Annotated in this window: 53 protein-coding genes, 2 tRNA genes, 2 rRNA genes and 1 riboswitch (2 of these 58 cut by a window edge); of the genes, 33 read left to right on the plus strand and 24 right to left on the minus strand. The window is 43.0% G+C overall.

The window, feature by feature from the left end; translation table 11 throughout:
• The 4 genes from MKX38_RS02965 to mneP all read right to left on the minus strand — a co-directional run.
• Positions 1-602 carry the 5' portion of a carboxylesterase gene (locus MKX38_RS02965; RefSeq protein ID WP_003234180.1) on the minus strand. It extends 301 nt beyond the left edge of the window, so 602 of the gene's 903 nt are visible here — the first part of the coding sequence; it begins with the start codon at positions 600-602; its stop codon lies beyond the left edge, outside the window.
• A gap of 202 nt (positions 603-804) precedes the next feature.
• Positions 805-1494, minus strand: a complete 690-nt coding sequence (locus MKX38_RS02970) for a DUF554 domain-containing protein (protein ID WP_015252719.1) — start codon at positions 1492-1494, stop codon at positions 805-807.
• Between the two features lie 89 nt (positions 1495-1583).
• The gene (locus MKX38_RS02975) at positions 1584-2396 is read right to left on the minus strand and encodes a MerR family transcriptional regulator (protein WP_181216816.1); all 813 of its coding nucleotides are present in this window, start codon (positions 2394-2396) and stop codon (positions 1584-1586) included.
• A gap of 111 nt (positions 2397-2507) precedes the next feature.
• Entirely contained in the window at positions 2508-3401 is an 894-nt protein-coding gene (gene mneP / locus MKX38_RS02980) for a manganese transporter MneP (RefSeq protein WP_015252717.1), read from the minus strand.
• A gap of 474 nt (positions 3402-3875) precedes the next feature.
• On the opposite strand from mneP, the gene MKX38_RS02985 reads away from it, so the two are divergent.
• From MKX38_RS02985 to MKX38_RS03000, 4 genes are all read left to right on the plus strand, one after another.
• The gene (locus tag MKX38_RS02985; protein ID WP_003244392.1) at positions 3876-4496 is read left to right on the plus strand and encodes a nitroreductase family protein; all 621 of its coding nucleotides are present in this window, start codon (positions 3876-3878) and stop codon (positions 4494-4496) included.
• 15 nt (positions 4497-4511) lie between these two features.
• Positions 4512-5450, plus strand: a complete 939-nt coding sequence (locus MKX38_RS02990; protein WP_326147288.1) for a ring-cleaving dioxygenase — start codon at positions 4512-4514, stop codon at positions 5448-5450.
• A gap of 101 nt (positions 5451-5551) precedes the next feature.
• Complete coding sequence (locus MKX38_RS02995; protein WP_003234169.1) at positions 5552-5941, plus strand: DoxX family protein; 390 nt, start codon at positions 5552-5554, stop codon at positions 5939-5941.
• 184 nt (positions 5942-6125) lie between these two features.
• A complete protein-coding gene (locus tag MKX38_RS03000) occupies positions 6126-6464 on the plus strand; it encodes a thioredoxin family protein (protein ID WP_038428419.1) in 339 nt (112 codons plus the stop codon).
• Between the two features lie 39 nt (positions 6465-6503).
• Here the strand turns inward: MKX38_RS03000 and MKX38_RS03005 are convergent, their stop codons facing one another.
• The 4 genes from MKX38_RS03005 to MKX38_RS03020 form a co-directional block, all read right to left on the minus strand.
• The gene (locus MKX38_RS03005) at positions 6504-6740 is read right to left on the minus strand and encodes a spore germination protein (RefSeq protein WP_003244342.1); all 237 of its coding nucleotides are present in this window, start codon (positions 6738-6740) and stop codon (positions 6504-6506) included.
• A 206-nt stretch (positions 6741-6946) separates the two neighbouring features.
• Positions 6947-7240, minus strand: coding sequence for a hypothetical protein (locus MKX38_RS03010; RefSeq protein WP_009969672.1), 294 nt, complete (start codon positions 7238-7240; stop codon positions 6947-6949).
• 33 nt (positions 7241-7273) lie between these two features.
• Positions 7274-7504 (minus strand): spore germination protein, encoded by a 231-nt coding sequence (locus MKX38_RS03015; protein ID WP_029317348.1) that lies wholly within the window; start codon positions 7502-7504, stop codon positions 7274-7276.
• A gap of 123 nt (positions 7505-7627) precedes the next feature.
• A complete protein-coding gene (locus tag MKX38_RS03020; protein WP_175407059.1) occupies positions 7628-8209 on the minus strand; it encodes a DUF421 domain-containing protein in 582 nt (193 codons plus the stop codon).
• 208 nt (positions 8210-8417) lie between these two features.
• Here MKX38_RS03020 and MKX38_RS03025 point away from each other — a divergent pair, with 208 nt between their 5' ends.
• Positions 8418-9125, plus strand: a complete 708-nt coding sequence (locus tag MKX38_RS03025; RefSeq protein WP_015715314.1) for a DUF421 domain-containing protein — start codon at positions 8418-8420, stop codon at positions 9123-9125.
• Between the two features lie 14 nt (positions 9126-9139).
• Here MKX38_RS03025 and cotP read toward each other — a convergent pair whose 3' ends face one another.
• Genes cotP through MKX38_RS03040 form a run of 3 tightly spaced genes read right to left on the minus strand, consistent with a single transcriptional unit; the run spans position 9140 to position 10112 of the window.
• A complete protein-coding gene (gene cotP, locus MKX38_RS03030; protein WP_015715315.1) occupies positions 9140-9571 on the minus strand; it encodes a spore coat protein CotP in 432 nt (143 codons plus the stop codon).
• 12 nt (positions 9572-9583) lie between these two features.
• Positions 9584-9826, minus strand: coding sequence for a spore germination protein (locus MKX38_RS03035; protein WP_003234151.1), 243 nt, complete (start codon positions 9824-9826; stop codon positions 9584-9586).
• A 13-nt stretch (positions 9827-9839) separates the two neighbouring features.
• A complete protein-coding gene (locus MKX38_RS03040) occupies positions 9840-10112 on the minus strand; it encodes a spore germination protein (protein ID WP_003243854.1) in 273 nt (90 codons plus the stop codon).
• Between the two features lie 354 nt (positions 10113-10466).
• Here MKX38_RS03040 and MKX38_RS03045 point away from each other — a divergent pair, with 354 nt between their 5' ends.
• The 3 genes from MKX38_RS03045 (at position 10467) to MKX38_RS03055 (ending at position 12041) form a co-directional block, all read left to right on the plus strand.
• Complete coding sequence (locus tag MKX38_RS03045; protein WP_019712445.1) at positions 10467-11063, plus strand: TetR/AcrR family transcriptional regulator; 597 nt, start codon at positions 10467-10469, stop codon at positions 11061-11063.
• The gene (locus tag MKX38_RS03050; RefSeq protein WP_339188549.1) at positions 11060-11404 is read left to right on the plus strand and encodes a DoxX family protein; all 345 of its coding nucleotides are present in this window, start codon (positions 11060-11062) and stop codon (positions 11402-11404) included. Before MKX38_RS03045 ends, MKX38_RS03050 begins: the two co-directional genes overlap by 4 nt.
• A 163-nt stretch (positions 11405-11567) precedes the next feature.
• Positions 11568-12041: a GNAT family N-acetyltransferase gene (locus MKX38_RS03055; protein ID WP_080528978.1), complete on the plus strand. Its 474-nt coding sequence runs from the start codon at positions 11568-11570 to the stop codon at positions 12039-12041.
• A gap of 10 nt (positions 12042-12051) precedes the next feature.
• Here MKX38_RS03055 and MKX38_RS03060 read toward each other — a convergent pair whose 3' ends face one another.
• Positions 12052-12318 carry an HIT domain-containing protein gene (locus MKX38_RS03060; protein WP_240304240.1) on the minus strand — a complete coding sequence of 89 codons (267 nt, stop codon included), beginning with the start codon at positions 12316-12318 and terminating at the stop codon, positions 12052-12054.
• Positions 12319-12716: 398 nt separating this feature from the next.
• On the opposite strand from MKX38_RS03060, the gene MKX38_RS03065 reads away from it, so the two are divergent.
• The 4 genes from MKX38_RS03065 to MKX38_RS03080 all read left to right on the plus strand — a co-directional run bounded on the left by MKX38_RS03065 (position 12717) and on the right by MKX38_RS03080 (position 17090).
• On the plus strand, positions 12717-13742 hold the full coding sequence (locus MKX38_RS03065) for a Gfo/Idh/MocA family oxidoreductase (protein ID WP_029725835.1): 1026 nt from the start codon (positions 12717-12719) through the stop codon (positions 13740-13742).
• A 93-nt stretch (positions 13743-13835) separates the two neighbouring features.
• Entirely contained in the window at positions 13836-14840 is a 1005-nt protein-coding gene (locus MKX38_RS03070; protein ID WP_029725836.1) for a LacI family DNA-binding transcriptional regulator, read from the plus strand.
• A gap of 69 nt (positions 14841-14909) precedes the next feature.
• Positions 14910-16253 carry a sugar porter family MFS transporter gene (locus MKX38_RS03075; protein ID WP_128992448.1) on the plus strand — a complete coding sequence of 448 codons (1344 nt, stop codon included), beginning with the start codon at positions 14910-14912 and terminating at the stop codon, positions 16251-16253.
• A 15-nt stretch (positions 16254-16268) separates the two neighbouring features.
• Positions 16269-17090 (plus strand): sugar phosphate isomerase/epimerase family protein, encoded by an 822-nt coding sequence (locus MKX38_RS03080; protein WP_046380801.1) that lies wholly within the window; start codon positions 16269-16271, stop codon positions 17088-17090.
• 71 nt (positions 17091-17161) lie between these two features.
• Here the strand turns inward: MKX38_RS03080 and vmlR are convergent, their stop codons facing one another.
• The 3 genes from vmlR to dinB all read right to left on the minus strand — a co-directional run bounded on the left by vmlR (position 17162) and on the right by dinB (position 21172).
• Positions 17162-18787, minus strand: a complete 1626-nt coding sequence (gene vmlR, locus MKX38_RS03085) for an ABC-F type ribosomal protection protein VmlR (protein WP_339188558.1) — start codon at positions 18785-18787, stop codon at positions 17162-17164.
• A gap of 318 nt (positions 18788-19105) precedes the next feature.
• The gene (locus MKX38_RS03090; protein WP_339188561.1) at positions 19106-20482 is read right to left on the minus strand and encodes an amino acid permease; all 1377 of its coding nucleotides are present in this window, start codon (positions 20480-20482) and stop codon (positions 19106-19108) included.
• Positions 20483-20653: 171 nt separating this feature from the next.
• Positions 20654-21172, minus strand: coding sequence for a DinB family protein (gene dinB / locus MKX38_RS03095; RefSeq protein ID WP_221251742.1), 519 nt, complete (start codon positions 21170-21172; stop codon positions 20654-20656).
• Between the two features lie 168 nt (positions 21173-21340).
• Here dinB and MKX38_RS03100 point away from each other — a divergent pair, with 168 nt between their 5' ends.
• Positions 21341-21799, plus strand: coding sequence for a MarR family transcriptional regulator (locus MKX38_RS03100; RefSeq protein WP_003242874.1), 459 nt, complete (start codon positions 21341-21343; stop codon positions 21797-21799).
• Complete coding sequence (locus tag MKX38_RS03105) at positions 21796-24453, plus strand: MMPL family transporter (protein ID WP_339188566.1); 2658 nt, start codon at positions 21796-21798, stop codon at positions 24451-24453. Before MKX38_RS03100 ends, MKX38_RS03105 begins: the two co-directional genes overlap by 4 nt.
• Positions 24454-24602: 149 nt before the next feature.
• On the opposite strand, the gene MKX38_RS03110 is transcribed toward MKX38_RS03105, so the two are convergent.
• Together MKX38_RS03110 and MKX38_RS03115 are read right to left on the minus strand one after the other, a co-directional pair.
• On the minus strand, positions 24603-25232 hold the full coding sequence (locus tag MKX38_RS03110) for a nitroreductase family protein (RefSeq protein WP_003234135.1): 630 nt from the start codon (positions 25230-25232) through the stop codon (positions 24603-24605).
• Between the two features lie 15 nt (positions 25233-25247).
• Positions 25248-25742, minus strand: coding sequence for a MarR family transcriptional regulator (locus tag MKX38_RS03115; RefSeq protein WP_015252703.1), 495 nt, complete (start codon positions 25740-25742; stop codon positions 25248-25250).
• A 310-nt stretch (positions 25743-26052) separates the two neighbouring features.
• Here MKX38_RS03115 and MKX38_RS03120 point away from each other — a divergent pair, with 310 nt between their 5' ends.
• Positions 26053-27261: an MFS transporter gene (locus tag MKX38_RS03120; RefSeq protein WP_014475975.1), complete on the plus strand. Its 1209-nt coding sequence runs from the start codon at positions 26053-26055 to the stop codon at positions 27259-27261.
• Between the two features lie 37 nt (positions 27262-27298).
• Here MKX38_RS03120 and MKX38_RS03125 read toward each other — a convergent pair whose 3' ends face one another.
• Positions 27299-28036: a sulfite exporter TauE/SafE family protein gene (locus tag MKX38_RS03125; protein WP_003234130.1), complete on the minus strand. Its 738-nt coding sequence runs from the start codon at positions 28034-28036 to the stop codon at positions 27299-27301.
• A gap of 248 nt (positions 28037-28284) precedes the next feature.
• On the opposite strand from MKX38_RS03125, the gene MKX38_RS03130 reads away from it, so the two are divergent.
• The 3 genes from MKX38_RS03130 (at position 28285) to MKX38_RS03140 (ending at position 31696) form a co-directional block, all read left to right on the plus strand.
• The gene (locus tag MKX38_RS03130; RefSeq protein WP_217001219.1) at positions 28285-28959 is read left to right on the plus strand and encodes a GntR family transcriptional regulator; all 675 of its coding nucleotides are present in this window, start codon (positions 28285-28287) and stop codon (positions 28957-28959) included.
• A gap of 126 nt (positions 28960-29085) precedes the next feature.
• Entirely contained in the window at positions 29086-30348 is a 1263-nt protein-coding gene (locus MKX38_RS03135; RefSeq protein ID WP_153255726.1) for a glycoside hydrolase family 18 protein, read from the plus strand.
• Positions 30349-30508: 160 nt separating this feature from the next.
• Positions 30509-31696, plus strand: coding sequence for a glycosyltransferase (locus MKX38_RS03140; protein WP_339188569.1), 1188 nt, complete (start codon positions 30509-30511; stop codon positions 31694-31696).
• A 38-nt stretch (positions 31697-31734) separates the two neighbouring features.
• Here the strand turns inward: MKX38_RS03140 and MKX38_RS03145 are convergent, their stop codons facing one another.
• Together MKX38_RS03145 and phoB are read right to left on the minus strand one after the other, a co-directional pair.
• Positions 31735-32445, minus strand: coding sequence for a membrane lipoprotein lipid attachment site-containing protein (locus MKX38_RS03145; protein ID WP_021481631.1), 711 nt, complete (start codon positions 32443-32445; stop codon positions 31735-31737).
• A gap of 65 nt (positions 32446-32510) precedes the next feature.
• Positions 32511-33899: an alkaline phosphatase PhoB gene (gene phoB, locus MKX38_RS03150; protein ID WP_029725845.1), complete on the minus strand. Its 1389-nt coding sequence runs from the start codon at positions 33897-33899 to the stop codon at positions 32511-32513.
• A gap of 361 nt (positions 33900-34260) precedes the next feature.
• Here phoB and fra point away from each other — a divergent pair, with 361 nt between their 5' ends.
• On the plus strand, positions 34261-34632 hold the full coding sequence (gene fra / locus MKX38_RS03155; RefSeq protein WP_024571330.1) for an iron chaperone frataxin: 372 nt from the start codon (positions 34261-34263) through the stop codon (positions 34630-34632).
• Between the two features lie 74 nt (positions 34633-34706).
• On the opposite strand, the gene MKX38_RS03160 is transcribed toward fra, so the two are convergent.
• Positions 34707-35204 carry a YdhH/YoaO family protein gene (locus tag MKX38_RS03160; protein ID WP_339189384.1) on the minus strand — a complete coding sequence of 166 codons (498 nt, stop codon included), beginning with the start codon at positions 35202-35204 and terminating at the stop codon, positions 34707-34709.
• A gap of 18 nt (positions 35205-35222) precedes the next feature.
• The gene (locus tag MKX38_RS03165) at positions 35223-35702 is read right to left on the minus strand and encodes a GNAT family N-acetyltransferase (protein ID WP_017695995.1); all 480 of its coding nucleotides are present in this window, start codon (positions 35700-35702) and stop codon (positions 35223-35225) included.
• An 85-nt stretch (positions 35703-35787) separates the two neighbouring features.
• On the opposite strand from MKX38_RS03165, the gene MKX38_RS03170 reads away from it, so the two are divergent.
• Together MKX38_RS03170 and MKX38_RS03175 are read left to right on the plus strand one after the other, a co-directional pair.
• Complete coding sequence (locus MKX38_RS03170) at positions 35788-36765, plus strand: HD domain-containing protein (protein WP_339188572.1); 978 nt, start codon at positions 35788-35790, stop codon at positions 36763-36765.
• Between the two features lie 191 nt (positions 36766-36956).
• Positions 36957-37523, plus strand: coding sequence for a YdhK family protein (locus MKX38_RS03175; protein WP_038428433.1), 567 nt, complete (start codon positions 36957-36959; stop codon positions 37521-37523).
• Positions 37524-37538: 15 nt separating this feature from the next.
• On the opposite strand, the gene pbuE is transcribed toward MKX38_RS03175, so the two are convergent.
• Positions 37539-38705 carry a purine transporter PbuE gene (gene pbuE, locus MKX38_RS03180; RefSeq protein WP_003234105.1) on the minus strand — a complete coding sequence of 389 codons (1167 nt, stop codon included), beginning with the start codon at positions 38703-38705 and terminating at the stop codon, positions 37539-37541.
• 54 nt (positions 38706-38759) lie between these two features.
• Positions 38760-38859: riboswitch (purine riboswitch) on the minus strand.
• A gap of 176 nt (positions 38860-39035) precedes the next feature.
• On the opposite strand from pbuE, the gene MKX38_RS03185 reads away from it, so the two are divergent.
• From MKX38_RS03185 to gmuG, 8 genes are all read left to right on the plus strand, one after another.
• Entirely contained in the window at positions 39036-39347 is a 312-nt protein-coding gene (locus tag MKX38_RS03185; RefSeq protein ID WP_014112863.1) for a PTS sugar transporter subunit IIB, read from the plus strand.
• Positions 39347-39679 carry a PTS lactose/cellobiose transporter subunit IIA gene (locus tag MKX38_RS03190; RefSeq protein WP_015382911.1) on the plus strand — a complete coding sequence of 111 codons (333 nt, stop codon included), beginning with the start codon at positions 39347-39349 and terminating at the stop codon, positions 39677-39679. The genes MKX38_RS03185 and MKX38_RS03190 overlap by 1 nt, the downstream gene beginning before the upstream one ends.
• Positions 39680-39697: 18 nt before the next feature.
• Positions 39698-41026 carry a PTS cellobiose transporter subunit IIC gene (gene celB / locus MKX38_RS03195; protein ID WP_129092939.1) on the plus strand — a complete coding sequence of 443 codons (1329 nt, stop codon included), beginning with the start codon at positions 39698-39700 and terminating at the stop codon, positions 41024-41026.
• Positions 41027-41043: 17 nt separating this feature from the next.
• Positions 41044-42441, plus strand: coding sequence for a 6-phospho-beta-glucosidase GmuD (gene gmuD / locus MKX38_RS03200; RefSeq protein WP_336805544.1), 1398 nt, complete (start codon positions 41044-41046; stop codon positions 42439-42441).
• Positions 42442-42589: 148 nt separating this feature from the next.
• A complete protein-coding gene (gene gmuR / locus MKX38_RS03205) occupies positions 42590-43303 on the plus strand; it encodes a transcriptional regulator GmuR (protein ID WP_024571322.1) in 714 nt (237 codons plus the stop codon).
• 28 nt (positions 43304-43331) lie between these two features.
• Positions 43332-44231: a fructokinase GmuE gene (gmuE, locus tag MKX38_RS03210; protein WP_339188576.1), complete on the plus strand. Its 900-nt coding sequence runs from the start codon at positions 43332-43334 to the stop codon at positions 44229-44231.
• Positions 44228-45175: a mannose-6-phosphate isomerase, class I gene (gene manA / locus MKX38_RS03215; RefSeq protein ID WP_339188578.1), complete on the plus strand. Its 948-nt coding sequence runs from the start codon at positions 44228-44230 to the stop codon at positions 45173-45175. Before gmuE ends, manA begins: the two co-directional genes overlap by 4 nt.
• 18 nt (positions 45176-45193) lie before the next feature.
• Positions 45194-46282, plus strand: coding sequence for a mannan endo-1,4-beta-mannosidase (gene gmuG, locus MKX38_RS03220; RefSeq protein ID WP_339188581.1), 1089 nt, complete (start codon positions 45194-45196; stop codon positions 46280-46282).
• Positions 46283-46342: 60 nt separating this feature from the next.
• On the opposite strand, the gene MKX38_RS03225 is transcribed toward gmuG, so the two are convergent.
• Entirely contained in the window at positions 46343-47197 is an 855-nt protein-coding gene (locus MKX38_RS03225) for a manganese catalase family protein (RefSeq protein WP_024573398.1), read from the minus strand.
• A gap of 337 nt (positions 47198-47534) precedes the next feature.
• Between MKX38_RS03225 and MKX38_RS03230 the strand changes: the two genes are divergently transcribed.
• The 4 genes from MKX38_RS03230 to MKX38_RS03245 form a co-directional block, all read left to right on the plus strand.
• Positions 47535-47611: transfer RNA gene (locus tag MKX38_RS03230), tRNA-Arg, on the plus strand.
• Positions 47612-47624: 13 nt separating this feature from the next.
• Positions 47625-47698, plus strand: a tRNA-Gly gene (locus MKX38_RS03235).
• A 162-nt stretch (positions 47699-47860) separates the two neighbouring features.
• Positions 47861-49410: ribosomal RNA gene (locus MKX38_RS03240) — 16S ribosomal RNA — on the plus strand.
• Between the two features lie 170 nt (positions 49411-49580).
• Positions 49581-49934: ribosomal RNA gene (locus tag MKX38_RS03245) — 23S ribosomal RNA — on the plus strand; it runs 2574 nt beyond the window's last position.
• Together the 16S and 23S rRNA genes with 2 tRNA genes alongside form the textbook arrangement of a ribosomal RNA operon.

The raw sequence follows: 49934 nt of genomic DNA on the forward strand, positions 1-49934 counted from the left end.
AACTGCTTCACAAAAATCGGGTGCAGCACATTCTGATCATTCATCATCCAATTTAAGAATGTTTCAACTCCATTTGACGCTGTAAGGCCAAGAGCGTATTTGTAGAAATCGTGATGAAATGGCAAAAACGTTTCTGCCGGACTCAGTATAGCTGCGCTTTTTACTCTCTCAGGCATACGTAAAAGGAAATTCATCGTATGGAGACCGCCAAGCGAAAGTCCGATCATGTGGGACTTTTCGATCCCCAGATTGTCAAACACATCAAGAAGCCAATTGGCGTAATCCGTTCTTGTACCGCTTACATTCTCAGGAATACTCTTGTTTTTATCACCTATGATATCAACTGCATAAGTTCTGTATTTGCTGCTCCAATCGGCGATGTTGGGATACCACATCGTCGAGCTGAATAATGCTCCGTGGAGTAATACAAGCGGCGGGGCATCCTCTGGGCCGCTTGCAATCACATGTGTTTGACCAAAACGAGTAGATATATAGAATGATTTGCAACGGACCGGCCAAAGACTAAGGCTTTCATTATAAGTTTGATAATAGCGGATACCGTTGTCACTTAATTCGGGAATACTAGATGAATGGTTTGACATACAAATGCCCCTCCCAACATTGTTTAAATGAATGTGCCGTTTCGTGATGGGGAATCTGATTTTGATATAACAGACTTTATTTACAATATAATACAGTTGTTATTAGACGTCAAATCCAAGATGAAAAGGAAATAAAACGATTGGAACAGATTATTGAAAATCAATATAACAGAATATTAACCTCCTTTGTGGAGCCGCTTCATTAAAACCGCAATCCAAATGCATGAATCACAAAAATCACAACAGGAGGGATCAAGAGGGAAGGCAGCAAATTCAATGTTTTGAACTTCTTGATTCCAAGAATGCTTAGACCTGAACTGAGGATGAGTATGCCTCCCACAATTGTGATTTCATTAATAAGGTCTGTATTGATTGCGCTCTCCATTACTTTAGCAAATAAATAGATGGAGCCTTGCCAGGCAAATAATACAATGGCTGCAGCCGCTATTCCAAAACCAAAAGTTGAAGCGAGCACAATGGAGGTGATCCCATCTAACATCCCGTTTGTCAGGAGGTATGTATAATCTCCATGCAAAGCGGCTTCAACAGGGCCCAATATTGACAGCGAACCTATACAAAATAATAAGACCGCAGTAGATAAGCCCTCTGCTAAATTACTTTTAGAAAATTTGTTCACCAGCTTGTTGAATCGTAATTCTAAATTGATGATCTGGCCTAGCAAACCTCCAATGGCTAAACTCACGATGAATAGAATGGGATATTTACTATCAGGCAAATGCTGTGTAATGGCGTTGATCCCCAGCGCGACTGCAGCGAATCCCATTGCCTGCATCAAAATATCCTGGTATTCATCTTTAATGCCTTTTTTGAATATCCCCCCGATTATGCTTCCTGCAATGATCATCACTGTGTTAAAAATCGTTCCAAACATAAGCTTTCTCCTCCAAAAATCATTCCTGCATAAAAAATAAACCCTCTAGTTAGTAGAGAGTCAAGGGAGATCAAAACATATTCATGAGATTATTTGATGGGCAGCAGGATTTCAGTCACGTAATTATCTAGGTTATTCGTAATGCCATAATCAATGAGTGTGATTTCGATTGAGTCCCCTGCTACCTCATAATGATGTTCTTTCATATATGCCAGTAATTTTTTGTAGTATGGTTCGGCTTCTGGGTGTGACCCTTTAAACCTAATTTGCAGATATTCTCTTGAAGGAAAGATGATTTCTGATGAAGTTTTTTCATTTTCATCTTCAAGAATCATAAATATACTGGAATATTTGTCAAACTGTTTTGCTTTCACATTTGCTGCTGATATGGATAAACCGATCTTGCCTATGAATATATCTTCGTTTACATTCAGGTGGATTCTCAATTCAGCTAACGAATGTTCGATATCATGGCCGAGAACATATTCATGCTGTAAATAAGCCACACGCAATGCGGGGAGTTTGATTTTTGAAATTTGATGTAACGGCATATTAACGGCATCTTCTATATGTGCGATGCGTCGGGAGATCTTTCGTTCAATGCGTTCCAATTCTTTCTTTTTGCGATCAATTTCAGCCTGCTGGCTTTTTAGTAAATGAAGAAGAGTGTTTGTATTTTGAGAGTTATAAAAATCAAGAAGATTATTGATTGGCAGGCCTAGGGCCCTCAAATACTTGATGGTATCCAGCCGCTCAAACTGTTGGGTAGAATAATATCTATAGTTCGTTTGCTCATCTTTATATTCCGGTTTCAACAGACCGATTTCATCATAATACCGAAGAGCAGAGATTTTCACATTGAATAACCTTGACACTTCTCCAATCGAAAAAAATTCCTTCATTCTAACAACCTTTCTGTCCCTATGATTGATATACACACATTATATAGTACGGCGAGATCTAAAGGTAAAGTTTGCAGCAAAAAGAAAAAACTCCTTCTAAAAAGGAGCTTTTCATTCTTCGAAATAAGGATTTACATGGATGAGCACTTCTTCTACATCTGAAAACTGTCTTTTGATTTCATTCCGAATTTCGCGGGCAATGTCGTGTCCCTGCTTAATTGTCAAATCATGATCCAAAGATAAACGGACATCAAGCAATTTATAGTGGCCATGTTCTCGCGCGCGGATTCTATCAATTCGTTTTACCTGATCACATTGAAAAATAACAGCTTTATATTCCTCTATCAGCTCGGGATCAACACTCTTTTCCATGAGCACATCAACAGACGGCCTGATTAATTCCATTGAAATCTTAAAAATGAGGTAAGCAACGATTGCACTGGCAATGGCATCGGCGTACAACAGATAGGACCATCCGCGGGTGTTTCCGATGATAGCCAACAGGACGCCGATAAAAGCGGCAAGAGAGGCAACGATATCGCCTTTATGATCGTACGCAATCGCTATAATCGCTTTGCTGTTCCATTTTTCCCCTTGCTTTATAGAATAACGATATAAGATTTCCTTAGCCACGTACGAAATCAGAGCCGCAAACAATGCGCTGTATTGGGGAACGCTTGGCCCTTTAACAAAGGACAGAATCGCTTCTATGAGGATATAAACGGATACGATCACTAAGATAATTCCTACAATCGCCTCACTAATGACTTCAGCTTTTCCGTGACCAAAAGGATGGTCTTGATCGGGCGGTTTATTGGAAATTCCGATCACTGCCAAGACTGCAATCGAAGCAACGACATCTGCCGCGGAATGTATTCCGTCTGCAAACACGGCTTCACTATCGCCTACCAGCCCAAAAAAGACCTTTCCTGCCATTAAGATCAGATTGGCGATCAATGCAATCAAAGCAACTTTTCTGCTTATTTGTTCTCTTTCACTTGCCATTTTTTCCTCCTATAAAACTGCACAAAAAAATAGGAGTGCTCTATATACGCTCTCCGTATCCTTTCCTGTGTAATCACTTTGTTTATCATACCAATTCAATTTCGAGTGGGTCTATAGCAACGTTGTTTCCTGTTTACTAATAAATAAGGTGACAGAAAAAAAGTTGGAGCTGTGCTAAAAGGGTCATACAGCAAACAAATGAGTTCTTATGTAACAACAGTGATGATTCGCCATTAAAATGCTGCCGTCAGTGAAAAATTTCCACCTGATTGTTAAAAACCTATTGACATGAGAAGATCTGTATTTTATTATTATCTCATATTCAAGATATTTTAATTCGAGATATTTGATTGAAAAGATCAGCGATCAAGCGCAACTCTAAGTGTTCAATCGTTGTCAGTTCTTTTACACAATATTCAATAGATTTTTTATAACATAATATCTCGAATTCGAGATAAAAGGGAGTGTAGCGTAATGGCTGAATTTACTCATTTAGTCAATGAAAGACGATCTGCAAGCAATTTTCTTTCAGGTCATCCAATCACAAAAGAAGATCTCAATGAGATGTTTGAATTGGTTGCATTGGCGCCATCGGCTTTTAATTTGCAGCATACAAAATATGTGACGGTTCTTGACCAGGACGTAAAGGAAAAGCTGAAGCAGGCCGCAAACGGACAATATAAAGTGGTTAGCTCTTCTGCGGTTCTCTTGGTATTAGGGGATAAGCAGGCATATCAACAAGCGGCCGATATCTATGAAGGTTTAAAGGTATTGGGGATATTAAATAAGCAAGAGTATGACCACATGGTGCAAGACACCGTTTCGTTTTATGAAAACAGGGGAGAACAATTTAAGAGAGATGAGGCGATAAGGAATGCTTCACTTTCTGCGATGATGTTTATGCTGAGTGCTAAGGAAAAAGGCTGGGATACCTGCCCGATGATCGGCTTTGATGCGGAAGCCGTAAAACGGATTTTGAACATAGACGACCAATTTGAGGTTGTCATGATGATTACGATTGGAAAAGAAAAAACAGAGAGCAGAAGACCGCGCGGCTACCGGAAGCCTGTGAATGAGTTTGTTGAGTATATGTAAAAGGAGCGGATAAAAATGGCTAAAAAAACGATGGGAATTCATCATATTACAGCGATTGTCGGTCACCCTCAAGAGAACACAGATTTCTACGCAGGAGTGCTTGGGCTTCGTTTGGTCAAGCAAACTGTCAATTTTGATGACCCAGGTACGTATCACCTTTATTTTGGGAATGAAGGCGGGAAGCCGGGAACAATCATTACCTTCTTTCCGTGGGCCGGAGCCCGCCAAGGCGTCATTGGAGACGGTCAAGTTGGCGTGACTTCGTATGTCGTGCCGAAAGGGGCTATGGTATTTTGGGAAAAGAGACTAGAAAAGTTCAACGTTCCATACACCAAAATCGAGCGCTTTGGGGAACAATATGTAGAATTTGATGATCCTCATGGACTGCACTTAGAAATCGTGGAAAGAGAAGAAGGAGAGGCTAATACGTGGACTTTCGGAGATGTAACGCCCGATGTTGCCATTAAAGGTTTTGGGGGTGCAACCCTATTATCAGCGCAGCCTGACAAAACCGCTGACCTTTTAGAAAACATCATGGGGCTGGAGCGAGTCGGCAAAGAAGGAGACTTCGTTCGTTATCGTTCCGCCGGTGATATCGGAAATGTGATTGACCTTAAGTTAACGCCTATTGGCCGCGGGCAAATGGGGGCCGGAACGGTGCATCACATCGCTTGGCGGGCTAACGATGATGAAGATCAGTTAGATTGGCAAAGATATATTGCTTCCCACGGATATGGTGTAACTCCTGTTCGGGATAGAAACTACTTTAATGCCATTTACTTCAGGGAACACGGGGAAATCCTGTTTGAAATCGCAACTGATCCCCCAGGCTTTGCACATGATGAAACACAGGAAACAATGGGCGAAAAACTGATGCTGCCTGTGCAATATGAACCGCATCGCACACAAATTGAACAAGGGCTGCTGCCGTTTGAAGTAAGAGAGTTAGATTGATTTGACACATAAAAAATAAAGAAACATATATTCAATTGATGATTGCTGGATGGTACTGTCAGCACAGAATCAGATGAAATCAAAGATGAGGAGAGATACAAATGGAAGATGCAGGACTGTTGCTTATTCGTATAATGATTGGTGTGGTGTTTTTGTTTTATGGCACACAAAAATTATTCGGCTGGTTTGGCGGATACGGGATTAAAGGAACCGGACAATGGTTCGAATCAATTGGGGTGAAACCAGGAAACGTTGCGGCCGCTCTATCAGGTCTTGGGGAGTTAGTAAGCGGAATTCTATTTATTTTAGGCGTATTCCTCCCGCTTGGAGCTGCTATCATAACGATCATCATGTTAGGTGCCATCGTAAAAGTCCATGGAGCGAAAGGTTTTGCGAATGGCGCGGGAGGTTTTGAATATAACCTGGTGCTCATTGCAGTTTCCATAGGGGTTGCACTCATCGGTTCAGGAGCTTACGCTTTGCATTTTTAATACGAAAGTATGTAAGAACAGTTGCTGCTTGTCAGTAACTGTTCTTTTATTTTGGCATTTCGGCAAGCTTGCAGGTACTCTGCAAAGCAAAAAAGCGGATATAATAAATATAAATCTGTATAGTGAATGATACGTATTGATGAGCTTGGTCATGAAAAACAGACCTATTTGAAGGAGTAAATGGATGAAAGAGATGACAGAATTACATTCATTAGTTTTTATAGAAAACTTTATCAAACAGCACAAATTCAGTTTTATTTATATATCAAGGCCTGGCTGTTCAGTATGTCACGCAGTTCTGCCCCAGCTCAGAATAGTATTGGATCAGTTTCCAAACATCAAATTGGGGCATATCAATGCTGACGATGTAGCAGAGGTCGCCGGCAGATTTTCAGTTTTCACCGTTCCTGTGCTTCTTTTGTTCATTGATGGGACTGAGTTTCTAAGAGAAGCCCGTTTTGTTCATTTTGAACAGCTTGAACAAAAGCTGAAAAGGGTTTATCGATTATATGAAGGCGAATAAAGGAATAAGGCAAAAAAAGAACTCAAATGAGTTCTTTTTTTATTCTTCACTAGGTGAAGAAGGGTTATCAACCTGCCCTTGATCACTTGTATCATTATCACAACTTGCTGAAATAATAATTGAATGAGAAGGAGAATAATCTCCTAATGTGAAATTGACTCCGTAATTTTTGCTGTTCGCAGTATGGCTGTTTTGCAAGTTTTGTCCGATATCTGTATTGGCGTTTTGTGTCATTCCATTTATCGTGAGATTTGAAATGTTGATTTGAGATCGCATGCTTCAAAAACTCCTTTCACTCAGAAGTAGCCGTCATAGAGGACGCTGGCAGTCTATTTACTTCTATGATATTGCGTTTTTATATCATTGCATCAACATAATGGTAAAAATAATAGCGAGTGAATGAGCATCTCTTTTGAAGATGATCAACCTATCAGCAGAAATAAAGCCGCCTGATAAAGAGGCGGCAGATCGTTATATGTCATCTATGAATTTGATGTATCGTTTTTCGTTTGCCTGAAGGATAAGATGGTCGTTTTTAATGATGAGTAGGAGCCTATAGCAGCGTAGCCATAAAACCAGCCCATAAATACGCCAGAAAAGAGGCTGTGTCGATGGCTTATGAAAACAGAAATGACAAGGCCTGTTATTAAGGCAACTGACGGTACAAAAGTTTTGGGGATTTTCAATAATATTTTGAGGATTTGGGTTATCAATATGATGATTGGAACAGCTATCACAGCATCCCAAAAGTTCGTGTGAATAATTGGAAAAGCCATACGGCACCTCATGAAGTGTTTATTTCTTAATTTTTACGCTAAAAGCTTGGAAAGCAGCTCTTGGATCGCATATGTTACATTTTGGGCTTGATTGGCGGAGCTTGTTTGGCTTAAAGTATTGGATTCAAAAACCAAACCTGTATTACTCCCACCGGAACCCTCTGTTGTTTTAGACACAGAGAACGGGCTGATGGAAACTGCAAATCCGTTATTAAAAACGCTGTTCCCGGATATCGAATGAATATAAACTGGGAATTTCATCATTCATCTCTCCTCTCCGTTATGACTGTTTATACAATATGGTGTGTGAGCAGCAGTTGCTTAAACAAAACGGCAAAAACTTTCAGTAAGAGACAAAAACCTGCAAAATGCCACAAGCGCCTTTTGTTAATGCAGCTTTTTAGGGACGTTTTTTTTATTTTTTTTACCAACTTCATCAAAAATATTCTGATTGGCAGACTGGGCTTGTCCATCCTTATTTATGAAATCGGGGTGAATGAGTTTTTTCAGATCCCTGACTGTTAAAGGCTTGGCGTCATCAGTTAATTCTATTCCTAATTGCCCGTTTGCCTCTAATGTCGCAATTTTGACATCTTGTATAGCCGTAACGCCGTGAAGCCGTAGCTGCATTTCAAGCTGGTCAGCTGTAAGTCTCATCTTCTTTAAGTTTTCGATATGAAGCTGTCCGTTTTCAATGACGATTTTTGCTTTTCCGGTTAACATCTTTTCAATGGTGTTCGATTTCATTTGGATCCATTCCATAACGATGAGTGTGCTTGTGAAAATTGCCGCTGCAATTAATGTTTTGAAGAGGCTGTACTCGATGATTGGCTGAACGATAATAGTTCCGATCGAAATCATGACAACCGTTTGAGTTGACGTCATTTGTGCGATTGATTTCCTTCCTGAAATTCTCAGCAAAATGACCCCGGCTACAATGAGAACAAGAGATTCCCAAGTGAAATTCATGCTACCACCTGACCAATGATGAATTAGATTTGTCATGGGATTGGCTTTTCTTCCGGCCAATCGCAATTTAATATATCCGAAAGGCAGTCGGTTCATTCTGTCCTGAACCGAACAATAATTTTGGTATAGATGGATATATTAAGCCAAACAATGATAGCAACAGGAGTTTTTTGGCCGAAACAATCTGGGAAGCGGGGAGCGCCATAACATGATTGAACTTGAAGTTGTCATTAGAACGGTTGCCAGCTTTGGCTTGCTGTTAATCGCAGAACGAATTTTAGGCAAACAGACAATCTCTCAAATGACGATTTTTGATTTTATTGCGGCGATCACACTAGGGGCGATTGCTGCCGGATTAGCTTACAATACTTCAATAAAACCGCACAATATGGCCATTTCGTTTAGTATTTTTGTGCTAACCATTTTTCTAATTTCGTTTCTGTCGATAAAGAACAGGAAGCTGAGGAAATTTTTTGCCGGAGATCCAACAGTGCTGATTCAAAACGGGAAGATACTTGAATCAAATATGAGGAAAATGCGTTACACACTTGATTATTTAAATCAGCAATTACGGGAAAAAGAAATATTTAATATCGAAGAAGTTCTTTTTGCCATTCTTGAAACGAATGGTCAGCTGACTGTGTTAAGAAAACCGCAATTCCGGCATGTGACCAAACAGGATTTAATGATTGCGGTAAACCAAGAACAAAGGCTTCCGATAGAACTTATTATGGACGGAGAAATCATTGAGAATAATTTAAAGCAGAATCGTTTGACGGAATCCTGGCTTTTGGAAGAATTGCGAAAAAGAGACATAAAGGTGAAAGAGACCGTGTACGCAGTGCTGATGGGTAATGGGGATATTTATGTGGATCAATATAAAGACCATATATCAGTCCCTATGGATAAGGAATGAAGGAACAATCAATCTTAAAGCCCCTTATTGAACGCAATGGTTTCAACTTGTCTTGGGTACGAAATATGCAGAAGCCCGTTTAACAGCTGAATCTGTAACAAATGAGTTTCAGCGGCTTCGGGAAGCTGAATGATTCGCTCAATTTCTCCGTAATACCGTTCACGCAGCACTTCCATTTCGGCTGGAAAAACAGGCGTGATCGTTCCTTTGATCAGCAGCTGGGTTTTAGACAGTAAACGGATCGTTAATTCTTCCTCATACACACCGGGCATTTCCACAATGATAAAATTATATTCCTCATCTTGATAAAAGTCGTAAACAAACGTAGAAGCTTCGGAATCAAAAAAATGTTCCGGGGCTTTATATTTGAGCACATTTGTCCAAAAGTCACTTTGTTTATATTCATTCGTAATCTCAAGCCACTTTCGAATTTTTTCGAAATCCATATGAGATTCTCCTTAAATTTGATTTGAAATCGGCGCAGAAGGGTTTCCGATTTGGTCTTGGTCACTAACGTCTGAATCAATATTTCCAGTGTTTAAAAGTGAAGACGTAGGCGAAAGATCCCCTAAGGAAAAGTTTGCTCCAAAATATTTGCTGTTCGCAGTATGGCTGTTGTGCACAGTCGGACCGACATCTATATTTCCGTTTTGCGTGACGCCGTTGATCTTAATATTTGCGATATTAATTTGATATGGCATAGACGAAACCCCTTTAATCTAAAATTGGCGGTGGTGCAATCGGAGGAGCATTAACGTTGGATGTATCAGAGTTGCCGATAGATGTCTGGTCATTTACATCAGGATCGTTTAAGAAGTTTTCCATTACGGATTCTGTAGGTGATGTATCACCGAAAGAAGAGTTGGTCCCTTGAGATTTTTGATTGTTGGTAGGGCTGTTATAAGCAGCTTCGCCTATTGTAATTGAACCATTGCCCGAAATACTGTTGATCTTCAAATAATATAGGTTGATTACTGTAGACGGCATCCCATCACACCCTTCCATCTTTCTGTACAGTACATTATGCGCCGCTGCACCCAATTGTTCCTAGCATTTGCGGGCAAAACTCTATCTGGCCCTGGAGTGATGCTCGTTAGAAAAAAAGAATAAAGTTTGTCACAGCCTGAATGTCAATCTATTCAGCAAATACTTATCAGTGAATGAAAAGCCATTGATATAGGAATCAATGAATTGATTCAGTTATTCGAAATGCATGAGACCTTTTAATAAAGGAAGCTGGCAAACAGGATCAGTTTGAAATCATTGACAATGAAGCTAATGCCATGAAATAATACTCGTGAGTAACATTAATCGTGAGTATTATTTTTGGGGTGGTCCTAGTTGAAAAGTAAAGGACGTAAAGGAGTAGAAAGCCGAAAACGATTACTTAAAGCTGCCGCTAATGAATTTTCGGTTCGGGGATTCCATGACGCGAAGGTAAGTGAAATTGTGAAAAAAGCTGGGTTCACGCAGCCTTCATTTTACCTGTACTTTCAAAGCAAAGAAGCCATCTTTGCCGAGTTAATAACCGATTTTCACTCTCGAGTCAGAAAGCTGACAGAGTCACTCCTTCTGGAAAACGGATTAAACACGGAGGATGTGTCAAAACGGGTACTGCTAGCTGTAGAGACTGTTTTTCAATTTTTGGATGAGGACAAGGATTTAACCAAGATCGGCTTTTTTCTCAACCCGGAAGCAAAACAAATGAAAAAAGACTTGGCGATGGTTTTGAAAGAGAACTTAGAAGCAGAACAGCGGCTTGGCTATTTTCACTCTGAACTGGATATGGAAACTGTCGCTGAGTGTTTGGTCGGCATGATTGAACATTTAACCGAATCATTTTTGTTAACCGGAATCAAAGATCCGGCAAGCCTCGCAGCAGAGGTTGTGAATCTTTTAATTTACGGGATGCTTCCGAAAGGGAATGATGTAAGATGATATCTATTATGATGAAAGTCAGTTTGGCAGTTTTTATGATTGCGGGAGGCATCATAAAGGTAAGCCGCGTTCCCTTTCAAGTTGAGCATTGGCGGCATTATCAATATCCATTATGGTTTCTGACTGTTACTGGCATTCTTGAAATAGCCGGGGCACTTGCTATGACAGCGGGAATTTGGAATCGGTATGCAGCGATTGGAGCAGGTGTTCTGTTTGTCGTTCTCATGGCGGGAGCCATTCATGCGCATATGTTTCGAGCAAGACAATCGGTCATCATGGCGATACCAGCGATGATTTGTTTGATTGTTTCTATCATGATCATCATGGGGAGTTACACGTAAGCTTTTCACTAATGTTTAAGAACAAGCCCATTTGCAGGAAATCTCCTTTTCTTATCGAATAATAGAAAGTCCAGGAATTAACTGAATCAGTAAAATAGAGCTCCATTTCTGTGTTATTCGTCTGGCATCAGCTGGGCTTTTTTTTATAAAGGAGGAATACAGGATGGCATTCACTTTGGAAGACATGACTGAGGAAGAGTTCGAAGCCTTTCGCGGGATGTCCGTGCAAAATTTTGCGAAACAAAACATAACGTCAGGAACTTGGACGGAAAAAGAGGCGTTTGAGAAATCGGAGCAGGCATATGAAAACATGATTCCGAATGGGCGAGACAGCAGCAATCATTATTTTTGGAACATCACAAATGACCAAGGGGAAAGAATGGGCTGGCTCTGGCTGTATGCTGATCCGTTTCATCCGCAAAAGGAAGCGTTTATCTATTCCTTTGGATTGTATGAAGCCTTTCGCGGAAAAGGACTTGCTCAATTGGCGCTTCAAACGCTTGATGAAAGAGCAAGAGAGCTCGGTGCGGAAAGGCTGGCTCTACATGTATTTGCACACAACGAGACAGCCGTCTATCTTTATCAGAAGATGGGCTATGCCATGACCAATATACGTATGCGGAAACAGCTATGCTGATAAAAGCTGCTTACTTAAGCGGCTTCCCAAACACAATATGCCAATGTAGATGTTTAGAGTCCTGGTAAGCTCCTGAGTTGGTGATCACACCGCTTTTTTCTTCCGTCATCATGGAAGCGATCTTTTGAATGATACCCATTAATTCAAGAAGCAAGTCATGGTCGTTCTCTTCTAGAGTGATCAATGAGGAAATATGTTTCTTAGGGACAGCCACAATATGGACTGGATAAAAAGGCTTTGTATGGTAATAAGCCAATACGTAATCTGTCTCTAGCACCTTCTTTACTTTCGTTTTGCCGCTAAATACTTCATCTCAGTAAAAGTCTTCAGTCATATCATCCTCACTTTGTTTGTTTCATTTCATATTCTGCTTTTCTTCATCACCTTCCTTCTATTGCGGGAAATTTCCACCTGACGTGCCGCACACCCTCGGTATTTTTTTGCTCCCTAAATTCCTAACCCATCGCAGGCTTGAACGGCGGCTATAGGAGAGGTTGGCTTTGAAAACAGAAAAAAAAGATTGACCTGTAAAATGTAAGGGGTTACAATTGAAAACAATTAGGAAAGACTTTCCCTCATTAACAAACTAATATTATAACAATTTCATGATTTGTTTTTTAGATGAGATAATCAAGGAAAGACTTTCCTTATATTTGCAGAATGGGAGTGGTGCTGATGGGAAATGTACAGGTTGGGCTATTAGGTGCGGGACGGATGGGAGCTTTCCATGGAGAGAGTATTGCGTTTCGTGTGAAAGGAGCAGATTTGTATGCAGTTGCAGATCCGGTTCCGGGGAATGCAGAAGCATTTGCAAAAACAATCGGCTCAAATATTAAAGCGTTTACAAATCCGTTAGAAATGCTGGAGCATCCTGATATTGATGCGGTCATCATTGCTTCGCCGGCAAGGACGCATGCAGCAAACATTATGGCAGCGGCAAAGAAGGGGAAAGCTGTATTTTGTGAGAAACCGATGGCTGTCACACTGGAAGAAGCGGATGAAGTCATAAGGGTAGTAAATGAAGAGTCTGTTCCGCTTCAGATCGGTTTTAACAGACGTTTTGCTAAAGGCTTTCGCAGTGCATATGAGGAAATCCGTGCAGGAAAAATCGGAACACCTCAGTTAATGCGTTCCATTACAAGAGACCCGGCACTCGGCGATCCAACACCAATTCCTCAATGGACGATCTTCTTAGAGACGCTGATTCATGACTTTGATACGTTACTTTACCTCAATCCAAATGCGAAGCCGATTGAAGTCTATGCCTCGGCTGATGCGCTTGTCAGGCCTGATTTTAAAGACAAAGGATTTTTGGATACGGCAGTAGTCACGATCAAATTTGATAACGGAGCGATTGCAACGGCGGAGGCAAACTTTCAAGCGGTTTATGGATATGATGTCCGCGGAGAGGTGTTTGGGTCTGAAGGCATGCTGACCATCGGAGATCTCCGCCATACAAACATGACAAGGTATAACAAAGACGGAGTCAGCTACAACACGATTCGCTACGACCAAGATTTATTATTTGATGCTTATGTTGATGAGTTACAATCGTTTGTTGACGCTGTTCGAAATAATTCACCAACCTCAGTAACAGGTGAAGATGCGCGTGCAGCACTTGCCATTGCCGCAGCTTGTATAGAGTCTTGCAAAACGAAGCAGCCTGTCACGTTAAAAAATGGAGTGCCGCAAACGGTTTGAGTATTTGATAGAAGAAGCGCCTTTTTAAAAAGAAATTCTGGTAAGCATTCGTTTATACTAAAGAGGATCTATTATATAAAGGTGGCCTTCTTAATGAAAACAACCATTTATGATGTTGCTAAGGAAGCAAACGTTTCAATCTCTACGGTTTCAAAGGTTCTGAATAATACAGGCAATATAAGTGAGAAAACCAAAAATAGAATTTGGAAAGTGATTGAGGAGCTTCAATATCAGCCAAGTGTTGTAACGTCAGCGAGAAAAATGATGAAGACCATCGGGCTGCTCATTCCTGACATCGCCAATCCTTTTATGGCCGAACTTGCCCGAGCTGTGGAGGACAGCGGCCGTAAAAAGGACTTCAGCGTCATCATATGCAGTACGGACAACGATTCGCTGAGAGAAGAAGAATATATCGCCATGCTGAAGCAAAAGCATGTAGACGGCATTATTGTGGCGACGGGCCTCAAAAACAGTCAGGCGATACGGGAACTGATTGAAAGCGACATGCCGGTTGTCATGCTATCGAGAGATATACCGCACCTGCCTGTAGACACTGTAGTTGCGGATGATTTTAAAGGGGGATACGAGGCAGCCGTCCATTTAGCCCAATTAGGGCATACTAATATAGCTGTCATAGCAGAAAAGATTAACAATACATCAATCAAAAATCGTGTCCTCGGCTTTCAAGAAGGACTGCAGGTTTCAGGAATCCAAATCGATGAATCAGCCATTCTAGACTGTCCATATGATTTGTCAGCCAGTAAAGACATCAGTTTAAAGCTGCTTAATCAAAAACAAAGGCCGACGGCTGTCTTTGTGACGACTGAGCTGCTTGCTTTAGGCGTTTTGCAGGCTGCAAGGCAGCTTCATATTCCTATTCCTTCATCTCTTTCTCTGATTGGGTTTGATAACAGCATCCTTGCAAAGATCAGTGATCCCCAATTAACAACTATCGCACAGCCGACTGAAGAAATGGGGGAAAAAGCAATTGAACTGCTGATGGACGGCATGGCCGATTCAAAACAAAAGAAAGTGATACAGCGCGTGATGCTGTCTCCTTCATTAATTGTACGGGATTCAACCGCATCACAGTTATGACGATTTGGGGGATCTTTGAGAGATCTCCCTTGCTTAAACGTTTAAATACAATGAGTCGGAGGTTTCTTGATGACGTCCAAAAAGGCTTATATCAGTCTTATTTACTTTTTCGGGGCATTAGGAGGTTTGCTGTTCGGGTACGATACGGGTGTAATATCCGGCGCGCTGCTGTTTATAAGAGAAGACATGGAGCTGTCGCCATTACTAGAAGGATTAGTTGTCAGCGGAGTGCTGATTGGTGCTTTAGCCGGAGCAGCCTTTTGCGGAAGATTTTCCGACCGCTATGGCAGGAAAAAAACAATCATCTGGCTGGGGGTGCTTTTTACAATTGGAGCCATTGGTACAGGTTTGGCTCGTAATATCGGAATATTGTTACTATTCAGAATAGAACTGGGCATAGCAGTTGGAGGAGCTTCTGCAATCGTTCCTTTATATCTGTCAGAAATGGCGCCTGCTGCGATCAGAGGCAGAATTGCTTCATTGAATACATTGATGAATTCCTTCGGGATTCTCATGGCTTATATTGTAAACTTCGTTTTTTCATCTTCCGGCAGGTGGGATCTGATGCTCCTATTAGCAGTGATTCCATCCTTCATTCTCATGGCCGGTATGTTTTTTATGCCAGAAAGTCCGCGATGGTTGTTGCAGAAAAAAAGTGAGGAGGAAGCACGCCATTTTTTGCTTCTGACGAGAGATCCGAAAACAATCGATGCTGAGATCCGCAGTATGAAAGAGATTAAGACGAAAGAGCGTGTTTCCATATCAACTTTATTATCTCCGGCAATCAGGCCGATCTTATTTATCGGTATTGGGGTCGCCATCTTTCAGCAAGTAATAGGCACAAATACGATTATTTATTATACACCGACCATCTTAGAAAATGCGGGGTTCGGCGCTTCTAGTGCCATCGCGGGAACCATCGGCATCGGCGTCATCAATGTCTTATTTACGATCCTTGGCTTGCTGCTGATTGATATGATAGGGCGAAGAAATCTCATGCTGATCGGCAATGTCGGAATGTCCTTGGCACTTGGTATTTTGGGTGTCAGTACGCTATTCTTTCATGCACCCGGATGGCTGCTGTTATCCTGCTTATGCTTGTTTATGGTAGCGTATTCAGCAAGCTGGGGAATGGTCGTTTGGGTTGTGCTGGCTGAAATTTTCCCGTTACAGATCAGGGGGACGGCGCTGGGAATCGCAAGTACCTGTCTGTGGCTGGCGAATATTGCAGTGTCGCTGTCCTTCCCACTGCTTTTAGATCTGATGGGTACAGGTTCTTTATTTCTCATGTACGGCGCCATTGGCATTCTTGCCTTTCTCTTTGTTTATCAATTTGTGCCGGAGACAAAAGGCAAATCATTGGAGCAAATTGAGGGAGAAATCATGGCAAAGAATACAGTTTCACCTTTATAAAAGGGGGATTTCAATATGGAAAGAGAATATGGTATATGCTTATGGACTTTCGGCAGCATTCCATTTGAACAAAAATGCCGGCTGGCTGCAGAAATTGGAGTAGACGGAGTGGAGGTTGAAGGAGATATTTCGCTGAATCCGAGAGACCTTGCCGAGACACTTGCTGCTCATCATGTAAAGGTTTTATCAATAACACCAAGGAATGTGGATATTTCAAGCGCAAATGAAGAGGTTCAGTTAAAGGCTGTACAGTATTACTTCGATTTATTAGACTGGGCTGTGGCTTTAGGAGCTCCTCGTATCTGTCTTCACGGTGATGTCGGCAAAGTGAGAGGGAGCGGGGATGAGGCGAGGGATTGGAGTTTATTGGTCGAAAGCGCTAAAAAGATCCTGGCCAGAGCGGAGGAATTACAGATTCAGGTTGTATTTGAAGTATTGAACCGATACGAAAATCATCAAGTGGTCACTGGGGAAGAAGCATTGCAATTAATAAGTGATGTCGGCAGCCCCAATCTCTATGTTCTTCTCGATGCGTATCATATGAACATAGAAGAAGCTGACCCTGTGAAAGCCATTGAATTGACAGGGCAGAAACTCGGCGTTTATCACGTGGCTGATTCAAATCGCCAGGCCATCGGAAACGGCCATGCGAATCTGGAAAGGCAAATCGAAGCGCTTCATTCTATCGGTTATAAAGGCCCGATTATTATGGAGATGGTGGCAGCTGGACCAGACCCGTTCACCCCGATCAAAGGAAATGACTATTTGGAAGCAGTGGCAGGGTACTATAAGTCATCATTAGAGACATTAAGGTCATGGGAAGGCTTGAACATATAAAGAAAAAAGGACAACAGCTGTTGTCCTTTTTATTGCCATGCGTCTTTATATCCATAGAGGTTCTCACGGCTTCAATCCAGCTCTTTTATTCGTTTCGTAAGCTCATTGAAAGCCTGATCAAGCTCCTTATACCCTTTATCATTTGGCGTCATAAAACTGAGCTTTCCCAGCACTTCTTGTCTTTCTGTCTCAAGCTTTAACCGAAGCTCCTCCCGCTCAGTTCTTTCTGAAGGAACGTCGTTTAACTGCTTTTCGATGCCGTTGTTTGAGATGACGAGTTTACTGTTTGTTGTTTTTTCGAGAAAGTATCGGTCATGTGAAACCGCCAGCAATGTGCCGCTGTATTGTGACAGTGTTTCTTCCAGCTGTTCGCGTGACGGCAGGTCGAGATGGTTTGTCGGCTCATCTAAAATCAGCACGTCTTTTTCCTCCAGAATATATGCCATCAGCTTGATCTTTACACGCTCACCCATACTCATATGCTTGATCGGTTCAGTCCATTGGGCGGCTGTAAAACCTAAGTGCCTCATCAGATTTTGAACGTGCCCCCTTGCTTTGAATGTTTCATTCTCAAATAACTCTTCCGGTGTTTGTTCTAAAGGCAAATCAAACACCTCCTGCGTTAAATAGCCGATGTTTGCGGACGGCGACACCCATACGCTTCCTTCTGCTGTTTCCTGTCCAAGAATGATATTCAGCAATGTCGTTTTTCCGCTGCCATTGGGGCCTATGATCGCAACCTTTTCGCCGTGCAGAATTGTAAAGTTTGCGTTTTTAAAGAGAGTCCTTTCTCCAAACGCTTTTGTTACATTCTGAACTTCTAAAAAACGTTTTCCTGTTTTGTGGGTTGTATCGATTGAAAAGCGAACTGTATATTCTGGGGTAACGGGTTCCGCCTTTGCTTTTTCCAGCTCTTTTTCAAGCCGCTTCTGCTTGGATTTAATCTGGGCATCCGTACGCTTCGCTTTTACCCTGTGATATTCTTTAAACCCTTCCTTTTTCGTCGATTGGGCGTGGGCTTTTTCCGACCAAGAAGCGAGCTCATTCATTTGTGCTTCAATCCGTTCAACCATTTTTTGCTGCTTTTCATATTCACGCTGCTGGGTGAGTCTTTTCTTCTCCCGGAACTTCATATACCCGGAGTAATTCCCTTTGAATTCAATCAGCGTCTGATCCTCAAGCGACCATATTTTTGTTGCGGCTTCGTCTAAAAAATATCGATCGTGAGAAACGAGAATCACCGTGCCGCTATAATGTTTCAGATGTTGGATGAGAAATTGCAAGCTTTTTTCATCAAGATGGTTTGTCGGTTCATCTAACAGCAGCAGATCTGCATCCTCTGATAGTCCTTTCGCCAGCCGCGCTTTCAGTTTTTCACCGCCGCTTAACTGATGAAAATCACGAAGAGGCACATGCCATTTCTCCAGTAATTTCTTTTCGGCAGGTGTCTGATCCGCAAAGGCATACGCCGCTGTTTCCTGTTCAACCAAAGCAAGTTTTATATCCTTCCGAAGGATTTGACCTTGTGCAGGGGCTAAGTCATTGTGAATGAGGTGCAGCAGCGTAGATTTCCCAGCGCCGTTTTTGCCGATAATCCCAATGATATCTCCTTGCTGAACACTGGCATTTATATTTTTAAAAACAGTCAGATCCTTCACTTCATAGCTAACGTTTGTTAATGTTACGATCTCTTTCATCCATATCCCTCGCTTTAAAGGGAGAATAAAAAAATCCTCCCAAATGTGTTGGAAGGATTAGCCGTGCCTGTGCATGATCAAATAAGCTATTTTTTATAAATAGCAGGTCGTATATATAGAAAATGGGCAGACTAATCCTATTTTTTGATTTGAAATATTGATTTCAAACAGTAAAAATAAGATTAGTTAATCATTGTTCACCCATCATCCCTTCTTGTTTTGATTACAAACACTATAGCATACCTTCAAATTCAAAAGCAAAGGTCATTTTCATCAAAAAAACTCCTGCTCTCATTTTTGAGGCAGGAGTTTCGAGTGTTATTGATGCTTCGCTTTTCTCACTTTATAAATCACAATCAGCAAAATAAACCAAACCGGTGTGACAAATAAGGAAACACGAGTATCCTGTGCCAGTGCCAGCACAACCAGAACAAACGCCAGGAACGCAAGAATCAGGTAATTTGTAAACGGATAAAGCGGAAGCTTAAACTTGTTTGTTTTCGCTAATTCAGGTCTTGTTTTGCGGTATTTCATATGGCAGATGACCGTAATTCCCCAAATGTAGATAAAGCATACGGTTGAAATACTTGTGATCAGGGTGAATACGCCTTCTGGCATGATGTAGTTTAACGTAACACCGATTAAAATCACGATAGCTGAAAAGAATAAAGCATTTCTTGGCACTTTACGCTGAGTCAGTTTCGCCATTGACTCAGGCGCATTGTGATCTTTCGCCAGGGAATAGACCATACGGCTTGTACTGAATACAGCGCTGTTGCACGCTGAAGCAGCGGAAGTCAACACAACAAAGTTGATAATACTTGCAGCCCCGACGATGCCAACCGCGACAAATACTTGTACGAATGGGCTTTCGCTGGGATTGATGACATCCCAAGGATAGATGCTCATAATCACGAGAAGAGCCCCGATATAAAAAAGCAACACACGGACAGGAATATTGTTGATCGCCTTAGGGATTACTTTTTCAGGATTTTCTGTTTCACCGGCTGTAAGCCCGACAAGCTCAATGCCGACAAAAGCAAACACAACCATCTGGAACGAGAGGATAAACCCGTGCATGCCATTCGGGAACAGGCCTCCGTGGCTCCAGAGATTTGTGAAGCTGGACACTCCTGAGCTTGTGGAAAAGCCTTTGAAAATCATCACAAGGCCAATGACGATTAACGCCAAAATGGCAATGACTTTAATCAAAGCAAACCAAAATTCTAATTCTCCAAACAGCTTGACTGTCGCCAGGTTCATAATCAGTAAAATAATTAGAGCGATTAAGCCAGGCACCCATTGCGGCACACCCGGGAGCCAATATTGAGTGTAGAGCCCGACTGCTGTCAGATCAGCCATCGCAATGGAAATCCAGCAGAACCAATATGTCCAGCCGGTGATAAATGCTGCCATATCGCCTAGGTAGTCTTGTACAAAATCCACAAAAGAGTGATAGTTCAAGTTTGATAACAGCAGTTCACCCAGCGATCTCATAATTAAAAAGCAAATGATCCCTGTGATCATATAAGCATATAAAATCGAAGGTCCGGCAAAATGAATCGATTTGCCCGAGCCGAGAAATAAGCCTGTCCCAATGGCTCCGCCGATGGCGATGAGCTGGATATGCCTGTTTTTCAAGCCTCTCTGCAACGTTTGCTGATTTATATTGTCTTTCGTCATGTCGTCTGTCACTTTATGTGTTCCTCCATTGAAAATTGTTTATTGAGTCAGCAATCTATTTTTAATGATTATTATAACACTAAAATTTCTATCTTTTTTACTAAAAAAGGATTGATGAAAAGAATTTTAATGTGATTTGGACTATTTCCCGAAAAAAGCGGCTCCATTTAGGGAGCCGCTTTTTTATGCTTTTTCAGTTTTTTTCATAAACAGGTAGAGCCCGTAATCTGTCGGTGCGGATGCGTAGCCTGCCTGCCGCAGCATTGCTGTGATATTGCCGCGGTGGTATGTCCCGTGATTGACAACGTGGGGAAGCAGTTCGGAAACAGTTGTTTTCATGATTCCGCTTGAGGGATTTTGAATCTGGAGTGGCTTATTGAGCTGTTCTTTTTGCTGTAAAAATAGTATATAGCGCTCGGATAACCTCAGAAAAAGGTCTTCCATTTCCTCTATTTCTTTAGCCTCTGTCTGTTCTTTAAGCTGTTCAGCTAAAGCCAACGCATCGCTCAAGGTTTTGCCGGAAAACACTTCAATCCAGCCGAGATCAGAAAGATAAACATGAGACAATACATGGGATATTGACGGAAACACGCTTTGAATTTCTTGATGGTATATCTCTTTTGGAAGCTCTTTTAATCGGTTGAATATTTGTTGATTGGCCCAGACGTTATATTCATACAATTTGAATGCAAAATCTGACATGTTAAAATTCCCCCTTTCGTGTGTATAGCTTTCATTATACACGAACATGAGTTCTTATGTAGAGTGCTCGAAAATAAAATTTGTTGACATATATAGTTTAGAGGAATAAACTAATTGACATTGAACATAAAGTTTAGTGGGGTAAACTATAATGAGGAGGGGAAGATATTGAATGAACAAAAGCTATGTCAGGCGATAAACCTGTTTGTGGAAGTCCTGCTTGAAGGGACAGAATTTGTGCATCGTGAAATCAATCAGGATGTCTTCAAGCATATCTCAAGGGAACAGGCAGACCTGTTGAAAATTTTAAAAGTCAAGGGCCCAACCTCTCCCGGCAGCCTGGCCATGTACCAAAATGTACATAAGAGCGCGATCTCTAACAGACTGAAAAAGCTGCTCGAAAAGGGATTGGTTCAATGGGACGACTGTCCGGAAAAAAGTGATAGGCGCTCTAAGCTTATTAACATTACACCCAGTGGTGAACACATACTAGAAGAATTAGATTCTGCCATCTTTAACGCGCTCAAACCGCTGATTGATGATATAGATGAGGAACACTTACATTCCATCATCGAGATATTCACCATTTTAAAAAGCAAATTTAAAGGAGGAGATTCTGCCGAATGAGAGCAATCATCAAATTCAAGTGGGCAATTGCAGCCATAGTATTAGCACTTACCGTCGTTTTGAGTTTGTTTTCTCCGAACTTAACGGAGCTGGCCAATCAAAAGGGGCAGGCCCAGCTTCCCGCTGATGCTGTTTCAGAAAGGGCAAACGCCATTTTAAAACAAGCGGGAGAAGACAATAATTCGATCAGTGTCGTCTTTACATTAGACCATGCTCTAAAGAAAGAAACAGAGAATCAGCTTCGGGTAATGATCGATAAAATCAAAAAGATCGACGGTGTAGAAGAGGTAACATCTCCTCTGTCAGCGGAAAAAGAAGTCAAAGACCAGTTGATGTCGAAAGACAAGAAAACCGTTCTCATGCCTGTCACGATTACAGGTTCTGATAAAAAGGCGGAAAAAATTGCGGACGAGATTTATCAAATCGTTCCTGATGATTTGACGGCATATATTACGGGAGCTTCCCTTATCAACCAGGATTTCGCTCACAGCTCAGAGGAAGGGCTTAAGAAAACGGAAGTGATAACAGTCTGCCTGATCATCGGTTTACTGTTGATCGTGTTCCGATCTGTTGTGACGCCTTTTATCCCGATTGTGGTTGTCGGTTTTTCTTATCTGATCAGTCAATCCATACTGGGCATCCTTGTATACAATGTTGATTTTCCTATCTCGACGTTTACGCAAACCTTCTTAGTCGCGATCTTGTTCGGCATTGGAACAGATTACTGCATACTGCTTCTTACACGATTCCGTGAAGAATTGGCAAACGGGCATGATAAAAAAGAAGCGGCGCTTACCGCTTACCACACAGGGGGAAAAACCTTATTTATCAGCGGATTTGCGGTATTGATCGGATTTTCTGCCTTAGGATTTGCGAAGTTTGCGATTTTCCAATCCGCAGTAGGGGTAGCAGTCGGTGTGGGAATTTTAATGATCATCCTCTACACACTGCTGCCATTATTTATGGTGACGCTGGGAGAAAAATTATTCTGGCCTTCTAAGAAAGTGCTGTCACACAGTGATAACAAACTATGGGCGTTTCTCGGCAGACACTCCGTTGCGCGTCCGTTTCTGTTCATTGTCATCACGGTGGTGATTACGCTTCCGTTCATCTTGACCTATGATGACCAGATTTCATTCGACTCAACTGCGGAAATCAGCAGCGATTATAAATCTATAAAAGCTCTCGAGGCCATTAAGGATGGATTCGGGGAAGGAAAAGCGTTCCCGATCAATGTTGTCGTAAAAGGAGACAAAGATCTTACAACAGCTGATACAATCCCCTATCTAGGAAATATCAGCAAAGCGATCGAGAAAGTTGATCATGTTGACTCTGTTATGACCATTACGCAGCCGACTGGTGAAAAAATCAAAGATTTATATATTGATAACCAGCTAGGATCGGTATCAGACGGGCTGGATAAGACGGTAAAAGGGATTGCCGATGTCCAAAGCGGATTAACGGATATAGAAAACGGATTGAATCAAATGGCAGGGCAAACCGGCTCGGCCTCAAATGGAGGGTCTGGCGGTTCACTGGGCGATGCGGCAGATGGCTTGGGCAAAATCAATCAGCAGCTGCAGCTTGTGAGCAAACAGATTTCCCAAACCGGCAATACCGCACAGACCGTGCAGCAGCTTACGGCAATAAGCGGACAGCTTGGCCAGATTCAAACCGGCCTTGAACAAGCGAACCAACAGCTCTCAGGCCAGCAGGCACAAGCTGGAACCCTGACAGAAAGCCTGAAGAAGCTGTCCGAAGGCGTAAAAAGCGCAAATGAGGGCCTGACGAAAGTCTCTGACGGTATTACAGCTTCCAGTGATATGTTAGAAGACATGAGCAAAAGTCCAACTGTAAGAGATACAGGCATATTCATTCCTGATCAAGTAATGAAGGACAAAGACTTTAAGAAGTCAATTGACCAGTATTCCTTTGCAGACGGCAAAGGTGTTCAATTAAGTGTCGTTCTGGATTCAAATCCGTACTCAGAACAAGCTATTGCGACAATAAACCAAATCAAAAAAGCTGTCGCAAACGAAGTTGACGGCACTCCTTTGGAGGATGCACAGATCGTATACGGCGGGGTCACGAGTATGAATGCGGACTTAAAAGAGCTGTCCACAACGGACTTCTCTAGAACAATGGTGATTATGATTATAGGCCTGTTTATCGTGTTAACCATTTTGTTCCGCTCAATGATCATGCCGATTTATATGATCGCGTCATTGCTGCTGACGTACTATACGTCGATATCCATAACAGAATTAATTTTTGTAAACGGCTTAGGAAACGCGGGTGTCAGCTGGGCAGTGCCATTCTTCAGCTTTGTCATCTTGATCGCGTTAGGGGTAGATTATTCGATCTTCTTGCTGGATCGATTTAAGGAAGAGGTGCACCTTGGCATTGAGCAAGGTGTCGTCAGGTCAATGAGCAAAATGGGATCTGTCATTATTACAGCTGCCATTATATTGGCCGGTACGTTCGCGGCGATGATGCCTTCAGGTGTTAATACACTGATGCAGGTGGCAAGTGTTATCATCATCGGGCTCTTGCTTTACGGCCTTGTCATTCTTCCGCTTTTCATCCCGGCAATCATTGCGACCTTTGGAGAAGGAAACTGGTGGCCGTTCGGCAGGAAGAAAGGAAAAGAGTAATCGAGAGAAGAGTGATGAATGGTCATCACTCTTTTTTCATGATCTAAACGACGAACTTCAGACGTGTTACCCAGAAAAGGTCAGACGATCAAACGGCGGCTGGGTACTTAAAAACAAAGAGCCCGGAAAACATTCCCGGGCTCTTTGTTTTATTTCCATTCTGCAATTGTATCAATCGGCAGACGGTAGGAAGCATAGCCTTCGTCTGCTGCTTTTCCGATAGAAAGTAGCATAACCGGTACATAACGTTCTTTATCTAATCCGAAGGTTTCCGCGATGTTTTCTTTATCGTATCCGCCGATCGGGTTTGTATCGTAGCCATGCGCGCGTGCAGTCAGCATCAGCTGCATGGAAACGAGACCTCCGTCAATCAGGATCGTTTCACGGTTGACCTGTGCCGGGAGCTTTTCAAAATGTGCGGTCAGCGCGGCGATTTGTCTGTCTTTGACCTCCTGCGGCATGTAACCAAGTTCCACGGCTTTTGAATAGATTTCTTCTAAGTAGTCTGCATTGTTCATGTCTGCAAATACAGCGATGACAGCAGATGATGTTGTGACCTGTGTTTGGTTAAAGCTTGCAAGCGGTGCGAGCTTTTCTTTTCCTTCCGGGCTGTCAATGACAAGAAAACGCCATGGCTGCGCGTTAACAGAAGATGGGGCAGTTGTTGCTTCCTCTAAGATCTCTGTCATTTCTTCTTTGCTGATTTTTACTGCCGGATCATAGTTGCGAATAGAACGGCGGCCTTTCATAATTTCCATAAAATCGTTTGTTTTGATCATGTTGATACACTCCTCTTAAGCTTCGATATTATTTATATTGTTTCGCATGCGCGCCAGCACATCAATGAGCAGGCGGCGTTCTTCTGCGCTTACATTTGCGAGCATTTCCTTCATGAAACGCTCCTTTTCCTTCTTAGAAGACTCAATTCGCTCTCTTCCTTGGTCTGTTAACCGAACAAGGGTGATGCGGTTGTCCTCAGGCTTGCGCCGCCTTGATACCATGCCTTTAGCTTCCAGCTGTTTCAGGTGTCTGGTAACGGCTGCGCTATCGATATTTACTTTCTTTTGAAGGTCGCTTTGACTGATCTCATCTGCATGATAAAGCAATGTCAGCAATTCCAAACGAGATTGGCTGATGCCCGTGCATGCCTCGAACTTCACGCCAATCACCTTGTTCACGCCTTGCAGCTGATATAAAATCTCGGCTTCCTCTGAACAAAATGACGCCAAAACCCATCCCTTCTTTCCTGTCAAAACTATTAATTGATATATCAATGATTGACACGTCAATTAATATACAACGATTGATTTCATCTTGCAAGCCATTTGCACTCTAGAAAAACCTCCCAGCGTATAAAATTCGCTAGGCTAGAACTTAGCAAAAAAAGCTGGCTGCTTCTTCAGATGATGCTGGTCACGATGATTCCCTGCATCATTCCATTTATAGGTGTTCGGAATATCACTTTGCCGAGCACGTGCTCAAGCGGCTTTCACAGGCTGAAAGTTATGATACAATATACAAATGTTTCACAGCTTCAATCCATTGTTGGAGCTGACATCCATTATATAAGGGACTAGGTTGAAGGGAAGGTTTGATAACATGCTGCACAATCCAACTGGAAAAGAACGCTTGGCACTAGCGTTTCTGCTCGGCATGCTTGCTATATTGGGCCCGCTTAATATAGATATGTATTTGCCAAGTTTTCCTGAAATCGCGGAAGATTTATCAGCAAGTGCTTCACTTGTTCAGTTAAGTTTAACAGCCTGTCTGGTCGGGCTTACGATCGGCCAGCTGATTGTCGGGCCGGTCAGCGATGCGCAGGGAAGACGAAAACCGCTATTAATCTGTATTTTTTTATTTGCGTTATCTTCTCTGTTTTGTGCACTGTCGCCCAATATAACAACTTTAGTGGCTGCGCGTTTTTTACAGGGCTTCACTGCTTCTGCAGGGCTTGTGCTGTCTCGCGCAATCGTCCGCGATGTGTTTACCGGAAGAGAGCTTTCTAAATTTTTCTCGCTGTTAATGGTCATTACCGCGGTGGCGCCAATGGTTGCGCCTATGACAGGCGGTGCCATTTTGCTTTTGCCGTTCGCAACGTGGCATACAATTTTTCACGTCCTCATGATCATCGGATTTTTACTAGTTCTTCTGATTGCATTGAGGTTAAAAGAAACGCTTCCGCCGGAAAAACGGATTCCAAGCTCAATCGGAACATCCGTCAAAACGATGGGCAGCCTGCTGAAGGATCGATCCTTTATGGGGTACGCGTTAACTGTCGGATTTATTCACGGGGGAAGCTTTGCATATGTGTCTGGTACGCCTTTTGTATACCAGGATATCTACGGGGTGTCTCCGCAGGTATTTAGTATTCTTTTTGGCATTAACGGGCTGGCGATTATATCGGGCAGCTTTATCATCGGACGCTTTGGCGGAATCATTCATGAAAAAAGCCTGCTTCGTATAGCGGTCATTACGGCTATGATTGCGACGGCTGTGCTATTAACCATGACCATGATTCACGGTCCTCTTGCTACATTAGTCATATCCATTTTCATTTACATGATTACGATCGGCATGGTTCTGACCAGCACGTTTACCCTAGCCATGGAAAAGCAGGGGCACCGCGCCGGAAGTGCAAGTGCGCTGCTTGGGATGCTCCCGCTGCTCCTCGGTTCAATCGTGTCACCGCTTGTAGGCATTAATGAGACAACAGCCGTTCCGATGGGAGCCATCATGTTTGTAACAGCTGTCATCGGCTCACTGGCGTTTTTTGGATTAACGAAAGAACGAGTAGGGCAGAATTCATAAAAAAAAACCTGACATGACGTCAGGTTTTTTGTTTTATTTAGAATAACAACAGCAGGCCTGCAATCGCCGGAGTCAAAAAGATGGCTGATTTCAAAACCACCTTTGGCATGAGGTTGGTGAATTTCGCGCCTACATAGGCACCGCACATTGTCCCGACTAGAACTTTGACAAGCAAAACGTAATCAACAAAACCTTCTGTAATATATCCGATGCCTCCACCTACAGCCAGAGGGATGATCACAAGCATCGTCGTTCCGACAGAATGACGAATGGACAGATTCAGCATAATCATTAAACCGATTTGAATAAAAGGTGCCGACCCGATTCCGAATGTGCCGGAAAGAACGCCGGCTGCAATTCCTAAGATGACCGCTCTCGTATACGTTGAAAGAGTGCTTTGATTCACTTGAGCCTTCTCTTTTAAAATAAATAATCTGATTAAAATGAGAATTGCTGATAAAAATAACATTCCAGCCGTCAAATAATGAAGCAAATCAGCCGGAATAAAAGATGTCAGCTTGGCGCCGAAAAATGAGCCAACCGCAGCAAAGCCTCCGACTATTAAGCCGATTTTCATTTGAATGTTGCCCTCGCGATAGTGGCTGTATGCCCCTGATAAGCTTGTAAAAGCCATGCCGGCAAGTGAAGTGCCTAAAGCCGTATGAATCGGGATATGGAAAAGAAGCGTTAAAAGGGCAATGACAAAGCCGGCTCCACCGGCGCCAATAAAGCCTAAAATAATTCCTAGAAGAAACATAACAAGAATAATGAGCATATTTTTTCCTCCATTGAAAAGATGTAAAAATGTAATCGTGCGCTATTCTGGCGGAGGTATGGTGTCCTATTGACGAAGAAAAACACGCCGTTTTTTCAGTTGCCAGTAGTCCGTCGACCGTCGTTCAGCAAACATATCGTACCTCAAATTCAGGGATCTGACAAGGCAGTTTGTTGCTTCCCATTACCATCTGTTATATGATTTTGATGAAGAAAAGCCCTTGAATATATTCAAAAGAGGTATTATATATGGACGATTTTAAATTAGATAAGCCGACTCCCTACTACCTGCAATTTTATAACCAGCTAAAAAAAATGATCTTCAACGGGACTTTTAAGCCTGGGGAACGGATAAACGAAACACAGCTGGCGAAAAGCTTTGGCGTCAGCCGCTCTCCGATAAGGGAAGCCATGCGATTGCTTGAGAAAGATGGTTTGTTAAAAGCGGATGACCGAAATGGATTTTCGATCACGTCATTAACGGCAAAAGATGTAGATGAGATTTATAAAATCAGAATTCCGCTGGAGCAGCTGGCAGTCGAATTAGTCATAGACGAAGCGGACGAAGAAGAGCTGACCATACTCGAAAAACAGCTTGAAGAAACAGAGAAAGCGATTCACAACGGCACGGAAGATACGGAAATCATTCGTTTAAACCAAAAATTTCATGGGCTGCTGGTTGATTTCAGCCATAACAGACATTTGAAAAATTTGCTTGAGCATGTAAATGATCTGATTCATTTTTGCAGAATCCTTAATTATACCGGCGACCACCGTGCAGAAACGATACTGCGTGAGCACCGCAGGATATTTGAAGAAGTGAAAAAGAAAAACAAAGAAGCAGCCAAACAGCATGTGCTGGCTCATTTCAATCATGACTGTGAGCATTTGAAGCATGTGCTTGAAGAAGGAAAAGAGAATTGATTTGTATGATCCGGTACCAAGGGGGAGCAGAACCCTTGGTATTTTTTTATGTATTCACCACATATCTAAGAGGCCCCGTTAATAAGATTTTATGATGGATTGACTAACGAATAATGGGGGTTAAACATGTTTATCCATATCGTCGGGCCTGGTGATTCTTTGTTTTCCATAGGCAGAAGATACGGTGCTTCTGTTGATCAAATCCGGAGTGTGAATGGTTTAGATGAGACAAATATCGTGCCGGGGCAGGCTCTGCTTATCCCTCTTTATGTATATACGGTTCAGCCGGGAGACACGCTGACCGCCATTGCGGCAAAAGCATTTGTTCCCTTAGAGCGGCTGCGGGCCGCAAACCCGGGCATCAGCCCAAATGCTTTACAAGCGGGAGCAAAAATAACGATTCCTTCGATCTCAAATTACATTGCGGGAACGTTAAGTTTTTATGTGCTCCGTAACCCAGACCTCGATCGGGAATTAATCAATGATTATGCGCCATACTCGTCTTCGATTTCGATTTTCGAATACCATATTGCACCAAACGGCGACATTGCAAACCAATTGAATGATGCGGCCGCTATTGAGACAACTTGGCAAAGGCGAGTCACGCCGCTGGCAACAATAACGAACCTTACATCAGGAGGTTTCAGTACGGAGATTGTTCACCAAGTACTGAACAATCCAACAGCGAGAACCAATCTGGTCAACAACATTTATAACTTAGTTTCCACAAGGGGATATGGGGGTGTCACAATCGATTTTGAGCAGGTGAGCGCCGCGGATCGCGATCTTTTCACTGGGTTTTTACGCCAGCTGAGAGATCGACTTCAGGCGGGAGGGTATGTGCTGACGATAGCTGTTCCTGCAAAAACAAGTGATAATATTCCATGGCTGAGAGGCTACGATTACGGGGGGATAGGAGCGGTTGTCAATTATATGTTTATCATGGCTTATGATTGGCATCATGCCGGAAGTGAGCCGGGTCCTGTAGCGCCGATTACTGAAATAAGGAGAACCATTGAGTTTACGATTGCGCAGGTGCCGAGCAGAAAAATCATTATCGGAGTCCCGCTCTACGGGTACGACTGGATCATCCCGTACCAGCCGGGCACAGTTGCTTCAGCGATTTCAAATCAAAACGCAATCGAAAGAGCGATGAGGTACCAAGCCCCGATACAATATTCAGCCGAATATCAATCACCGTTTTTCCGGTACAGTGATCAGCAGGGGCGGACGCATGAGGTATGGTTTGAGGATGTCAGGAGCATGAGCCGGAAGATGCAGATCGTCCGCGAATACAGATTGCAGGCTATTGGCGCTTGGCAGTTAACGCTGGGCTTTACACCGGGCCCATGGCTTCTGCGGAAATTTTTTACGATCAGAAAAGTGTAAAAAAAGACACCAGAGCTTGGGTGTCTTTTTTTTGATTAAGTCCAGAGCAGCAGAATAGTTCATTCATTTGTACCTTGCATGGGTTGTGTTCCCATTTTACGATTAGTAGTAGTCTGATTAAACAAAGAGTCAGAATACGATTTGAGAGGGAGTTGTCTACATGAAGACAGTATTGATTTTGAATTTTCCTGCGGAAGGCCATGTGAATCCTACCTTAGGCATTACAAAAGCGTTTTCCGATAAGGGATATGATGTCCATTATATATCCACTGAAAAATATAAAAAACGATTAGAAGCAGCGGGAGCAACGGTCCATCTTCACCGGGATCTGCTGCGAACGACACCTATTCATGTCGGTTCGCCCAATGGCATTCTTGATTTCGTGAAAATCCATATCAAAACGTCATTGGACATTTTACAGATTGTCAAAGACTTATCTAAGAGCATTCAATTTGATTTTGTTTATTATGATAAATTCGGCGCGGGGGAATTGGTAAGGGATTACTTAGATATTCCAGGAGTCTCTTCATCGGCGTCTTTCTTGTTTGGCGAGGAGCACCTGAAAATCCTGCCGCTGCATCCGGAGTCTGGAGCGCCGCTTGAATTGGATCAAGAGTGCGAAGACCTTTTGGCAAAAATGAAAGAAACGTACGGTGTTGCCCCGAAAAACCTGGTTCAATTCATGAACAATAAAGGGGAATTGAACGTAGTGTATACAAGCCGTTATTTTCAGCCAGAAAGTGATCGTTTCGGGGATGAATGTCTATTTATCGGGCCGAGCTTTCCAAAGAGAGCGGAAAAAACAGATTTCCCGATTGAACAGCTAAAAGATGAGAAGGTCATTTATATTTCAATGGGGACTGTACTGGATCATACAGAGGATTTCTTCAACCTTTGTATTGATGCATTTTCAGGCTTTAACGGAAAAGTCGTCATCGCTGCCGGAGAAAAAGCGGACCTGACCAAATTAAAGCAGGCGCCGGAAAACTTTATCATTGCTCCGTATGTCCCTCAGCTGGAAGTGCTGGAGCAATCGGATGTTTTCATTACACACGGCGGAATGAACAGCGTAAACGAAGGCATTCATTTCAGCGTGCCACTGGTTGTCATGCCTCATGACAAGGATCAGCCGATGGTGGCGCAGCGTCTCTCTGAACTCCATGCAGGCTATGTCATCTCTAAAGATGAAGTCAATGCCCAAATATTAAAACAAGCCGTAGATGAGGTTTTGCGCAACGATCAGTATATGGCAGGCATTAAAAAAATCAATCAAAGCTTCAAAGAATGTATGGACATGGAAGAAGTGATGGAGCGGATTGATGAGTTGATTGGCCAAAAAAACAAATAAGAAAAAGAACTCCCGTACCTTGTACGGGAGTTCTTAATTTAAAACTTAATTTTGATTTTTTGAGCATCACTGATTTTCTTATGGTTATGGTCAAAGACGTCACTTGTCGTGATTTCGATCCACTTGATCTCTTTTGTTTTCTTCTCAGCATCCGCGGCCTTATCATGAGCATGGCCGCTTGATGCGTTCACAATAAAGCCGAGATTTCCGGACTTTTCGGCGCCACCTTCCAATTCGCCGTTTAACTCTTCAAGATAAATATCTTTGTTCCAATCAAAGGTTTCGCCCGTATTTGTTTTCATCAATGCAATCGGCGCAACATTTACTTTTTTTGAAGAGGTGTTCTTGATATCAACGAAGACCTTAACGAAATCAAACTCTTCATCGTGTGTTAACTCATGAAAGTAATCAATCATGCTGTAGTCCGGGCGCAAGTGGATCAGCTTCATTTCTTTTACCGTTAACTCCACGTCGCCAATCTTATAGGTTTTGTTCACTTGTTTGATATCTTTTAAGACAGCTTTTCCTTTATCATCTGAAAACGTTTGGCCGACCTTAAGCAATGACCGGTCATCAGTTACCTGGGAATTAGGCTGATAATCATCTGTGCTGTCCTTCTGGGATGAAGTGCTTTGCGGCTCAGCTTTTACTGTTTTCTCCCCGCCTGCATGCTGTTTTTCAGTACTGGCGTTTGATGAGCAGCCCGCAAGCATGATAGCAAAAACGAAAATTGAAAGAATTCTTCTCATGATGATTCCTCCGTTAAAAAGAGATCCCGTTACTTCATACAAGCAACGGGACACCTTGTATTCTTTTACTTATCGTTAATCTTAATGTTGTATTGTAAAGCCTTGAAGACATTTTTTGCGATTTCTGTATTATCAATTTGGCCGGCAAATGTCTCACTAGACGGACCGTATGCATAGACGGGAACATCTTCACCGGTATGTCCGCCTGTTGTCCATCCAGTGTGAGAGCGTTTATTAAAAATGTTCTCGATTGCGTTATCGATATCCAGCACTTCCTTCGATTTTGCCGCTTCTTCAACAGATTGAATTTCGGCTTTTGTTAAAGCCAATTTCTTTTGATCGATATAGGTTTTCAACGTTTTTTCAACATCCGCGCCGTCAGCGATCTTTTCTGCCATAAAGTCTGGTGTGCGTTTTGCGGCTTTAATGGGTTCACTGAACCAATTGTAGATGCCGTCCGCACCGATGGAATATCCGCCGGTTGAGTGGTCAGCCGTTGCGACAACCAATGTGTGCTTGTCTTTTTTAGCGAAATCAATAGCCGCCTTATAAGCTTGTTCGAAGTCTTCCATCTCGCTCATGGCGCCGACGATATCATTGTCATGGCCCGCCCAGTCAATTTGGCTGCCTTCCACCATGAGGAAGAATCCGTCTTTATCCTTGTTTAATTTTTTAATGGCTGTGTTTGTCATATCTTTAAGTGATGGAATATCCTTCGTCCGGTCAATCTTTTTAGGCAGGCCGCCGTCAGCGAATAGGCCGAGAACTTGGCTGTCTTTGTTTTTCAGCATGTCCTTACGGTTATCCACGTAGCTGTATCCCGCTTTTTTGAATTCCTTGATCAAATTACGGTCCTTACGGTCAAAATTGCTCTTTCCTCCGCCTAGAAGGACATCAATTTTGTGCTTGCCGTTGACCATCTCATCAAAATAATCATCCGCAATTGAGTTCATATTTTTTCGGCTGTGGTCGTGTGAACCGAAAGAGGCCGGAGTGGCGTGTGTAATTTCTGAAGTGGCCACAAGTCCTGTTGCTTTTCCTTTTTCTTTCGCAGCTTCAAGCACCGTTTTGGCTTCTGACCCGTCGTTATCCACGGCTATGGCATTATTGTATGTTTTAATTCCCGCAGACATAGCCGTTGCCGCCGCTGCAGAATCTGTTACATTTTGTTCAGGATCATCGGGGTAAGTTGTTTGCTGGCCGACAAGATACTGATCAAAAGCCGTAGGTTCCACAACTTTTGTCTTTTTATTATCCTTTAAGTATCGATAAGCGGACGTATAAGACACACCCATACCATCACCAATCAGAACAATAACATTCTTAATTTCGTCTTGGTTTCCCTTTTTCTTTTCCTGGGCGCTGGCTTCAGGCACACTGCCGCTGGCTAAGCTGCTGAACGCAATTGATGATAAAACCGCGATAGGCAGTAATTTCTTTGGGAATTTTTTCAACTGGATAACCTCCTAAATATAGATGAATCTCAATGACAACCCAATTATATTTTTAAACTGTTAAGCTAGTATTAATCGATTTTAAAGATTGGATTTACAAGAATAATGAACTGGCACCCTTAAATAATGGTTATTCTTTTATGAGAAGTTTTAGAAGGAAAGAGCGATAGTACTAAAGAAATAAATTGGAGGAGTAGATACTGGCCGTGGATAGGCGGACTGAAATTTGCTATAGTCGCATAGAAGCAACCCGCTTACATCTTGAACAATTTTAAGTATTATGTTGGAAAGAGGTATTGTGTAAGCACATGTCTGAGCAATTCATATGGAGTGGCATCATTTTATTTTAGGAGGGAACAACATGGACGTTTTTTCTGAGTATTTAGCGGGGATTGATGACCCGTTCCACCGAGAAAGAACGGAAGAGGTGTTGACTTGGATCAAAGATAAATATCCAAATTTACATACAGAAATAAAATGGAATCAACCGATGTTTACGGATCACGGTACATTTATTATTGGCTTTAGTGTTTCTAAAAAGCATTTAGCTGTCGCTCCTGAAAAAGTAACGATAGCGCACGTAGAGGATGATATTGTGAAGGCCGGATATGATTACACCGAGCAGCTGATACGTATCCCTTGGAATGGTCCAGTTGATTACACGCTACTTGAGAAAATGATTGAGTTTAATATTCTGGATAAGGCGGACTGCTCCACTTTTTGGCGGAAATGAAGAAAAAGGCATAACATATGGGCTGTATAAAATATGTTATGCCTTTTCATTTGTCTATTTTTCGTTTTGATCATCTATTGCTGCTTTTCATCAAACAAGGTCTTTTCATTGAGCGTAAGCTGACTCGCAGAATAATGATTACCTTGTTTCCATTTCACTTCAATCGTAATATCATGGCCTTCAAGCTCATGTTCATCTAACCGCTCTAAAAAAGAAACGGACTTTTCCTTTGCGCTTCCATCAGAAAAAGTGCCTCCAGCATAATCATGCATCGGGATTTCCGTGTCAAAAATCAGCAGAACTTCATCATCCTTTTTTACAATCAGTGATTCCAAATAAGTGTTGTCTATTTCAATTGTATCACCGATCCAATAAAGTTTGCCGCTGTATTCATTCGGTGCATCTTCATTTTTTTTGAAAACAGCTTCCCAATTCTGGTCTTTGCTTTCTCCCTGCCAATTCGGATACTCCAAACGAACATGATGAATCAGGTGATAGGAAAAAAAGATCAAGCAGAAAGCGATTAATAGGAATGCCGTGAAAATGAGAGGGTATTTATAATGACTGGATATAAAAAGACTCCTATTCGTTTAATCAATTACCTTCGAAAATAGAATTTCATCCCGAATCAAAATGCCGTTTTCAGCCACCTCGGGAATCTCCGGCTTGAGTCGGCGCGCTTTTTCAACTGCGTTCGGAAACACTTCGGCGAATTGATAGCCTCTCTTTTGATAAAACGCAATCGCATGTACATTATCATTCGTTGTGATAAGCTTTATTCGTTGACAATGTGCATGTTTAGCCGTCTCTTCAACCTGCTGAAGTAAAGCTGTGCCGATTCCTTTATTTTCAATCATACTATCTAATGAAATAATTTCACAATCTTTCCCATCTATTGTGTATGTAATACAGCCAATGATTTCGCCGCTTTCATTTACTGCGGCAAATCCATCTAATTCATCACACCGAAAAATGCCACTGGAAATCGCCATCTCGGGTGTACCCCAATGCTTGGCAAAAAAATCGGTCAACATATGTTTCGCTATCTCATTGTTTGGGATGATGATCATCGTAACACTCCTCTATTGAAAGATTGCATGTGTACTATCAATATAAACAATATATAACAAAAAAAATAGATGTTGAGGTGACGGCATGGAAATCAGCGATGTTATTTACGGGCACCACCATATAGATGGAGTGCTGGAAGAGCTTATCAAAAGCGCTCCTGTGCAAAGATTAAAAGGGATCTATCAAGGCGGAGCAAGCTTTTTAGTCAATCGAAAGTGGAATGTGACCAGGTATGAGCACTCCATCGGCGTAATGCTCCTGATCAAAAAGCTCGGAGGAACGATAGAAGAACAGATTGCAGGTCTGCTCCACGACGTATCACACACAGCTTTTTCTCATGTGGTTGACGTTGTCTTTGAAAATCAAGCAGAAGACTATCATGAAAACATCTTTCAACAAGTCATTGTTCACTCTGAAATCCCGGACATTCTACAAAAACACGGCTATCATACTGAAGAACTTTTATCTGACGATTCAAGGTGGACATTGCTCGAACAGCCCGCACCGGAGCTATGTGCTGATCGGACAGACTATACGCTGCGTGATATGTACCGATATGGACACATTAGCCTGCACGAAGCGCAAACCTTTTTGGATCATCTTATTGTGAGAAACGGAAGGATGTTTCCTGATAGTATTGAAACTGCCGAATGGTTTGTCAGTGTGTACTACAAGGAAGTGATTGATTTCTTTTTGAATCCTGTGAATGTATATGGATATGAATATTTAGCGCGAGCATTGAAGGCAGCGCTGCGGCATGATGTCATATCCGCAGAGGATCTGCTGAAAACGGACCAAGAGGTACTGAACATCCTGCGTGCATCAAAAAATGAAGAAGTCCTGAGCTTGCTTACATCCATTCATCCCGGCATACAAGTAATAGAGGATGACATCCAGTACGATTTCTATCAAAAGAAGAAAATGCGCCTAATCAATCCATCCATTTTTCTTGATGACAAATGGATCAAATCCTCAGATGCTTCTGAAAAGGTGAGGAAAATGGGTGAGGCCGCTTATCAAAAAGCAAAAAAAGGTGTGTATATAAAAATCTTAAATCAGTAATTGCCGCCTGACAGCGGCTTTTTTCATGTTTGGCTTTGCAAACAAAGGGGAATAGGACAAACTGCGGGAACGCTTTATGAGAATATCAGCGTATTTACATACCGTTCGGGGGTATAGTATTATCGAGAGGGCATGTTTTCATTGTCTGCGGGCAAAAGTTACAGGAAAAAATGAAGCAAAGGAGAATGAACATGAAAATCTCTAAAAATGCACTGGGAATTCTGATGTTATCTCTTGTTTTTGTTTTATCAGCATGCGGCAATAACAACAGTACGAAAGAAAGCACACATGACAATCATTCAGACTCCTCAACACATGAAGAGATGGACCATTCCGGATCAGCTGACGTTCCAGAGGGATTACAGGAATCTAAAAATCCGAAATACAAAGTAGGCAGCCAGGTAATCATCAATACTTCCCATATGAAAGGCATGAAAGGTGCTGAAGCTACGGTAACAGGTGCCTATGATACAACTGCGTATGTTGTTTCTTATACTCCGACTAATGGGGGACAGCGTGTGGATCATCACAAATGGGTGATCCAAGAAGAAATCAAAGATGCCGGAGATAAAACGTTACAACCCGGAGATCAGGTGATTTTAGAGGCTTCTCATATGAAAGGCATGAAAGGAGCAACAGCCGAGATCGATTCCGCGGAAAAAACAACTGTATACATGGTTGACTATACATCGACAACAAGCGGCGAAAAAGTGAAAAACCACAAATGGGTCACCGAAGATGAGCTTTCAGCTAAATAATAAAAAATCCTCCTTTTACAAGGAGGATTTTTTTGCTGTTTGAACAGGTCTTGTTAAAGAAATGAAAGCAAACAGGACAGCGATGATCACAATCGATCCGCCGCACCATGCCGTTGACACCACAGTACCCGTCTGATCCAAAACAACACCGCCAATGGCTGAGCCAAGGGCAATTCCGACTTGGAGGGCCGATGTGTTAAAGCTTTGCTGAATGTCAGACGAATCAGGTGCAATTTCAATTAAATAGCTTTGCTGAGCCGGGGCGAGGCTCCAGCTCAGAAGACCCCAAATCACCATGACAGGCAAAAAGAAAATCATAGACGATGTAGACAGCGGCAGTAAGAACATAATGATGGCAAAGGAACCGGTCACCAGCAAAATGCTCTTAAAGGAACCAAGCCGGTCAGATAGCGCTCCTCCGAAAGGGCCTCCGCATACAGCAGATATCCCGAAAAGGAAATAACAAATGCTGACCCAGAAAGAGCTCAGGTGAAGAGTCTCTTCTAAAAACGGCGCAAAGTAAGCGTAAAGCGTGTAGTGGCCAGCTAATGTAAACATCGTGACGAGGTGTGAACTCGCGATTTTCAGATTACCGATCGTCTTGAGTTGTTCCCGGAAAGGAATCATTTTCTCCGCCGGTATTCTTTCAAAGAAGATTGAAATAATCAGCATGGAGATCAGTGCCAACAGGCCGATGCCAAGGAACAAAATCCGCCACCCGAAGGAATCGCTGATTAAGATTCCGAGCGGCACGCCTAATGCGATAGCAGAGCTGAATCCCATAAAAATAATTCCGATTGCGCGGGCTCTGTATTCAGGCGCTACAATTTTCGGGGCAATTGTTAAAGAAAGCACAACAATCAGCCCTGTACTCATTGCTGCCAATACCCTAGATACCATCAGTGTTGCGAAATTAGGGCTGAAATAGGCGACAAGATTGCTAAGGAAGAAAACAAATAAAGCAATTAGATATAAGCGCTTCCGCTCAATTTTCGCAGTCAATGCCAAAAGCAGCGGCCCAGATACTGCATATCCCAGCGCAAACACACTGATCAGCTGTCCGGCTGAAACAATGGAAATGTCTAAATCATTTGCGATCTGAGGAAGAATTCCCCCCACAATTAACTCAACCAATCCGACTGCAATCGTAGAAGCTGCAAGCAGGAAAACTTTGAAATTCATAACAAACTCCTTTACTTAAATGTTTTGATAAATAAAAAAATCCTGATTACAAAAAATGTCATAAACAAATTTTGTAATCAGGATTTTACGGTTCCTGGTAGACACCCTCAAACCATATTATTGAGGTTATACAAGTGATAATAGCTATTTAATTGATTCGTTTCCGTTGATGAGTGTACCACATTATGAATGAATCTTCCATAGAAAAATTTACAAAATGATGAACCGGACAAGTATATGATTATATTTATTTTATAAAAGTATAGACATTTAAAAATAAATGACTATAATAATCGGTGTAAGCGTTTTAATCACAAGGGGGGATAGCAGTTGAAAAAAATATTACTCGCGTGCAGTTCAGGAATGTCTACCAGTTTATTGGTGACAAAAATGAAGGAATACGCACAGTCTATCGGTGAGGAAGCAGAGATTTGGGCTGTTGGCCAGGATAAAGCAAAAGAAGACATGAGAAAAGCGGATGCCGTTTTGATCGGTCCGCAAATGAGCTTTCTGAAAAGCGAACTCCAAAAAGAAGCGGATCAATACAACATTCGGGTTGAAGTCATTGACATGATGGCCTACGGAATGGCAGATGGGAAAAAAGCGTATGAGCAGGCATTGTCCTTAATGGAGAATCAATAATGGAACAGGTGAAAATCACGAATTTAACAGACGAACAAATCAGTTTTCAGCTTATCCTGCACAGCGGCAATGCCCGCAGCTGCATCATACAATCACTGCGCGCCTACAAAGAAGGGAACAAGGATGAGGCGGATGCCCTCATTACCAAGGCTGAGCAGGATTTATCCGCGGCCCATGACATTCACTTTCAAATGATACAAAAGGAATCCGGCGGAGAAGCACAAGCTTTCTCATTGCTGCTTATGCATGCGGAGGATCACCTGATGTCAACATTATCCATGAAAGAATTAGTGAAAGAGATGCTTGATATTTTTAAAACAAAGAATCTATAAATAATCGGGGTGGATAGGGTGTTCGAGAAAATCAGCCAATTCCTTGTTCCAATTGCAGGGAGGTTAAACAATAACCGCTATTTGCAAGTGCTGCGTGATGCATTTATGCTGGCTTTCCCGCTTACGATATTCGGGTCCATTTTTGTCGTGTTAACGAATTTGCCGTTTCTAAACAAAATCATGAATGCCTCAATGCTTACATCGTTTCAGTCTCATTTCGGCATTGCCTCCACGGCGACTATGGGCATTATGTCTGTCTTTGTTGTGTTCGGGATAGGCTATTACCTGTCAAAAAGCTATCAGGTCGAAGCTGTATTTGGCGGAGCGATCGCTTTGGTTTCCTTTTTGCTCTTAACGCCATTTATCGTTCAGCCGGAAACAGGAGATGCCGTTACAGGGGTTATCCCGGTCGACCGTCTCGGTGCAAAAGGGATGTTTCTTGGGATGATTACGGCATTTCTTTCTGGCGAAATCTACAGAAGAATCGTTCAAAAAAACCTGACAATCAAAATGCCAGCCGGCGTTCCGCCTGCTGTAGCAAAATCATTCGCCGCACTTATTCCGGCTTTTATCACATTGACCGTATTTTTGCTGATTAACGTAATGGTGACTCTGTTTTTTAAAACAAATATGCACGACGTCATTTATCACGCGATTCAGGCTCCGCTTGTCGGACTTGGAAGCGGTATCATCCCAACGCTGATTGCCGTGTTTTTCATTCAAATTCTTTGGTTTTTCGGACTGCATGGACAGATCATTATCAACTCCGTGATGGACCCGATTTGGAATACACTGCAGGTAGAAAACCTTTCTGCTTACACGGCGGGAAAAGAAATCCCTCATATTATTTCAAAACCGTTTATGGAGATTTATACAGTAGGGATGGGCGGAACCGGGATGACGCTTGCGATTGTGTTTACCATTCTCATATTCATGAAAAGCAGGCAGATGAAGCAAGTATCAAAACTTGGCCTCGCTCCCGGTATTTTTAACGTAAACGAACCGATTATCTTCGGGCTTCCGATTGTCATGAATCCGATCATTATTGTGCCTTGGGTGCTGGCACCGATGGTTGTTACGCTCGTCACCTATCTGGCTATGTCAGCCGGGCTCGTTCCGCCTCCGACTGGTGTGACAGTGCCGTGGACGGTTCCATTATTCATTAATGGCATCATGGCGACGAACTCAATCATGGGGGGCGTGATGCAGCTTATCAATCTGCTGATTGTCTTCGTGATCTGGTTTCCGTTCCTAAAAGCAATGGATAAATTAAATCTGGCAAAAGAAAAAGAACAGGCTGTGCAGGAGACAGCTGCTCAGCAAAATGATAACAGCATAAAAATGTGACATAAGGGGAGAGAGACTTGGCACAAACAGAACAATATCGTTTTCCAAAGGATTTTTGGTGGGGATCATCGGCTTCAGCAACACAAACGGAGGGTGCCGCCGACAGAGACGGAAAAGGCCAGAATATATGGGATTATTGGTTTGAAAAAGAACCGCATCGTTTTTTTGATCATGTCGGCCCCGCAGACACATCCCAATTTTACGACAACTATAAAGAAGATATCAGGCTGATGAAGGAGCTTGGCCACAACTCGTTCCGGATGTCGATTTCCTGGTCACGTTTAATACCAAACGGAACGGGCGAGATCAACGATACAGCCGCAGATTTCTATAACAATGTCTTTGATGAGTTGATCGCTAACGGAATTGAACCTTTTGTCAATTTGTTTCATTTCGATATGCCGATGGCGCTTCAAAAAATCGGCGGCTGGGTCAATAGAGAGACGGTTGACGCGTATGAAAACTATGCAAGAACTTGCTTCCGTTTGTTTGGCGGCCGGGTGAAAAAATGGTTTACGCATAATGAACCAATCGTTCCCGTAGAAGGCGGATACCTATATGATTTTCATTATCCAAACAAGGTCGACTTTAAAGAGGCCGTCCAGGTTGGATTTCATACGATGCTATCAAGTGCCCGCGCCATTCAGGCTTACAGGGAGATGAAGCAGGACGGAAAAATCGGCATCATCTTAAATTTGACCCCTTCATACCCGAGAAGCAGCCATCCGGCGGATGTGAAAGCCGGGGAAATCGCAGACGCGTTTTTTAACAGATCTTTTTTAGACCCATCTGTCAAAGGCGAATTTCCCAAAGAGCTGGTTGACATTTTGAAGCATGAAGGCTTTATGCCAGATTACAACGCTGAAGATCTTGACATCATCAAAAAGAACACGGTTGACCTGTTGGGAGTGAATTATTACCAGCCGAGACGTGTGAAAGCGAAAGAACATCTTCCGAATCCCGACGCTCCTTTTTTACCGGACAGGTATTTTGATCCCTACGTCATGCCGGGCCGCAAAATGAATCCGCATCGCGGCTGGGAGATCTATGAAAAAGGCGTTTATGATATTTTGATCAATTTAAAAGAAAACTACGGCAACATCGAGTGTTTTATCTCTGAAAACGGTATGGGGGTTGAAGGTGAAGAGCGATTCAGGGATGAACAAGGCATCATTCAAGATGATTACCGGATTGAATTTATAAAAGAGCACCTCAAATGGATTCACCGCGCCATACAGGAAGGCTCGAACGTAAAAGGCTATCACTTATGGACGTTCATGGACAACTGGTCTTGGACAAATGCCTATAAAAACCGATACGGATTTGTATCAGTCAATCTTGAGAAAGACGGAGAAAGAACCGTCAAAAAGAGCGGAAAATGGTTCAAAGAGGTTGCTGAGCATAGCGGTTTCTAGATTTTCCTAAAGGTCAAGATCTTCCGGCAATCATCATAACGAATAGAGATGACGAAAATCCGCAACATTGATGAAATAGGGAAAAGAACTTATGATATCCGTAAAAGCTTATGTGATATCAGACTCTAACAGCAGCCGGAGGATACCAATGAATAAATACGAAATCATTGCAAATGAAATGAGAAAAAGAATTAAAAATAACGTATATCCGATCGATCAGCCCATTCCTGATGAAGTATCTCTTGCAAAAGAATTTAACTCAAGCCGCATGACGATGAAGAGAGCCTTGGATAATTTAGTTGCCGAGGGTCTGCTGTTTAGAAAACGAGGCCATGGCACGTTTATTATTCAATCTGCAATACAGGATGACCATGTCCATGTAGTCAGCAATGAGATTCTCGGATTGACCAACTTGCTGAAAGATAAAAAAATCCAAAGCAAGGTCATTCAGTTTGAAGTGCAATTTCCCACTGAGGAAGTTGCCGCCCATTTGTCTATTGATCAGAAAACACCGGTTTATTATGTCGTTCGGCTGCGAATTGTAGAAGGTGAACCCTATGTATTAGAAAAAACATATATGCCGACTCATTTAATACCGGGCATTAATGACGATGTCCTTCATGATTCGATCTACAATCATATTACAAATGTGCTGCAGCTCAAAATCGCCGGAACGCATCGGAAAATCAGAGCCTGCAAATCTGATCATATTGACCAGCAGCATCTGGGCTGTAAACAGGATGATCCAATTCTTGAAGTGGAACATGTGGGCTTCTTAGATACCGGGATTCCATTTGAATATTCCTTTTCACGTCATCGGCATGACAAGTTTGTTGTGACTTCTGTAAACATACGGCGCTGATTGCGGAGACAACAAGGAGGCCATCTGCATGCTTGGCGGTATTGAAGCAGGCGGCACAAAGATTGTTTGTGCTGTCGGTAAGGAAGATGGAACAATCATTGACCGAATAGAATTCCCCACAAAGATGCCGGATGAAACGATAGAGAAAGTAATTCAATATTTTCGCCAATTTTCATTACAGGCAATCGGCATCGGTTCCTTTGGTCCCGTTGATAACGATAAAACCAGTCAAACATACGGTACCATTATGGCCACGCCGAAAGCGGGCTGGAGACACTACCCCTTTTTGCAAACCGTTAAGAACGAAATGAAAATCCCAGTCGGATTTAGTACAGATGTCAACGCTGCGGCGCTGGGTGAATTCCTTTTCGGTGAAGCGAAGGGTCTCGACAGCTGCCTGTATATAACGATTGGTACTGGCATCGGTGCGGGAGCAATTGTAGGGGGCAGGCTCCTTCAGGGGCTGTCGCACCCAGAGATGGGCCATATTTATATCCGGAGGCACCCGGATGACGCATACCAAGGGAAGTGTCCTTATCATGGAGATTGCTTTGAAGGCTTGGCTTCCGGTCCCGCCATTGAAGCGCGCTGGGGAAAAAAAGCCGCGGATTTATCAGATATAGCACAAGTCTGGGAACTGGAAGGGTACTATATTGCCCAAGCACTGGCTCAGTATATTTTGATCCTTGCACCTAAAAAAATCATTCTTGGCGGCGGCGTCATGCAACAGAAACAAGTGTTTTCTTATATCTATCAATATGTACCGAAAATCATGAACAACTACTTAGATTTTTCTGAATTGTCAGATGATATAAGTGATTATATTGTACCTCCATGTTTAGGCTCTAACGCCGGAATCATCGGCACGCTAGTTTTGGCGCACCAGGCCTTAGAAGCAGAGGCAGAATCCGGGGAGGTGCGATCATGACGCATCCTTTATTTTTAGAGCCTGTCTTTAAAGAAAGACTATGGGGAGGGACGAAGCTTCGTGACGCTTTTGGCTACGCAATACCCTCACAAAAAACAGGTGAGTGCTGGGCCGTTTCTGCACATGCCCATGGCCCGTCGGCTGTAAAGAACGGCCCGCTGGCAGGAAAGACACTAGATCAAGTATGGCTAGATCATCCAGAGATTTTCGGTTTTCCAGATAGGAAGGTGTTTCCGCTGCTGGTAAAGCTGCTGGACGCCAATATGGATCTCTCAGTGCAAGTCCATCCTGATGATGATTATGCAAAACTGCACGAAAATGGCGACCTTGGTAAAACGGAGTGCTGGTATATCATTGATTGCAAAGATGACGCCGAACTAATTTTGGGACATCATGCAAGCACAAAGGAAGAGTTCAAACAACGAATAGAAAGCGGTGATTGGAACGGGCTGCTGAGGCGAATCAAAATCAAGCCCGGAGATTTCTTTTATGTGCCAAGCGGTACACTCCATGCTTTATGTGAGGGAACCCTTGTCCTGGAAATCCAGCAAAACTCTGATACAACGTATCGCGTATACGATTATGACCGCTGTAATGACCAGGGCCAAAAAAGAACTCTTCATATAGAAAAAGCCATGGAAGTCATAACGATACCGCATATCGATAAAGTGCATACACCGGAAGTGAAGGAAGTTGGTAACGCAGAGATCACTGTATATGTACAATCAGATTATTTCTCAGTGTACAAATGGAAGATTAGCGGCCGAGCTGCTCTTCCTTCACATCAAACCTATTTGCTGGGGAGTGTTCTGAGCGGATCAGGACGAATCATAAATAATGGTAGTCAGTATGAATGCAATGCAGGCTCACACTTTGTCTTACCTGCGCATTTTGGCGAGTTTTCAATAGAAGGAACATGTGAATTCATGATATCTCATCCTTAATGAATGGGGGAGTTGCATTTGTTTAAGAAACATACGATCTCTTTGCTCATTATATTTTTACTTACGTCTACTGTTTTAGCAAAACCAATTGAAGCGCATACTGTGTCGCCTGTGAATCCTAATGCCCAGCAGACAACAAAAGCAGTGATGAACTGGCTTGCGCACCTGCCGAACCGAACGGAAAACAGAGTCCTTTCCGGAGCGTTCGGAGGTTACAGTCATGACACATTTTCTATGGCTGAGACTGATAGAATCCGAAGCGCCACCGGGCAATCGCCTGCTATTTACGGCTGCGATTATGCCAGAGGATGGCTTGAAACAGCAAATATTGAAGATTCAATAGATGTAAGCTGCAACAGCGATTTAATGTCGTATTGGAAAAATGGTGGAATCCCTCAAATCAGCTTGCACCTGGCGAATCCTGCTTTTCAGTCAGGGCATTTTAAAACACCGATTACAAACGATCAGTATAAAAAAATACTAGATTCTTCAACAGCAGAAGGGAAGCGGCTGAATGCCATGCTCAGCAAAATTGCTGACGGACTTCAAGAGCTGGAGAACCAAGGTGTGCCTGTTTTGTTCAGGCCGCTGCATGAAATGAACGGTGAATGGTTTTGGTGGGGACTCACATCATATAACCAAAAGGATAATGAAAGAATCTCTTTATATAAACAGCTCTACAAGAAAATCTATCATTATATGACCGACACAAGAGGACTTGATCATTTGATTTGGGTTTACTCTCCCGACGCCAACCGAGATTTTAAAACTGATTTTTACCCGGGCGAGTCTTACGTGGATATTGTCGGATTAGATGCGTATTTTCAAGATGCCTACTCGATCAATGGATATGATCAGCTAACAGCGCTTTATAAACCATTTGCTTTTACAGAAGTCGGCCCGCAAACAGCAAACGGCAGCTTTGATTACAGCCTATTTATCAATGCTATAAAACAAAAATATCCTAAAACCATTTACTTTCTGGCATGGAATGATGAATGGAGCCCAGCAGTAAACAAGGGTGCTTCAGCTTTATATCATGACAGCTGGACACTCAACAAGGGAGAAATATGGAATGGTGATTCTTTAACGCCAATCGTTGAGTGAATCCGTAATGTCACAATTAAGAAGGTGCTCAAGAAGTTTCTTGAGCACCTTCCCACTGGATTAAGCATTCATATCGCCTAACCCAGGACTGTGTTCATTTGGTATTTCAGGAAGCACTGGTACGGGAAACCCTGCCGGAGGATCTATTACTTGTAACTCTCCGCCATTTCGGCTTGGAGATTTCCCTTGATAGATTTCACTGATTCTCGTTTCATCCAACCTAAAGTTAAACTGTGCATTATGATAGCCTAATTCGACATACTTTCTGCACTCAGGATATTTATTAATGTCATAATTCGGCACAGGGAGCAGCTTCGCCCATTCAACGCCCAATGTCTCGAGCGCTTTCGCGAATGCATTCTGGTGAGCATTGTCGCGTACAATCAGAAAAGCAAGTGTTTCGCGGAACGTCTGATTAGAGCTCATTTCATAAATTCTTGTTTTTTGCAGCACACCTGTCGACTCAAGAAGCAGGTTATCCAGCAGGTCAGTAATTAAGTTTCCGTGGTTATACACCCACGACCCGTTCCACGGATTGCCCCCTGCATCAACAGGAAGGGAACTTTGCGCTCCAATAATATAATGATGAGGATTAGCATGTTTAACCGCTTCATCAAGTGGCGCTTGATCTGTACCTTGACTGCCGACACCTTCACCGCCTGATTCATCTAATAAAGCATTGATTGTGTTTTGAACCAGTTCAACGTGGGCAATCTCCTCTAAAAAAATGCCGCGAAGCAGATCGCGGTACTGTTTCTGCTTTCCTCTGAAATTAGAGCTTTGAAAAAAAAACTGCATCATTGTACGCATTTCTCCGTAATGACCGCCTAATATCTCCTGCAGGACCTTAGCAGCTGCCGGGTCTGGCTTGTCCGGTTTAATGATATTAATCAGTTCCTCTTTGTAGTAATACATAACACGACGCCTCATTTCTTCTTAAGAGATTTTCTTATATTATTTGTAAGATGAGATAAAATATATACATGATAAGCATGAGATGGCGTGAAAGAAGAGAATAAAAAAATACAGGAAAAGTGTTGACCAAATAAAACAGGCATGGTATATTATTAAACGTCGCTGATGAACAGCGTGAAATAAAACGAAAAACAAAAAAGTTTTTCTAAGGTGTTTACAAGATTTTAAAAATGTGTATAATAAGAAAAGTCGAATTGAAAAAGATTCGAAAAAACATTTTAAAAAACTTCTTGACTTCACCATCAAATGATAGTATGATAGTTGAGTCGCTTGATAAGCGCCCGTAGCTCAATTGGATAGAGCGTTTGACTACGGATCAAAAGGTTAGGGGTTCGACTCCTCTCGGGCGCGCCATTTAAGATACCACGCGGGTGTAGTTTAGTGGTAAAACCTCAGCCTTCCAAGCTGATGTCGTGAGTTCGATTCTCATCACCCGCTCCATTATTGAATGATCTTTGAAAACTAAACAAGACAAAACGAACCTGTTAATTCATTTTTATAAATCGCACAGCAATGTGCGTAGTCAGTCAAACTAGGGCCTGCACGACGCAGGTCACACACAGGTGTCGCCGCAGGATGCGGTGAACTTAACCTGTGATCCATTTATCGGAGAGTTTGATCCTGGCTCAGGACGAACGCTGGCGGCGTGCCTAATACATGCAAGTCGAGCGGACAGATGGGAGCTTGCTCCCTGATGTTAGCGGCGGACGGGTGAGTAACACGTGGGTAACCTGCCTGTAAGACTGGGATAACTCCGGGAAACCGGGGCTAATACCGGATGGTTGTTTGAACCGCATGGTTCAAACATAAAAGGTGGCTTCGGCTACCACTTACAGATGGACCCGCGGCGCATTAGCTAGTTGGTGAGGTAATGGCTCACCAAGGCGACGATGCGTAGCCGACCTGAGAGGGTGATCGGCCACACTGGGACTGAGACACGGCCCAGACTCCTACGGGAGGCAGCAGTAGGGAATCTTCCGCAATGGACGAAAGTCTGACGGAGCAACGCCGCGTGAGTGATGAAGGTTTTCGGATCGTAAAGCTCTGTTGTTAGGGAAGAACAAGTACCGTTCGAATAGGGCGGTACCTTGACGGTACCTAACCAGAAAGCCACGGCTAACTACGTGCCAGCAGCCGCGGTAATACGTAGGTGGCAAGCGTTGTCCGGAATTATTGGGCGTAAAGGGCTCGCAGGCGGTTTCTTAAGTCTGATGTGAAAGCCCCCGGCTCAACCGGGGAGGGTCATTGGAAACTGGGGAACTTGAGTGCAGAAGAGGAGAGTGGAATTCCACGTGTAGCGGTGAAATGCGTAGAGATGTGGAGGAACACCAGTGGCGAAGGCGACTCTCTGGTCTGTAACTGACGCTGAGGAGCGAAAGCGTGGGGAGCGAACAGGATTAGATACCCTGGTAGTCCACGCCGTAAACGATGAGTGCTAAGTGTTAGGGGGTTTCCGCCCCTTAGTGCTGCAGCTAACGCATTAAGCACTCCGCCTGGGGAGTACGGTCGCAAGACTGAAACTCAAAGGAATTGACGGGGGCCCGCACAAGCGGTGGAGCATGTGGTTTAATTCGAAGCAACGCGAAGAACCTTACCAGGTCTTGACATCCTCTGACAATCCTAGAGATAGGACGTCCCCTTCGGGGGCAGAGTGACAGGTGGTGCATGGTTGTCGTCAGCTCGTGTCGTGAGATGTTGGGTTAAGTCCCGCAACGAGCGCAACCCTTGATCTTAGTTGCCAGCATTCAGTTGGGCACTCTAAGGTGACTGCCGGTGACAAACCGGAGGAAGGTGGGGATGACGTCAAATCATCATGCCCCTTATGACCTGGGCTACACACGTGCTACAATGGACAGAACAAAGGGCAGCGAAACCGCGAGGTTAAGCCAATCCCACAAATCTGTTCTCAGTTCGGATCGCAGTCTGCAACTCGACTGCGTGAAGCTGGAATCGCTAGTAATCGCGGATCAGCATGCCGCGGTGAATACGTTCCCGGGCCTTGTACACACCGCCCGTCACACCACGAGAGTTTGTAACACCCGAAGTCGGTGAGGTAACCTTTTAGGAGCCAGCCGCCGAAGGTGGGACAGATGATTGGGGTGAAGTCGTAACAAGGTAGCCGTATCGGAAGGTGCGGCTGGATCACCTCCTTTCTAAGGATATTATACGGAATATAAGACCTTGGGTCTTATAAACAGAACGTTCCCTGTCTTGTTTAGTTTTGAAGGATCATTCCTTCGAAACGTGTTCTTTGAAAACTAGATAACAGTAGACATCACATTCAATTAGTAACACAAGATATCACATAGTGATTCTTTTTAACGGTTAAGTTAGAAAGGGCGCACGGTGGATGCCTTGGCACTAGGAGCCGATGAAGGACGGGACGAACACCGATATGCTTCGGGGAGCTGTAAGCAAGCTTTGATCCGGAGATTTCCGAATGGGGAAACCCACCACTCGTAATGGAGTGGTATCCATATCTGAATTCATAGGATATGAGAAGGCAGACCCGGGGAACTGAAACATCTAAGTACCCGGAGGAAGAGAAAGCAAATGCGATTCCCTGAGTAGCGGCGAGCGAAACGGGATTAGCCCAAACCAAGAGGCTTGCCTCTTGGGGTTGTAGGACACTCTGTACGGAGTTACAAAAGAACGAGGTAGATGAAGAGGTCTGGAA

It is taken from the genome of Bacillus sp. FSL M8-0025, assembly GCF_037975475.1.
Taxonomy (GTDB): Bacteria; Bacillota; Bacilli; order Bacillales; family Bacillaceae; genus Bacillus; species Bacillus subtilis.

Coding starts and splice junctions, on each gene's coding strand:
- MKX38_RS02970 (WP_015252719.1), bottom strand. CDS start 1,494: ATGTTTGGAACGATTTTTAACACAGTGATGATCATTGCAGGAAGCATA.
- MKX38_RS02975 (WP_181216816.1), bottom strand. CDS start 2,396: ATGAAGGAATTTTTTTCGATTGGAGAAGTGTCAAGGTTATTCAATGTG.
- mneP (WP_015252717.1), bottom strand. CDS start 3,401: ATGGCAAGTGAAAGAGAACAAATAAGCAGAAAAGTTGCTTTGATTGCA.
- MKX38_RS02985 (WP_003244392.1), top strand. CDS start 3,876: ATGGCTGAATTTACTCATTTAGTCAATGAAAGACGATCTGCAAGCAAT.
- MKX38_RS02990 (WP_326147288.1), top strand. CDS start 4,512: ATGGCTAAAAAAACGATGGGAATTCATCATATTACAGCGATTGTCGGT.
- MKX38_RS02995 (WP_003234169.1), top strand. CDS start 5,552: ATGGAAGATGCAGGACTGTTGCTTATTCGTATAATGATTGGTGTGGTG.
- MKX38_RS03000 (WP_038428419.1), top strand. CDS start 6,126: ATGAAAGAGATGACAGAATTACATTCATTAGTTTTTATAGAAAACTTT.
- MKX38_RS03005 (WP_003244342.1), bottom strand. CDS start 6,740: ATGCGATCTCAAATCAACATTTCAAATCTCACGATAAATGGAATGACA.
- MKX38_RS03010 (WP_009969672.1), bottom strand. CDS start 7,240: ATGGCTTTTCCAATTATTCACACGAACTTTTGGGATGCTGTGATAGCT.
- MKX38_RS03015 (WP_029317348.1), bottom strand. CDS start 7,504: ATGATGAAATTCCCAGTTTATATTCATTCGATATCCGGGAACAGCGTT.
- MKX38_RS03020 (WP_175407059.1), bottom strand. CDS start 8,209: ATGAATTTCACTTGGGAATCTCTTGTTCTCATTGTAGCCGGGGTCATT.
- MKX38_RS03025 (WP_015715314.1), top strand. CDS start 8,418: ATGATTGAACTTGAAGTTGTCATTAGAACGGTTGCCAGCTTTGGCTTG.
- cotP (WP_015715315.1), bottom strand. CDS start 9,571: ATGGATTTCGAAAAAATTCGAAAGTGGCTTGAGATTACGAATGAATAT.
- MKX38_RS03035 (WP_003234151.1), bottom strand. CDS start 9,826: ATGCCATATCAAATTAATATCGCAAATATTAAGATCAACGGCGTCACG.
- MKX38_RS03040 (WP_003243854.1), bottom strand. CDS start 10,112: ATGCCGTCTACAGTAATCAACCTATATTATTTGAAGATCAACAGTATT.
- MKX38_RS03050 (WP_339188549.1), top strand. CDS start 11,060: ATGATATCTATTATGATGAAAGTCAGTTTGGCAGTTTTTATGATTGCG.
- MKX38_RS03055 (WP_080528978.1), top strand. CDS start 11,568: ATGGCATTCACTTTGGAAGACATGACTGAGGAAGAGTTCGAAGCCTTT.
- MKX38_RS03065 (WP_029725835.1), top strand. CDS start 12,717: ATGGGAAATGTACAGGTTGGGCTATTAGGTGCGGGACGGATGGGAGCT.
- MKX38_RS03070 (WP_029725836.1), top strand. CDS start 13,836: ATGAAAACAACCATTTATGATGTTGCTAAGGAAGCAAACGTTTCAATC.
- MKX38_RS03075 (WP_128992448.1), top strand. CDS start 14,910: ATGACGTCCAAAAAGGCTTATATCAGTCTTATTTACTTTTTCGGGGCA.
- MKX38_RS03080 (WP_046380801.1), top strand. CDS start 16,269: ATGGAAAGAGAATATGGTATATGCTTATGGACTTTCGGCAGCATTCCA.
- vmlR (WP_339188558.1), bottom strand. CDS start 18,787: ATGAAAGAGATCGTAACATTAACAAACGTTAGCTATGAAGTGAAGGAT.
- dinB (WP_221251742.1), bottom strand. CDS start 21,172: ATGTCAGATTTTGCATTCAAATTGTATGAATATAACGTCTGGGCCAAT.
- MKX38_RS03105 (WP_339188566.1), top strand. CDS start 21,796: ATGAGAGCAATCATCAAATTCAAGTGGGCAATTGCAGCCATAGTATTA.
- MKX38_RS03110 (WP_003234135.1), bottom strand. CDS start 25,232: ATGATCAAAACAAACGATTTTATGGAAATTATGAAAGGCCGCCGTTCT.
- MKX38_RS03120 (WP_014475975.1), top strand. CDS start 26,053: ATGCTGCACAATCCAACTGGAAAAGAACGCTTGGCACTAGCGTTTCTG.
- MKX38_RS03125 (WP_003234130.1), bottom strand. CDS start 28,036: ATGCTCATTATTCTTGTTATGTTTCTTCTAGGAATTATTTTAGGCTTT.
- MKX38_RS03130 (WP_217001219.1), top strand. CDS start 28,285: ATGGACGATTTTAAATTAGATAAGCCGACTCCCTACTACCTGCAATTT.
- MKX38_RS03135 (WP_153255726.1), top strand. CDS start 29,086: ATGTTTATCCATATCGTCGGGCCTGGTGATTCTTTGTTTTCCATAGGC.
- MKX38_RS03140 (WP_339188569.1), top strand. CDS start 30,509: ATGAAGACAGTATTGATTTTGAATTTTCCTGCGGAAGGCCATGTGAAT.
- MKX38_RS03145 (WP_021481631.1), bottom strand. CDS start 32,445: ATGAGAAGAATTCTTTCAATTTTCGTTTTTGCTATCATGCTTGCGGGC.
- fra (WP_024571330.1), top strand. CDS start 34,261: ATGGACGTTTTTTCTGAGTATTTAGCGGGGATTGATGACCCGTTCCAC.
- MKX38_RS03165 (WP_017695995.1), bottom strand. CDS start 35,702: ATGATCATCATCCCAAACAATGAGATAGCGAAACATATGTTGACCGAT.
- MKX38_RS03170 (WP_339188572.1), top strand. CDS start 35,788: ATGGAAATCAGCGATGTTATTTACGGGCACCACCATATAGATGGAGTG.
- MKX38_RS03175 (WP_038428433.1), top strand. CDS start 36,957: ATGAAAATCTCTAAAAATGCACTGGGAATTCTGATGTTATCTCTTGTT.
- pbuE (WP_003234105.1), bottom strand. CDS start 38,705: ATGAATTTCAAAGTTTTCCTGCTTGCAGCTTCTACGATTGCAGTCGGA.
- MKX38_RS03190 (WP_015382911.1), top strand. CDS start 39,347: ATGGAACAGGTGAAAATCACGAATTTAACAGACGAACAAATCAGTTTT.
- gmuR (WP_024571322.1), top strand. CDS start 42,590: ATGAATAAATACGAAATCATTGCAAATGAAATGAGAAAAAGAATTAAA.
- gmuE (WP_339188576.1), top strand. CDS start 43,332: ATGCTTGGCGGTATTGAAGCAGGCGGCACAAAGATTGTTTGTGCTGTC.
- manA (WP_339188578.1), top strand. CDS start 44,228: ATGACGCATCCTTTATTTTTAGAGCCTGTCTTTAAAGAAAGACTATGG.
- MKX38_RS03225 (WP_024573398.1), bottom strand. CDS start 47,197: ATGTATTACTACAAAGAGGAACTGATTAATATCATTAAACCGGACAAG.